The sequence below is a fragment of the Modestobacter sp. SYSU DS0657 genome (assembly GCF_054050925.1).
Genome location: NZ_JBJHAG010000001.1, coordinates 166158 through 222935, shown reverse-complemented (window position 1 = coordinate 222935; position 56778 = coordinate 166158). Strand labels below are relative to the sequence as shown.

At 75.1% G+C, this 56778-nt stretch carries 54 protein-coding genes (2 of these 54 running past the window's edge); 27 read left to right on the top strand and 27 right to left on the bottom strand.

From position 1 onward, the window contains the following. A protein-coding gene (locus tag ACI79A_RS01150) for a glycoside hydrolase family 2 TIM barrel-domain containing protein (RefSeq protein WP_457079047.1) crosses the window boundary here: on the bottom strand, positions 1-2199 show its 5' portion. Its footprint begins 222 nt before the window's first position; 2199 of the gene's 2421 nt are visible here — the first part of the coding sequence; the start codon lies at positions 2197-2199; its stop codon lies beyond the left edge, outside the window. A gap of 299 nt (positions 2200-2498) precedes the next feature. On the opposite strand from ACI79A_RS01150, the gene ACI79A_RS01145 reads away from it, so the two are divergent. Beyond that, the gene (locus ACI79A_RS01145) at positions 2499-3251 is read left to right on the top strand and encodes an SDR family NAD(P)-dependent oxidoreductase (RefSeq protein WP_457079045.1); all 753 of its coding nucleotides are present in this window, start codon (positions 2499-2501) and stop codon (positions 3249-3251) included. 83 nt (positions 3252-3334) lie between these two features. Here ACI79A_RS01145 and ACI79A_RS01140 read toward each other — a convergent pair whose 3' ends face one another. The 9 genes from ACI79A_RS01140 to ACI79A_RS01100 form a co-directional block, all read right to left on the bottom strand. Beyond that, positions 3335-4192, bottom strand: coding sequence for a nucleoside hydrolase (locus ACI79A_RS01140; RefSeq protein WP_457079043.1), 858 nt, complete (start codon positions 4190-4192; stop codon positions 3335-3337). A gap of 15 nt (positions 4193-4207) precedes the next feature. After that, positions 4208-5713, bottom strand: coding sequence for a family 43 glycosylhydrolase (locus ACI79A_RS01135; protein WP_457079041.1), 1506 nt, complete (start codon positions 5711-5713; stop codon positions 4208-4210). Then, on the bottom strand, positions 5710-8346 hold the full coding sequence (locus ACI79A_RS01130; protein ID WP_457079038.1) for a glycoside hydrolase family 78 protein: 2637 nt from the start codon (positions 8344-8346) through the stop codon (positions 5710-5712). The genes ACI79A_RS01135 and ACI79A_RS01130 overlap by 4 nt, the downstream gene beginning before the upstream one ends. Continuing rightward, positions 8343-9311: an alpha/beta hydrolase fold domain-containing protein gene (locus tag ACI79A_RS01125; RefSeq protein ID WP_457079036.1), complete on the bottom strand. Its 969-nt coding sequence runs from the start codon at positions 9309-9311 to the stop codon at positions 8343-8345. Before ACI79A_RS01125 ends, ACI79A_RS01130 begins: the two co-directional genes overlap by 4 nt. After that, complete coding sequence (locus ACI79A_RS01120; RefSeq protein ID WP_457079033.1) at positions 9308-11944, bottom strand: family 78 glycoside hydrolase catalytic domain; 2637 nt, start codon at positions 11942-11944, stop codon at positions 9308-9310. Before ACI79A_RS01120 ends, ACI79A_RS01125 begins: the two co-directional genes overlap by 4 nt. A gap of 86 nt (positions 11945-12030) precedes the next feature. Further along, positions 12031-13053, bottom strand: a complete 1023-nt coding sequence (locus ACI79A_RS01115) for an oligopeptide/dipeptide ABC transporter ATP-binding protein (RefSeq protein WP_457079031.1) — start codon at positions 13051-13053, stop codon at positions 12031-12033. Further along, on the bottom strand, positions 13050-15050 hold the full coding sequence (locus ACI79A_RS01110) for a dipeptide/oligopeptide/nickel ABC transporter permease/ATP-binding protein (RefSeq protein WP_457079029.1): 2001 nt from the start codon (positions 15048-15050) through the stop codon (positions 13050-13052). The genes ACI79A_RS01115 and ACI79A_RS01110 overlap by 4 nt, the downstream gene beginning before the upstream one ends. Next, positions 15047-15988: an ABC transporter permease gene (locus ACI79A_RS01105; protein WP_457079027.1), complete on the bottom strand. Its 942-nt coding sequence runs from the start codon at positions 15986-15988 to the stop codon at positions 15047-15049. The genes ACI79A_RS01110 and ACI79A_RS01105 overlap by 4 nt, the downstream gene beginning before the upstream one ends. Positions 15989-16105: 117 nt before the next feature. Continuing rightward, positions 16106-17698 carry an ABC transporter substrate-binding protein gene (locus ACI79A_RS01100; RefSeq protein ID WP_457079025.1) on the bottom strand — a complete coding sequence of 531 codons (1593 nt, stop codon included), beginning with the start codon at positions 17696-17698 and terminating at the stop codon, positions 16106-16108. Positions 17699-18047: 349 nt separating this feature from the next. Here ACI79A_RS01100 and ACI79A_RS01095 point away from each other — a divergent pair, with 349 nt between their 5' ends. Further along, entirely contained in the window at positions 18048-19223 is a 1176-nt protein-coding gene (locus tag ACI79A_RS01095; RefSeq protein WP_457079023.1) for a glycoside hydrolase family 1 protein, read from the top strand. 24 nt (positions 19224-19247) lie between these two features. Here ACI79A_RS01095 and ACI79A_RS01090 read toward each other — a convergent pair whose 3' ends face one another. After that, positions 19248-20069 carry an IclR family transcriptional regulator gene (locus ACI79A_RS01090; RefSeq protein WP_457079021.1) on the bottom strand — a complete coding sequence of 274 codons (822 nt, stop codon included), beginning with the start codon at positions 20067-20069 and terminating at the stop codon, positions 19248-19250. A 206-nt stretch (positions 20070-20275) separates the two neighbouring features. On the opposite strand from ACI79A_RS01090, the gene ACI79A_RS01085 reads away from it, so the two are divergent. The 3 genes from ACI79A_RS01085 to ACI79A_RS01075 are packed head-to-tail and all read left to right on the top strand — an operon-like array spanning position 20276 to position 24019. Next, positions 20276-21130: a fumarylacetoacetate hydrolase family protein gene (locus ACI79A_RS01085; protein ID WP_457079018.1), complete on the top strand. Its 855-nt coding sequence runs from the start codon at positions 20276-20278 to the stop codon at positions 21128-21130. After that, positions 21120-22361 (top strand): DUF3500 domain-containing protein, encoded by a 1242-nt coding sequence (locus ACI79A_RS01080; RefSeq protein WP_457079016.1) that lies wholly within the window; start codon positions 21120-21122, stop codon positions 22359-22361. Before ACI79A_RS01085 ends, ACI79A_RS01080 begins: the two co-directional genes overlap by 11 nt. Next, positions 22358-24019, top strand: coding sequence for an FAD-dependent monooxygenase (locus tag ACI79A_RS01075; RefSeq protein ID WP_457079014.1), 1662 nt, complete (start codon positions 22358-22360; stop codon positions 24017-24019). Before ACI79A_RS01080 ends, ACI79A_RS01075 begins: the two co-directional genes overlap by 4 nt. A 21-nt stretch (positions 24020-24040) precedes the next feature. Here ACI79A_RS01075 and ACI79A_RS01070 read toward each other — a convergent pair whose 3' ends face one another. Further along, positions 24041-24964: a LysR family transcriptional regulator gene (locus ACI79A_RS01070; protein ID WP_457079011.1), complete on the bottom strand. Its 924-nt coding sequence runs from the start codon at positions 24962-24964 to the stop codon at positions 24041-24043. 110 nt (positions 24965-25074) lie between these two features. On the opposite strand from ACI79A_RS01070, the gene ACI79A_RS01065 reads away from it, so the two are divergent. Together ACI79A_RS01065 and ACI79A_RS01060 are read left to right on the top strand one after the other, a co-directional pair. Continuing rightward, positions 25075-25641 carry a quercetin 2,3-dioxygenase gene (locus tag ACI79A_RS01065; protein WP_457079009.1) on the top strand — a complete coding sequence of 189 codons (567 nt, stop codon included), beginning with the start codon at positions 25075-25077 and terminating at the stop codon, positions 25639-25641. Between the two features lie 5 nt (positions 25642-25646). Then, positions 25647-26552, top strand: a complete 906-nt coding sequence (locus ACI79A_RS01060; protein WP_457079007.1) for an alpha/beta hydrolase fold domain-containing protein — start codon at positions 25647-25649, stop codon at positions 26550-26552. A gap of 6 nt (positions 26553-26558) precedes the next feature. Here ACI79A_RS01060 and ACI79A_RS01055 read toward each other — a convergent pair whose 3' ends face one another. The 7 genes from ACI79A_RS01055 to ACI79A_RS01025 all read right to left on the bottom strand — a co-directional run bounded on the left by ACI79A_RS01055 (position 26559) and on the right by ACI79A_RS01025 (position 31944). Beyond that, positions 26559-27299: a nitrilase-related carbon-nitrogen hydrolase gene (locus ACI79A_RS01055; RefSeq protein ID WP_457079005.1), complete on the bottom strand. Its 741-nt coding sequence runs from the start codon at positions 27297-27299 to the stop codon at positions 26559-26561. A 25-nt stretch (positions 27300-27324) separates the two neighbouring features. Then, positions 27325-28518 (bottom strand): pyridoxal phosphate-dependent aminotransferase, encoded by a 1194-nt coding sequence (locus ACI79A_RS01050; RefSeq protein ID WP_457079003.1) that lies wholly within the window; start codon positions 28516-28518, stop codon positions 27325-27327. Positions 28519-28551: 33 nt separating this feature from the next. Further along, on the bottom strand, positions 28552-29079 hold the full coding sequence (gene mug, locus ACI79A_RS01045) for a G/U mismatch-specific DNA glycosylase (RefSeq protein WP_457079001.1): 528 nt from the start codon (positions 29077-29079) through the stop codon (positions 28552-28554). Then, entirely contained in the window at positions 29076-30641 is a 1566-nt protein-coding gene (locus tag ACI79A_RS01040) for a Na+/H+ antiporter (RefSeq protein ID WP_457078999.1), read from the bottom strand. Before ACI79A_RS01040 ends, mug begins: the two co-directional genes overlap by 4 nt. 5 nt (positions 30642-30646) lie before the next feature. Next, positions 30647-31171, bottom strand: a complete 525-nt coding sequence (locus ACI79A_RS01035) for a DUF421 domain-containing protein (RefSeq protein WP_457078997.1) — start codon at positions 31169-31171, stop codon at positions 30647-30649. Between the two features lie 63 nt (positions 31172-31234). Then, positions 31235-31423: a hypothetical protein gene (locus tag ACI79A_RS01030; RefSeq protein ID WP_457078995.1), complete on the bottom strand. Its 189-nt coding sequence runs from the start codon at positions 31421-31423 to the stop codon at positions 31235-31237. Between the two features lie 149 nt (positions 31424-31572). Further along, positions 31573-31944 (bottom strand): ArsR/SmtB family transcription factor, encoded by a 372-nt coding sequence (locus ACI79A_RS01025; RefSeq protein ID WP_457078993.1) that lies wholly within the window; start codon positions 31942-31944, stop codon positions 31573-31575. Positions 31945-32021: 77 nt separating this feature from the next. Between ACI79A_RS01025 and ACI79A_RS01020 the strand changes: the two genes are divergently transcribed. From ACI79A_RS01020 to ACI79A_RS00975, 10 genes are all read left to right on the top strand, one after another. Beyond that, the gene (locus ACI79A_RS01020) at positions 32022-32372 is read left to right on the top strand and encodes an NADH-quinone oxidoreductase subunit A (RefSeq protein WP_457078991.1); all 351 of its coding nucleotides are present in this window, start codon (positions 32022-32024) and stop codon (positions 32370-32372) included. Continuing rightward, positions 32363-33583 (top strand): hypothetical protein, encoded by a 1221-nt coding sequence (locus ACI79A_RS01015; RefSeq protein WP_457078989.1) that lies wholly within the window; start codon positions 32363-32365, stop codon positions 33581-33583. The genes ACI79A_RS01020 and ACI79A_RS01015 overlap by 10 nt, the downstream gene beginning before the upstream one ends. Next, the gene (locus ACI79A_RS01010) at positions 33580-34512 is read left to right on the top strand and encodes an NADH-quinone oxidoreductase subunit H (RefSeq protein WP_457078987.1); all 933 of its coding nucleotides are present in this window, start codon (positions 33580-33582) and stop codon (positions 34510-34512) included. Before ACI79A_RS01015 ends, ACI79A_RS01010 begins: the two co-directional genes overlap by 4 nt. A 4-nt stretch (positions 34513-34516) precedes the next feature. Continuing rightward, complete coding sequence (locus ACI79A_RS01005) at positions 34517-35068, top strand: NADH-quinone oxidoreductase subunit J (protein WP_457078985.1); 552 nt, start codon at positions 34517-34519, stop codon at positions 35066-35068. Continuing rightward, on the top strand, positions 35065-35367 hold the full coding sequence (locus ACI79A_RS01000; RefSeq protein WP_457078982.1) for an NADH-quinone oxidoreductase subunit NuoK: 303 nt from the start codon (positions 35065-35067) through the stop codon (positions 35365-35367). Before ACI79A_RS01005 ends, ACI79A_RS01000 begins: the two co-directional genes overlap by 4 nt. Beyond that, positions 35364-37298 carry a proton-conducting transporter transmembrane domain-containing protein gene (locus ACI79A_RS00995; protein WP_457078980.1) on the top strand — a complete coding sequence of 645 codons (1935 nt, stop codon included), beginning with the start codon at positions 35364-35366 and terminating at the stop codon, positions 37296-37298. Before ACI79A_RS01000 ends, ACI79A_RS00995 begins: the two co-directional genes overlap by 4 nt. Positions 37299-37303: 5 nt before the next feature. Beyond that, the gene (locus ACI79A_RS00990) at positions 37304-38791 is read left to right on the top strand and encodes a complex I subunit 4 family protein (RefSeq protein ID WP_457078978.1); all 1488 of its coding nucleotides are present in this window, start codon (positions 37304-37306) and stop codon (positions 38789-38791) included. Positions 38792-38804: 13 nt separating this feature from the next. Further along, positions 38805-40289 (top strand): NADH-quinone oxidoreductase subunit N, encoded by a 1485-nt coding sequence (locus tag ACI79A_RS00985; RefSeq protein WP_457078976.1) that lies wholly within the window; start codon positions 38805-38807, stop codon positions 40287-40289. 68 nt (positions 40290-40357) lie between these two features. Beyond that, positions 40358-40972, top strand: a complete 615-nt coding sequence (locus ACI79A_RS00980) for a TetR family transcriptional regulator (protein ID WP_457078974.1) — start codon at positions 40358-40360, stop codon at positions 40970-40972. A 17-nt stretch (positions 40973-40989) separates the two neighbouring features. Then, positions 40990-42672 (top strand): MDR family MFS transporter, encoded by a 1683-nt coding sequence (locus ACI79A_RS00975; protein ID WP_457078972.1) that lies wholly within the window; start codon positions 40990-40992, stop codon positions 42670-42672. Here ACI79A_RS00975 and ACI79A_RS00970 read toward each other — a convergent pair. From ACI79A_RS00970 to ACI79A_RS00960, 3 genes are read right to left on the bottom strand one after another with little or no spacing between them, the layout of a single operon-like run. Next, positions 42648-42782 (bottom strand): hypothetical protein, encoded by a 135-nt coding sequence (locus ACI79A_RS00970; RefSeq protein WP_457078970.1) that lies wholly within the window; start codon positions 42780-42782, stop codon positions 42648-42650. The two genes, ACI79A_RS00975 and ACI79A_RS00970, sit on opposite strands and share 25 nt — an antisense overlap. Beyond that, the gene (locus ACI79A_RS00965) at positions 42779-43069 is read right to left on the bottom strand and encodes an STAS domain-containing protein (RefSeq protein WP_457078968.1); all 291 of its coding nucleotides are present in this window, start codon (positions 43067-43069) and stop codon (positions 42779-42781) included. Before ACI79A_RS00965 ends, ACI79A_RS00970 begins: the two co-directional genes overlap by 4 nt. Next, positions 43066-43422, bottom strand: a complete 357-nt coding sequence (locus ACI79A_RS00960) for an STAS domain-containing protein (protein WP_457078966.1) — start codon at positions 43420-43422, stop codon at positions 43066-43068. The genes ACI79A_RS00965 and ACI79A_RS00960 overlap by 4 nt, the downstream gene beginning before the upstream one ends. A 148-nt stretch (positions 43423-43570) precedes the next feature. Between ACI79A_RS00960 and ACI79A_RS00955 the strand changes: the two genes are divergently transcribed. From ACI79A_RS00955 to ACI79A_RS00945, 3 genes are all read left to right on the top strand, one after another. Then, a complete protein-coding gene (locus ACI79A_RS00955) occupies positions 43571-44290 on the top strand; it encodes a response regulator (RefSeq protein WP_457078963.1) in 720 nt (239 codons plus the stop codon). A gap of 13 nt (positions 44291-44303) precedes the next feature. Beyond that, positions 44304-45701 carry a HAMP domain-containing sensor histidine kinase gene (locus tag ACI79A_RS00950; protein WP_457078961.1) on the top strand — a complete coding sequence of 466 codons (1398 nt, stop codon included), beginning with the start codon at positions 44304-44306 and terminating at the stop codon, positions 45699-45701. Between the two features lie 236 nt (positions 45702-45937). Next, positions 45938-46348: a GerMN domain-containing protein gene (locus tag ACI79A_RS00945; RefSeq protein ID WP_457078959.1), complete on the top strand. Its 411-nt coding sequence runs from the start codon at positions 45938-45940 to the stop codon at positions 46346-46348. On the opposite strand, the gene ACI79A_RS00940 is transcribed toward ACI79A_RS00945, so the two are convergent. Further along, positions 46329-46604: a hypothetical protein gene (locus ACI79A_RS00940; RefSeq protein WP_457078957.1), complete on the bottom strand. Its 276-nt coding sequence runs from the start codon at positions 46602-46604 to the stop codon at positions 46329-46331. The genes ACI79A_RS00945 and ACI79A_RS00940 overlap by 20 nt on opposite strands. Before the next feature lie 163 nt (positions 46605-46767). Between ACI79A_RS00940 and ACI79A_RS00935 the strand changes: the two genes are divergently transcribed. Together ACI79A_RS00935 and ACI79A_RS00930 are read left to right on the top strand one after the other, a co-directional pair. Beyond that, a complete protein-coding gene (locus ACI79A_RS00935) occupies positions 46768-47175 on the top strand; it encodes a four-helix bundle copper-binding protein (RefSeq protein WP_457078955.1) in 408 nt (135 codons plus the stop codon). Positions 47176-47203: 28 nt separating this feature from the next. Further along, complete coding sequence (locus ACI79A_RS00930) at positions 47204-48205, top strand: PfkB family carbohydrate kinase (protein WP_457078953.1); 1002 nt, start codon at positions 47204-47206, stop codon at positions 48203-48205. 18 nt (positions 48206-48223) lie between these two features. On the opposite strand, the gene ACI79A_RS00925 is transcribed toward ACI79A_RS00930, so the two are convergent. Continuing rightward, positions 48224-48508: a hypothetical protein gene (locus tag ACI79A_RS00925; protein WP_457078951.1), complete on the bottom strand. Its 285-nt coding sequence runs from the start codon at positions 48506-48508 to the stop codon at positions 48224-48226. A 54-nt stretch (positions 48509-48562) separates the two neighbouring features. Between ACI79A_RS00925 and ACI79A_RS00920 the strand changes: the two genes are divergently transcribed. The 3 genes from ACI79A_RS00920 (at position 48563) to ACI79A_RS00910 (ending at position 51951) form a co-directional block, all read left to right on the top strand. Continuing rightward, on the top strand, positions 48563-49444 hold the full coding sequence (locus ACI79A_RS00920) for a universal stress protein (protein WP_457078949.1): 882 nt from the start codon (positions 48563-48565) through the stop codon (positions 49442-49444). Between the two features lie 199 nt (positions 49445-49643). Then, entirely contained in the window at positions 49644-51380 is a 1737-nt protein-coding gene (locus ACI79A_RS00915) for a GAF domain-containing protein (RefSeq protein ID WP_457078947.1), read from the top strand. Between the two features lie 127 nt (positions 51381-51507). Then, positions 51508-51951, top strand: coding sequence for a pyridoxamine 5'-phosphate oxidase family protein (locus ACI79A_RS00910; protein WP_457078945.1), 444 nt, complete (start codon positions 51508-51510; stop codon positions 51949-51951). A 26-nt stretch (positions 51952-51977) separates the two neighbouring features. On the opposite strand, the gene ACI79A_RS00905 is transcribed toward ACI79A_RS00910, so the two are convergent. Then, positions 51978-52655, bottom strand: coding sequence for a response regulator (locus ACI79A_RS00905; RefSeq protein ID WP_457078943.1), 678 nt, complete (start codon positions 52653-52655; stop codon positions 51978-51980). A gap of 197 nt (positions 52656-52852) precedes the next feature. Here ACI79A_RS00905 and ACI79A_RS00900 point away from each other — a divergent pair, with 197 nt between their 5' ends. After that, positions 52853-53188, top strand: coding sequence for a hypothetical protein (locus tag ACI79A_RS00900; protein ID WP_457078941.1), 336 nt, complete (start codon positions 52853-52855; stop codon positions 53186-53188). Beyond that, positions 53185-53403, top strand: a complete 219-nt coding sequence (locus ACI79A_RS00895; RefSeq protein ID WP_457078939.1) for a hypothetical protein — start codon at positions 53185-53187, stop codon at positions 53401-53403. The genes ACI79A_RS00900 and ACI79A_RS00895 overlap by 4 nt, the downstream gene beginning before the upstream one ends. Before the next feature lie 84 nt (positions 53404-53487). Here the strand turns inward: ACI79A_RS00895 and ACI79A_RS00890 are convergent, their stop codons facing one another. After that, positions 53488-56223: an endo-1,4-beta-xylanase gene (locus ACI79A_RS00890; protein ID WP_457078937.1), complete on the bottom strand. Its 2736-nt coding sequence runs from the start codon at positions 56221-56223 to the stop codon at positions 53488-53490. Positions 56224-56530: 307 nt separating this feature from the next. After that, positions 56531-56778, bottom strand: partial view of a class III extradiol dioxygenase family protein gene (locus ACI79A_RS00885; RefSeq protein ID WP_457078935.1) — the 3' portion only. Its footprint extends 610 nt past the window's final position; the window shows 248 of its 858 coding nt (coding positions 611-858); its start codon lies off the right edge, out of view — the gene reads right to left on this strand; it ends in the stop codon at positions 56531-56533.

The following is a 56778-nucleotide window of genomic DNA, read 5'->3' as shown; positions in this document are numbered from 1 at the left end:
CAGCGCCACCGTGCCGGCGGCGTCGACGAGCGCCAGGTCGACGTGGGCGAGGTCGGTCCCGTCGGCCCGGACGACGTCCCGGTCGGCCGCGGCCGCCAGGTGCAGGTCCCCGGTCGCCGTGCGGAGCGTGCACCGTCCCGTCTCCTGCCCGCCGGTACGCGCGACCGCGGTCAGCTCGCCCGGCGCGAAGGGCACGGTGAACTCGGCACGGAAGCGGTTCGCCTCCCCTGCCGGCGCCGTGCCCAGGGAGCGGTCGTCCAGCAGCAGCTCGATCTCCTCGGCGTCGCTGTAGACCTCCACCGTGAGCGGGGTGCCCTCCGCGCCGGCCCAGCTCCAGCTGCCGACCGCGTCGCTCCACGCCCACGGCGTCGACGCCGTCGTCCGGCCGGAGTGCTCCGGTCGCTGCACCGCGAGGTAGGGGTCGCGGCGGAGGCCGAACACGATCTCCCGGTAGAACGACGCCGGCCGGCGCCGCCCGGTGACGTCGATGTCGCCGGCCCAGGCCAGCAGCCAGGGGAAGGGGCCGTTGAACCCGCCTGCGGCCGGGTCCTCGGCGTCCCAGGTCCGGCCGATGCCGACCTCGCCGAGGTAGTCCCAGCCGGTCCAGGTGAAGTCGCCGATGACGTGCGGGTTGTCCCGGACCAGCCGCCAGAGCCGGTCGACCTTCTCCGGGAAGGTCTCCGAGCCGACGATCGCCCGGCGAGGGAACAGCTCGCGGTCGAGCTCGTAGCGGGCCTCCATGTAGTTCATCCCGGCCACGTCCAGGACGTCGTACACCTCGGCGGTCCGCTCGGCGACCAGGGAGGACGCGGACAGGTGGTCCATGAACCCGGCCATGTCGGTGAGCATCGTGTTGATCCCCGCCTGGTCCTGCTCCGCTCCCTCGTCCCGTGCCTGGGCCTCGCCCACGACGGTCAGCATGGCGTTGACGCCGTTGGTCACGTAGCGGGTGCCGTCCAGTGCGCGGACCGCCTCGGCCAGCCGCCGGGACCAGACGCCGCCGTGCGGCTTGGCCAGCTCCGGGATCTCGTTGCCGATCGAGTACATCACCACGCTGGGGTGGTTGCGGTCCTTCCGCACCATCGCCGCGACGTCCCGCTCCCACCAGGTGGGGAAGTCCAGGGCGGCGTCGAAGTCCGACTTGCTCTGCGTCCACACGTCGGTGAGCTCGTCCATCACCAGCACGCCGAGGCGGTCGCAGGCATCGAGCATCGCCCGGCTCATCGGGTTGTGCGCTGCGCGCAGCGCGTTGAACCCGGCGGCCTGCAGCAGCTCCACCCGCCGCTCGTCGGCGCGGTCGATCGCCGCCGCGCCGAGGACGCCGTTGTCGGAGTGGACGCAGGCGCCGCGCAGGAGCACCGGCTCGCCGTTGACCCGCAGCCCCCGCTCCGGGTCCAGCGACAGGGTCCGGATGCCGAAGACGACCGTCTCGGCGTCGGACTCGTCCCCACCGTCGCGCAGGACGACCGCGGCGGTGTGCAGCGCCGGCGAGTCCGGGCTCCAGAGGGCGGCGTCCCGGACGAGGAACCGCTGGCGGACCACCGCCGGCGCACCGGGCAGCACGGTGACCGGGGAGGTCGCCGCGCCGACGACCGTGCCGGCGTCGTCGCGCAGCTCGGTGACCACCTCCCGGCGGGCCAGGCCGCGGCCGGAGTGCTCCACCGTGCTGACGACCTGCACCACCGCCGTCCCGCCGTCCACCTCCTCGGTGGTGACGACCACGCCGTCCTGGGCGAGGTGCACCAGCGGGGCGACGAGCAGGTGGACCGGCCGGTGGATCCCGGCACCGGCATACCAGCGGGAGTCGGCGTGGTTGCGGCAGACCACCCGCACCTCGTTGTCCTGGCCGTACCGCAGGTGGTCGTCCAGCGGCACCGTGAACTGGGTGTACCCGGTGGCCCACTGCCCGGCCAGGTTGCCGTTCACGTACACCTGGGCGGAGCGGTAGACGCCCTCGAACTCCAGCGCCACCACCCGGTCGCGCCACTGCTCCGGTGCGGTCACCGTGGCCCGGTACTCGTACACGCCGCCGGGGAAGTAACCGCCGCCGGCGCCGTGCGCCGCGTCGCGCGGCTGCCCGAGCGTCGTGTCGTGCGGCAGGGTCACCTCCCGCCAGGGCGGGGCGGAACCGTGCATCTCGGCGAAGGAGTTGGCGTGCGGCCGGACGTACCAGCCGTGCAGGAACGGGGCGCGGCGCATGGCTGCCCTCTCGCGTCGTCGGACGAGGTCAGCACGCGACGGATGGCGTCCTGGCTGGAGCGCCTCATGCCCGCGCGGGGCCGGCATGGTGGCGACCGGCCGTCTGCTGGATCGCCGCGGGCACCCGCGCGACGTCGATCCTCGGTGACCGGGGGCACCGACGACGACACGGCTGCCATTGGCCGGCAGATGGTCAACGGCCCGGGCCGCATGCCACCCACCAGCCCCTCCCTCAGCAGGCGTGCCGGTGGATGGCAGCAGGTCTGGGTGACGACGGAGGCAGGCGTCAGGCTGCGGACATGAGTGAGCGGCTGGCAGGGAAGACGGCTCTGGTCACCGGCGCCGCGGCCGGGATCGGGCGGGCGGTGGCCGACCGGTTCGCCGCCGAAGGGGCTCGGGTCGCCTACGCCGACCGCGACGTCGCCGGCGCCGAGGCGGCCGCGGCGGCGTCGGGCGGGCGTGCGGTGCCGATGGACGTCACCGACGAGGACGGCGTGGCCGGCGGGTTCGCCGCGCTGGCCGCGGACGGCTGGGTCCCCGACGTGGTCGTCGTCAACGCCGGCGTGCAGCTGTTCGGGCAGGACGCCGAGATCGCCCACCTGGACCTCGACGTGTGGCGCCGCACCCACGAGGTGAACCTGACCGGTGCGTTCCTGACCATCAAGCACGCCGTCCGGGGGATGCTGAGCATCGGCGGCGGCTCGATCGTGCTGACCGGCAGCCCGACCGCGGTCCGCGGTGAGGGCGCGGAGTTCACCGCCTACGCCTCGTCCAAGGCCGGCATGCACGGGCTGGGCCGCACCGTCGCCGCCGCCTACGCCCGCCGGGGCATCCGGGTGAACACCGTCGTGCCGCCCTACACCGAGACCGGTCTGGTCAGCACCCTCACCGCCGACCCCGCGGCGCGGGCCGCGATCGTCGGCCGGATCCCGATGGGCCGCGCCGGCACCACGGACGACCTCGAGGGGATCATGGTGTTCCTCGCCAGCGACGAGTCGGCGTTCGCCACCGGCGCCACCTTCGCCGTCGACGGCGGCATGACCACGCTCTGAGCCGGCCCCGCCGGCCCCGCCGGCCCGGCCTGCCAGTCGTCCACCGCACGACGCCGTGGACGACCGGCGGGCCCCCGCTGCGCTCAGCTGCCCTGCACGGTCCGGCGTTCGTGCAGCCGGAGCCGGGCGAGCAGGTCGGCGACCAGCAGCCGCACGTCCACGTCGGTGTAGACCCGGCGGGCCGCGCCACCCGGCCCGGCCTCCGACTCGGCCCAGGCGCTGGTCGCGTCGTCGAGGGCGGTGACGAGCACCGGCGGGCTGTCCCCCAGCGGCCAGGTCTCCCCCTGCGCCACGAAGTCCGGGATCGGCAGCTCGAGGTACCGCTGCCACAGCCACGCCCCCACGCGGCCCGAGCCGCCCAGGTCGTGCTCCAGCTCGGCCACGGAGTACGAGCAGCGGCGGTAGGTCTCCAGCGGGAACTGCGAGATCGCCAGGTCGCGGCAGTCCAGCACCTCGCGGGCGCCCTGCGGGTCGGTCTCCCGGTTGTACTCGAACACGTCGGCGTCCAGCGCGCCGCCGACCCAGACCAGGGTGAGCCGCGCGGCGATGTCGGGGGCCTGCCGCAGCGCCTGCGCGACGTTGGTCAGCGGGCCGGCGCAGACGACGAAGAGCGGCAGCGGGTCATCCCGCCGCGCCTCCGCGACGATGTGGTCCGCCGCCGCCGACGAGGTGTCGCCCCCGTCGATCGGCACGTCGCACCCGACGGCCACCACCGGCCGCTGGGTGTCCACCAGGTCGACCAGCTGCTGGGCGAGCCGGGCGCCGGCGGTTGCCGTCCCCTCCGGCGGGCCGAACATCGGGCTCAGGTGCGAGCTGGTCACCGCCACCACCCGGTTGGCGGAGCTGAGCAGGTGGTGGGCCAGGGCGACCAGACCGTCCGGGTCGCCGGCCCAGTCGTTGTCGACGACGACGCGACATCGTTCGGTGATGCGCAGCGACACGTTCTCCTCCAGGGGTCAGGCGGTGGGGACGGCGGCCGGGTCATCGGCGCCGGCGTAGCGGAACGAGCGGACGGCGACCGACCCGGAGGAGCACCAGACGCCGATCATTCGGCCGGTCATCCCGCCGGCCACCTCGGTGGAGACGTACCGGCCGTCGATCCGGCCGAGCTCGGTGAATGCGCCGTCGCCACCGACCACGCCGGCGACCAGCTGGTCGGGGCCGAGCGCGGTCGAGGAGAAGTGCCCCTCGGCCGGTACCGCCCGGACCTCCAGGGCGACGTCGCCGGGGAGCACCGTCGTCTCGCCGAGCAGCGACCGCAGCGGCCCGACCTGGGCGACGGCGCGGACGACGTCGCCGGCCACCTGGAGGTCCAGGTGGTGCCGCGCGTCCAGCCGCACCGACAGCCCGCCGACGCCGTCGGACGCGTCGACGACCGCCCGGGCCCGGCCGTACAGGTGCTCCTGCCGCCGGCCGGCGAACGCCAGGTCCTCCGACGCCGGGTCGGCCGCCACGGCGGTCAGCCGCCAGCCGCCGTCCTCCCACGCCAGCACCTCGTCGGGGAAGCGGCGGGGCGAGACCCAGGAGGCCGGCAGCTGGTCGCCACCGAGCTCCTCGACGTCCACGACGGCGTCCGGCGGGGTCAGCCACTCCCCCAGCCGGGGCCAGCCGTCCTCCCAGACCACCTCGGCGGCGAAGGTCTCCCGGCCGAGCACGTGGAACTCGGGGCTGGCGCCGCGCGGGCGGACGCCGTGGAAGACGATCGCCCAGCTGCCGCCGGGGCGCTGCACCAGGTCGGCGTGCCCGGTGTTCTGCACGGGTGAGTCGGTGCCGCGGGCGGTGAGCAGCGGGTTGTGCGGGCATGCCTCCCACGGGCCCTGCGGTGACGGCCCCCGGGCGATCGTCACCGCGTGCCCGCGCTCGGTGCCGCCCTCGGCGATGAGCAGGTACCAGCGCTCGCCGATCCGGTACAGGTGCGGGCCCTCGGGGAACTTGCCGCCGGTGCCCTGCCAGAGGTGCCGCCGCTCGGTGAGCGCCGCGCCGGTGGCCGGGTCGACGGCCTGCTGCACCAGCCCGGCCGGGCCGCCGTCGCCGAAGCCTGCGTAGCTGACCAGCAGCGTGCCGTCGTCGTCCCAGGCGAGGTCGGGGTCGATGCCGCGCACCTCGGGCATCCGCACCGGCTCCGACCACTCCCCCAGCGGGTCCTCGGTGGTGACCAGGGTCTGCCAGCCGCCGTCGGCGAGGTTGGTGGTGACCATCCAGAACCGGCCGTCGTGGAACCGCAGCGTCGGTGCGGTGATCCCGCCGGAGCCGGGGGCCGCCGAGACGTCGAGCTGGGACGGCCGGGCCAGCACGTGCCCGACCTGCTCCCACCGCACCAGGTCGTTCGACCGGTACACCGGCACCCCCGGGGCGTACTCGAAGCTCGAGTGCACCATCCAGTACGTGTCGCCGACCCGGCAGACGCTTGGGTCGGGGTGGAACCCGGGGACGACGGGGCGCGGCGGCGGCAGGACCGTCACGTGTGCGCTTCCGGGTCGAAGAAGAGCGCCGGCTTCTCCACCGGCGCCGGCACCGTGATCTCCCGCGTGAAGGTGTGCCGGCCGGAGCCGACCTCGACCGGTGGGCTGCCGTCGGGCAGCGCGACCTCCGCCGTCGTGTTGGGTGGCACGGTCACCTCCAGCGCGAGGGTGCTGCCCTCGACGGTCCAGGACACCGACGCCGTCCCGTAGGGCGTCTCGTGCGTGGCCGCCGCCGAGGTGACCCCCGGACCGGGGCGGGGCGCGACCCGCAACCGCCGGTAGCCGGGCGCGGCCGGGGCGAGCCCGGCCACGGTGCGGTGCAGCCAGTCGGCGACGGCGCCGAGCGCGTAGTGGTTGAACGACGTCATCTCCCCGGGGTTGATCGTCCCGTCCGGCAGCATGGAGTCCCAGCGCTCCCAGATCGTCGTCGCGCCCATCGTCACCGGGTACAGCCACGACGGGTTCTCCCGCTGCAGCAGCAGCTCGTAGGCGGTGGCCAGCTCGTCGGCGGAGGTGAGCGCGTCGGTGACCAACGGCGTGCCGAGGAAGCCGGTCGCGATGTGGAACCCGTCCCCCCGGACCTGCTCGGCGAGCAGCCGGCCGGCGTGCGCCCGCTGCTCGGCGGTGAGCAGGTCGAACTCCAGGGCGAGGGCGTACGCCGTCTGCGACGGGTAGGCGACCCGGCCGTTGGGCGTCACGTACTCCGCCCGGAACCGGGCGGTGGCCCGCTCCGCCAGCTCGGTGAACCGGCTGCCGTCGCGACCGAGCACCGCGGCGGCCTGCGCGACGGTGCGCGCCGAGCGGGCCAGGTAGGCGGTGGCCACGCACTGCCAGGGGGTGCGGGCCGCGCCCGGCTGGTCCGGCGGCGCCGCGGTGTCCAGCCAGTCGCCGAAGGAGAAGCCGCCCTCCGGGAAGTCCAGCTCGGCCCCGGCGCGGGCGGCGAAGACGTCGATCCAGGCGACCATGCTGTCCCACTGCGCGGCGAGCAGCCCGGCGTCCCCGGACCGCTGGTACAGCACCCAGGGGACGACGACGGCGGCGTCGCCCCAGCCGACGTCGGCCTGCATCGGGATGGGGATCAGCGGGAGGTAGGGCACGTAGGGCGGCACGATGCCGTCGTGCTCGCCCAGCTGCTCCGCGGCCAGGTCGGCCAGCCAGGAGCGCAGCATGCCGGCGCTGTCGTACAGGTAGGCCGCGGTCGGCGCGAACACCTGGATGTCCCCGGTCCAGCCCAGCCGCTCGTCCCGCTGCGGGCAGTCGGTGGGCAGGTCCAGGAAGTTGCCGCGCATGCCCCACACCACGTTCTCGTGCAGCCGCGTGACCTCGGGGTCGGAGCAGGTGAACGTGCCGGTGCGGCGCAGATCGGTGTGCACGACGACCGCCTGCAGGTCCTCCGGGCGCAGCTCGCCGGGCCAGCCGCTGACCTCGGCGTAGCGGAAGCCGTGGAAGGTGAACCGCGGCTCCCAGCTGCGGGGACCGCGGCCGTCCAGGACGACGACGTCGGTCGCCCGCGCCGCCTTCAGCGGGCGGGTGCCCAGCTCCCCGTGCTCGAGCACCTCGGCGTGCCGGACGGCGATCTCGGTGCCGGCCGGGGCGTCGGGCAGCGCGAACCGGATCCGGCCGACCAGGTTCTGGCCGAAGTCGACGAGCAGCTTCCCCGACGGGGACCGGGTGATCGCCTGCACCGGCACCGTCTCGGTCCGGCGCACCGGGGGCCCGGACGGCGCGACCAGCGTCGCGAGGTCGACGCTGCCCAGGTCGACCGGCGTCCAGCCGGCGTCGTCGAACCCGGGCGCGGACCAGCCGGGCAGCTCGTGCCGCAGGTCGGCGGTCTCGCCGTTGTACAGCCCGGCGGTGCGGGTCGGGCCGTCGGTGGTGGACCGCCAGGTCCGGTCGGTGGTCACCACGGTGCGGCTGCCGTCGGGGTGGTCGACCTCCAGCTGGAGGAGCACCCCGGTGCGGTCGCCGTACCAGTTCCGCCCACCGGTGAAGCCGAGATAGCCGGCGAACCACCCCTCAGCCAGCTGCGCGCCCAGCACGTTGGGGCCCTCGGACAGCTGGTCGGTGACGTCGTACGTCTGGTAGCGCAGCCGGTGCCGGTAGCTGGTCCAGCCCGGGGCGAGCACGTGGTCACCGACGACGGCCCCGTTCAGCTCCGCCTCGTAGACGCCCTGCGCCGTCGCGTAGAGCCGGGCACGCACGACCGGCCGGTCGATGGTGAACTCGCGCCGCAGCAGGGCGACCGCCTCCTCGCCGGTGGCGGGCAGCACCGGCTGGACCAGCTGCGCCGTCCAGTCCGCCGGCGCGAGCAGCCCGGCCTCGACCACGACGACCTCGCTCCACGCCGACGGCTCGGCGGCACCCTCCCCCCAGACGCGCACCCGGACCGCCCGGCGCTCCCGGCTGGCCAACGGAGGCGCCCCCCACGGGACGAGCACCGACTCCGCGGAGTCGACCCGGCCGGACGACCAGGCGGGGCCGCCGGCCGGCTCGATCTCCAGCTCGTAGCCGACCTGCCGCCAGTCGGGCAGCTCGGTGCGGGTGGTCCAGGACAGCCGCGGCGTCGGCTCGCCGATGCCCAACGGCTCGCGGTGGTGCTCGACGGTGACGGGCGTGACGGTCAGGTCGCTCATGCGGGCTGCGCTCCGGTGCGGTGGGGGTGGCGGTGGTCGGCCAGGGAGAGGTCGGGCAGGAGGTGGTCGGTCAGGTAGCGGACCGACCGGTCGACGATCGCGTCGACGTCGTCGTGCCCGAGCCAGATGTGGCCGGCGCCCGCCACCGGCTCGAAGGTCACCGGGGCCCCGGCCGACTGCATCACCGCGGCGAGCTGGGTGCTCTGGGCGCACGGCACCAGCCAGTCGGCGGTGCCGTGCAGCAGCAGGAACGGGGGCGAGTCCGGCCGGACGTGGTTGACCGGGCTCGCGTCGGCGAGCGTCGCGCCGGTCAGCCCGCGGAGCAGGTGGTCCTCCGGCGGCGTCCGCATCTCCTCCGGCAGGAGGGCGGCGACCTGGGGCGGGGGCGGCTGCCGCGGCATGGTGCCCATGTCCGCCAGGCCGTACCAGTCGACGACGACGTCCACCGCGCTGGACGGGCCGACCAGCCCGTGGGTGCCCTCCAGGTCCGGCCGGTGCGCCGTGAGGCCGAGCAGCGCCGCGATGTGACCGCCCGCGGACTCGCCCCAGGCACCGATCCGCGCGGTCGAGACGCCGAGCTCATCGGCGTGGGCACGGAGGTACCGGACGGCGGCCTTGGCGTCGTGCAGCTGGGCCGGGAACGGCGCCTCCAGCGCGTGCCGGTAGTCGATCGTCGCCACCGCCAGCCCGGCGGCGACCAGGGCCTCGAACACCTGGTCGGGGCGCAGCGTCTCGGGCAGCAGCCGGCGGTCGCCCATCATGAACGCCCCGCCGTGCACCCAGACGACCAGTGGGGCCGGTCTGGCGGTCGCCGGCACCCAGAGGTCCAGCTGCAGCGGCCGGTACCCGAACGCGACGGCGTAGGTGATCCCGGAGAAGTGCGTGGTCCCGTCGGGCCGGACGGTGGGGGCGACCGGGGGCAGGAACCGGGCGGGGCCGGCCCACTCGGGGGCGTCCGTACTCATCGTCGGTGCTCCTCACAGGTGTAGGTGTGCTCGCCCGGCGCGGCGGTCTCGGTGGTGCCGTCGGGCAGGACGACCGTCGCCCGGGTGCCCGCGGGGACCAGGACGCGCAGGGAGAAGACGCCGTCCGCGATCGACCACGCGGACTCGATCCGGCCGTACGGCGACTCGTGCGCCGCCTGGGCGCTGGTCAGCCCCCCGCCGGGCCGCGGCCGGACCCGGAACCGCCGGTACGCGGGCTCCAGCGGCTCGATGCCGGCGGTGTGCCTGTGCAGGAAGGAGACGACCGCGCCCTTGGAGTAGTGGTTGAGCGACTCGTGCGGCACGCCGTCGGCGTCCACGCCGTCCCAGCGCTCCCAGACGGTGGTCGCGCCGCGGTCGACCATCGTCAGCCAGGACGGTTCGGTGTCGGTCAGCAGCAGCTCGTAGGCGACGTCGAGGTGCCCGGTGTCGGCGAGCACCGGCAGCAGGTACGGGGTGGCCAGGAAGCCGGTGCCCAGGTGGGTATCGGCCTTGCGGACCAGCTCGACCAGCCGCTCGGCGACGGCCGGCCGCAGGTCGCCCGGCACCAGGTCGAAGGCGAGCGCGCGCACGTGGTCGGCCTGGGTGTCGCAGGTCAGCCGCCCCTGGGCGTCCAGGTACTCCGCCTGCCAGGCGGCGCGCACCTCGGCGGCCAGGGCGGCGTACCGGTCGGCGTCCGCATGCCGGCCGAGGACGGCGGCGACCCGGCTCATCAGCCCGGCGCTGTGCGCGTAGTACGCCGTGGCCACCTCGCCCTTGTCGGCGGCGGCGAAGGTGCTGAAGTCGTCGATCTCCTGACCGGGCACCAGCCACTCGCCCCAGTGGAAGCCGGTGTCCCAGAGGAAGCGCTCGTGCGGCGCGGGCTCCGGCCGGCGGGCGGCCCGCTGCGGGTGCCGCTGGTCGCGGGCCATCCGGTCCACCCGGTCCAGCCAGCCGACCATCGTCGGCCACAGCTCGGCGAGCACCTGCTCGTCGCCGTAGGCGCGGTACAGCTCCCAGGGCACGATGACGGCGGCGTCGCCCCATCCGGCCGAGCCGTTCAGCGCCGCGACCGGGCTCTGCCGCCCCTCCGCCCGCGCGCTCGGGCTGATGTTGGCGATCGTGCCGTCGGGCCACTGGTCGGCGGCGACGTCGCGCAGCCACTTGGTGGAGAACCCGGCGACGTCGTAGAGGAACGCGGCCGTGGGCACGTACAGCTGCCAGTCGCCGGTCCAGCCGGCCCGCTCCCGGTGCGGGCAGTCGGTGGGCACGTCGCAGGCGTTGCCCCGCAGGCTCCACACGGCCGCCTCGTGCAGGCGGTCGACCCGCTCGTCGCTGCAGGAGAACCAACCGGTGCGGCGCAGGTCGGTGTGCACGACGACGCCGCGGGCGTCGTCGGTGGTGAGCTCGCCGGGGTGGCCCTCGATCCGCACGTAGCGGAACCCGTGCGTCGTCCGCCGCGGCTCGAACACCTCACCCGGCACACCGGCCGACACCACCTGGTCGACCTGCCCGGCCGGCAGCGGCTCGGGCAGGAACGGCACGGCCGGCCGGAGGTGGTCGGTGGTGACGTCGCCGTCGGCGCCCAGCGCCTCGCCGTGGGTCAGCGTGAGGCTGGTGTTCGCCGGCCCCAGGTCGGTGAGCCGCAGCCAGCCGTTGATGTTCTGGCCCAGGTCGACGACGTGCGACCCGCTCGCCAGCCGGGTGACCGACACCGGGGTCAGCTCCTCGACCCGGCGCACCGGCGGCGCCGGCGAGTCGACGAGGCCGGCGTACCCGTCGTGGACGACGACCACCGGCGCCCAGCCGGCGTCGTCGAAGCCGGGGACGTCCCAGCCGCGCGGCACCCGCCGCAGGTCGACCCGCTCCCCCGCGATCAGGTCGGCGGCCACCACGTGGCCCTCGGCGCTGCGCCAACCCGGCCCGGTGCCGACGACGGTGACGCTGCCGTCGTCGTGCATGAGGTGCAGCTGGGCGAGCAGCGCGAGCCGGTCGCCCCACTGGTCGGCGGCGCGCAGCACGCCGATCTGGCCGCGGAACCAGCCGTCGGCCAGCACCACGGCCAGCGCGTTCCGGCCCGGCCGGACGGCGGCGGTGACGTCGATCGTCTGCACCTGCAGCCGGACGTCGTACTGGGTGAACCCGGGCGTCAGCTCGGCGTCGCCGGCGCGCGCGCCGTTGAGGAACGCCTCGTACAGCCCCTGGGCGGTGGCGTGCAGCCGGGCGGCGACCACCGGCCGGTGGACGTCGAACTCGTACCGCAGCAGCGCGGCGGGCCGCTCCCCGGGTGGGCCGTCGGGCATCTCCCCCGGCTCCACCCACGACGCCTGCCAGTCCTCGGCCCACAGCAGGCCGGTCTCGAACCAGCCCGGCTCGGACGCGGCGCTCTCCCCCAGGTCGGTGCGGACGGCCACCCGCCACTGCACCCGCTGCGACGACCCCAGCGGCGGTCCGGCGTAGGGCACCAGCAGGCTCCGGTCGCCCTCCACCCAGCCGGTGTCCCAGCCGTTGTCGGTGGTGATCCGGCAGGCCAGCTGCTCCCGTGCCCCGGCCGGCAGCCGCCAGGACAGCCGCGGCGCGGTGGTGCAGATGCCGAGCGGCCCGTCGAGGTGCTCGACCCGCAGATGGTGCGGCACGTCTGCCGCTTCCGGTGAGCCCTGCCGGCCCCGCTGCAGGGACCCGACACGAGCCTGCGGGTGGTGGGGGGCAGCGGAGTCCTCCCTCACGGTCCCGGGACCCGCTCGGCGTGGTGGCAGGCGGTGAGCGAGCCCTCGAGCAGCCGGAGCGGCGGCCGCTGCGCCACGCAGACGTCGGTGGAGAACGGGCAGCGCGGCACGAAGGGGCAGCCAGTGGCCGACGGGGAGGCAGCGCCCGCGGTGCCGAAGCCGGCGGCCTCCCGGGCCGCGCGGCGCGCGGCCTGCTCGGCGGGGCGCGGCACCGGCGCGGCCGCGGTCAGCGCCAGGGTGTACGGGTGCCGCGGCCGGTGGGCGACCGTGTCCGCCGGGCCGGTCTCCATGACCTGGCCGCGGTAGAGGACGACGGTGCGCTGGGACAGGAACTGGACCACGCCCAGGTCGTGGGCGATGAACAGGAACGACAGGCCGCGCTGGTCGCGCAGGTCGGCGAGCAGGTTGAGCACCTGCGCCTGGGTGGACAGGTCCAGGGCCGACACCGGCTCGTCCAGGACGACGACCTTCGGGTCGCACACCAGCGCGCGGGCGATGGCGATCCGCTGGCGCTGACCACCGGAGAACTGCGCCGGGTGCCGGTCGACGGCGTCGGCCGGCAGGCCCACCGACTCCAGCCCCGCCCGCGCCCTGGCCATCGCCTCCGCGCCGCGCACCCCCATCAGCCGCAGCGGCTCCACCAGCGTCCGGCCGATGGTGCGCGCCGGGTTCAGCGAGGAGTAGGGGTCCTGGAACACCACCCGCAGGTCGGCCACCTGGCGGCTGCGCTGCTTGAGCGACATCCCGGTGACGTCCTGCCCGGCGACCTCGACCGTGCCGGCGGTCGGCCGCTGCAGGCCGAGCACCGCCTTGCCGATCGTCGACTTCCCCGATCCGGACTCCCCGACCAGGCCGAGCGTCTCCCCGGGGGCGATGTCGAAGCTGACCCCGTCCACCGCCGGCGGCTGGTTGCGCGCCTTGCGACCGGACCCGTACCGGACGACGAGGTCACGGACCCGCAGTGCGGGCCCCGGCGGCACCGGGTGGGTCTCGGGCGCGACGTCGGCGAGCGCGGTCATCGGGACACTCCTGCGGTCGGGGTGGGGGCGGTGGCGGCGGCTTCCCGCGGTGCGGCGTCCCAGGTCAGGTCCGCCCGGGCGAGCTCCTCGGCGCGCACGCAGCGCACCGACCCGGTGTCGTGGGCCGGCAGTGCGGGGAACGGCGAGCGGCACCGCTCCTGCACGAACTGGCAGCGGGTGGCGAACCGGCAGCCGTCCGGCCAGGAGCCGGGCGGCGGCACGGTGCCGGGGATGGACGCGAGCCGGACCGGCACGGGCACGCCGTCGGGCACGTGCGGGTTGGCGGCCAGCAGGGCCTGCGCGTACGGGTGGGCCGGACCGTCGAGGACGGCGGCGGCGGTGCCCGACTCGACGACCGTGCCGGCGTACATGACGGCGACGTCGTCGCAGATGTCGGCGACCACTCCGAGGTCGTGGCTGACGATGACCACCGACAGCCCGGTGTCCCGGACCAGCGCGCGCAGCAGGGTGAGGATCTCCGCCTGCACGGTCACGTCCAGCGCGGTCGTCGGCTCGTCGGCGACGAGCAGCTCCGGCTCACCGGTCAGCGCCAGGGCGATGCAGACCCGCTGGGCCATCCCGCCGGAGAGCTGGTGCGGGTAGCTCCTCAGCACCCGCTGGGCGTCGACGATGCCGACGTTGCGCAGCAGCTCGGCGGCGATCCGGCGGGCCTCGGCCCGGGCGACGCCGCGGAACCGGCGGATCGGGCCGGTGAGCTGGTAGGCGATGGAGAACATCGGGTCCAGCGCCACCATCGGCTCCTGGGAGATCATCGCGATCTCCCGTCCCCGGACGGCGTTCAGCTCCTTGGCCGACAGCCCCACGAGATCCCGGCCCTGCCAGCGGATCGACCCGCCGCGGACGGAGACGCCGTCGGGCAGCAGGCCCAGCAGCGAGCGGGCGGTCATCGTCTTGCCGCAGCCGGACTCGCCGACCAGCCCGAGGACGCGGCCGGGACGCAGCGCGAAGGAGACGTCGGTGACCAGGTCCGGGCCGTCGTCCACGGCGATCGCGAGGTCCCGGACCTCGAGGACGACGGCCGGGTCGGCCGGGCTGGCGGCGTCGTCGACGGGGGCCGTGCGGACCGCAGCCCGGCGCGTGCGGCGGGCCGGCGCCTTCTCCCCGGCGGCCTTCCCGGCGATGGAGTCGGCCAGCTCGTTGGCGGCGATCACGGTGAGCGCGAGCACCAGGCCGGTGGGCACCATGAGCCACGGCGCGCTGAACACGTAGGAGGACGCGTCCTGGATCATGAACCCCCAGCTGGGGTCGGGTTCCGCGGGCCCGAAACCGAGGAACGCCAGGCCGGCGACGATCAGCAGCCCGATGCCGTAGAGCTGGGCGGCCTGCACGGCGATGACGGTGGCCATCGACGGCAGCACGTGCACCACGTTGACCCGCAGGGAGCCCAGGCCGTTGACCCGGGCTGCGTCGACGTAGAGCCGGGTGCGGACCGACTGGGCGACGCCGAGCATGACCCGGTAGACGGCTGCGGAGATCAGCACACCGAGGATCGCCATGATGATGAACGTCCGGACGCCGATGACGCCGATGACGGCCAGCAGCAGGATCGTGGAGGGCAGCGCGAGGAAGACCTCGGTCACCCGGCTGATCACCCGCTCCACCCGGGGGCCCCGCTCCGCGGCGATCAGCGCGAGCGGCAGGCCGATCCCGAAGGCGACCAGCACGGTCACCGCGGAGGACAGCAGCGGCTCGGTGCCGGCGGTGAAGATCCGGCTCAGCAGGTCCCGGCCGAGCGGGTCGGTGCCCAGCCAGTGCTCGGCCGAGGGCAGCGCGAGCCGGTTGGCGAGGTCCTGCTCGGCGACGCCGTAGGGCCGCCACAGCGGCGCGGTCAGCGACGCCGCGATGATGAAGAGCAGCCAGCCGGCCGCGAGCAGCCCACCGGGCCGGCGGAGGACGTCGGGCAGCCGACGCCGGCGGGCGGGCGAGGCGGGCTCGGGCGTGATCTCACCGGCCGCGTCCAGCGGGAGGGCGCTCATGCGGCACGCACCTTCGGGTCCAGGGCCGCGACGACCAGGTCGAGCAGCAGGTTGATGACGACGACGACGACCGTGGCGACCACGACCACCCCGACCAGGGCCGGGAAGTCGCTGGAGGCCGCGGCGGCCTGGCCGGCCTGCCCGAGACCGGGCAGCGCGAAGAGGTTCTCGATGATCACGGAGCCGCCGAACAGGGCGATGAACTGGATGCCGAGCACGGAGACGACCGGCAGGCTGGCGAACCGCAGCGCGTGCACGTAGCGGATCCGCCACTCCGGCGTGCCCATCGCCCGCAGCGTGCGGACGTGCTCCTGGGCGAGCGCCTGGCGCAGGCCGGCGTTCGCCGTCCGCGCGACGATCGCCGCCCCGCCGATGGTCAGCGTCAGCACCGGGATGAGCAGGCTGGTGAACCATCCGGCCGGGTCGGCGGTGAACGGCACGTACCCCGTGGCCGGCAACCAGCCCAGCTGCAGCGCCAGCACGTAGACCAGCAGGATGCCGACCCAGAAGACCGGCAGCGAAAGGGCCACCCCGCTGCCGGTGGTGATGACCCGGGCCAGGCGGCCACCGCGGACCGCGGCGGTGACGCCGAGGAAGACGCCCAGCACACCCGAGAGGACGGTCGCGAACAGTGCGATGGAGGCCGTGACCGGTACCCGGTCGGCCAGGTCGGCGGCGATCGAACGGCCGTCGATGAGCGAGGTGCCGAGGTCACCCCGGACCAGGTCGCCCAGGTAGTCCAGGAACTGGGTGTGCAGGGGGCGGTTCCAGCCCAGCGCCTCGTTCTCCGCGACGATCCGCTCCGCGGTGGCGTTCGTGCCGAGCCGGACCGCGCCCGGGGAGGTGTCGGTGGCGTGCACCAGCAGGAAGCTGATCACCACCGCGGCGAGCACTGTGCCGATGGCCATGGCCAGCCGCCGTGCGATGAAAGCGAGCATGTCGGAGTCCTTCGGCGTGCGGGTCCGTCCTGCGGGGACGGTGCGGCGGTGACGGTGCTACGGGGGAGGGCCGGTGGCCGCGGGAGTTCCCACGGCCACCGGCCGGCGTCCGGCGGGTCAGACCGCCGGCTCGACCTCGGAGAGGACCAGGTAGTTGTTCGTCCCGGCGTAGGCGGGCTCGGTCACCGCCTCGGCGTCGTAACCGGTGTAGGCGTAGTCCTCGTAGACCGGGATGTACCAGCCGTTCTCGGCGATCGCCCGGTTCAGGTCGGCCAGCGCCTGCTCCTTGGCCTCACCGGTCGAGCCGAGGGCGGTGCCCATGGCGCTGGCGATCTCCGGCTCCTCGGCGCCCTGCATGTTCATGAAGCCGCCGTAGAGCACCCCGGCCACGAAACCCGCGGGGTTCGAGCCGACGGCCATCGGCCCGAAGATCACCGGGTCGGTGCGCACCGCGGCGAACACCTGGTCGGTGGAGGTCGCCGTCACGAAGTCCATCGTGATGCCGACCTCGGACAGCTGCTGCTGGATGACGACCTGGTCCTCGGTCGGCTGCCCCAGCACCGTCACGCCGAAGGAGAACCCGTCGGCCAGGCCGGCCTCGGCGAGCAGCTCACGGGCGCGCTCGGGGTCGTAGCCGAACTCCTCGTTCAGCTCCGGGTCGAAGCCCTCGGTGTCGGCGGGGAACAGCTGGGCCGTCGGCTGGGCGCCCGGGTGCAGCTGGTCGACGATCGCCTCCCGGTCGATGGCGTGGCTGATCGCCTGCCGCACCCGCTCATCGGCGAAGGCGGGGTTGGTCGCACCGGTCTTGTCGATGACCGGGAAGCCCACGATCGTGCCGCCGACCTTGGCCAGGCTCGCGCGCTGCTCGACCATGTCGATCGTGGTCGGCTTGAGGATCGTGGCGATGTCGGCCTGCCCGGACACCACCGCGTTCGCCAGGGCCTGGGGGTCGGTGATCACGTTGAACACGACGGTGTCGAAGGCCCACTCGTCGGCGTTCCACGCCTGGTCGTTCTTGTCCAGGGTGTACGTGCTGGCCCGCGTGGTCTCGCCCGCGTTGAGGGTGTACGGGCCGGAGCCGTCCGGGGTGGTCTCCAGGGAGGCCGGGTCGGCGAGGCCGTCAGGGCCGACGATGACGCCGGCGGTGTCGGTGAGGTTGTTCTCCGGGCTGGCCTGCGGCTGGGCCCAGGTGATGACCACGGTCTGCGGGTCCGGGGTCGTGACGTCGACGATCTCGCTGGCCCCGCCGGTGGCGAGCGCGCCGTACGCCTCGAGGTCGGGGTCGTTGCGCCGGTCCAGGTTGGCCTTGACCGTCTCCGCGGTCAGCTCCGAGCCGTCGGCGAAGGTCACGCCCTCGCGCAGCGTGAGCGTGGTCTCGGTGTTGTCGTCGTTGTTCGAGAACTCGGTGACCAGGCTCGGCTCGACCGTGCCGTCGGCCGTCGTGACGAACAGCGAGTCGTACAGGGTGCTGAAGAAGGTGAACTGCCCCTGCGAGTACTCCAGCGGGTCGTAACCGGTCGGCGCGGCGTCCGCGTCGTAGGCGAAGGTCAGGGTGTCGCTCGCGCCCCCGGCGCTGGAGCCGCCGTTGCCGCTGCCACCACCGCAGGCGGACAGCGTCGTGAGGGCACCCGCGGCGAGGACGGCGACGCCGGTCCGCACCAGGGACGGACGGGACGGGACCTGGGGGTGGGGGGACCGGAACAGCTTCATGCCGGCGTGGCTCCTTCGCTTCGTTGCAGAGGGGGCGGGTCGGCCGGGGACCGGCCGCGCCGGTCGGACCGGCTCGGCCGCCAACGATGCGGACGACCTCCGGGTGACCGCAGCCACATTGCCGACCAATGGCAGGGCATCTGTGTCGTGGACCTCAACGAGCTGGTGGTCCGGGTCACGCTTTCGTTGCACTGCCATTCACCGGCAGGACACGGGACGGCCACGGATGGGCTGGCAGAGGCTCGCTCCGACATGTGGCCGCGACCACACCCCGGACCTCGGCCGTCCGGCCACTGGGCCCGACGGTCGAGATCGCCCTCGGCAGCACCGAACAGAGAGAGGCACACCCGTGACGACCTCCTTCCCCGACGGCTTCCTCTGGGGCACCGCCACCGCGGCGCACCAGGTGGAGGGCGGCAACGTCAACAACGACCACTGGGAGCTGGAGCACGCGCCCCACTCCCCCTTCGCCGAGCCCAGCGGCGACGCCTGCGACTCCTGGCACCGCTGGGAGGAGGACCTGGACCTGGTGGCGCGGGCCGGCCTGGACACCTACCGGTTCAGCCTGGAGTGGAGCCGGATCGAACCCGAGGAGGGCGAGGCATCCCGCGCGGCGCTGGACCACTACCGGCGCATCGTCGACGGCTGCCGCGACCGCGGCCTGCACCCGATCGTCACGCTGGTGCACTTCACGATGCCGCGCTGGATGATGCACGACGGCGGCTGGACCGGGCCGAAGGCGGGAGACCGGATCGCCCGGTTCACCGAGCTGGCGCTGCCCGCGGTCGAACACGCCGAGTACGTGGCCACGATCAACGAGCCCAACCTGATGGCGGTGCAGCCGGTGATCGGGGCGATGGCCCGCCGTGGCGAGGAGATCAAGGGCCTGCCGGTGCCCGACCAGGGCGTCGCCGAGGCGCTGATCGGCCTGCACCGCCGCAGCACGGAGGTGCTGCGCGGCGCGGGCGCGGCCCCCTCGGGCATGACGCTGGTCGGCCTGGAGTACATCGACGAGGGCGGCGGCCAGGAGCACCTGGCAACCGCGCGAGCCGCGATGATGGACCAGTTCCTGCACGCTACGGCGGGCGATGACTTCCTCGGCCTGCAGATCTACACCGCGCAGCGGTTCGGCCCGGACGGGCTGGTCGCCCCGCCGCCGGACCGGCAGACCCTCGCCCACGGCATGGAGCGCCGCCCCGAGGCCCTGGGCGCGGCCGTTCGGTACGCCGCCTCGGCCCTGCCGGACACGCCGCTGCTGGTCACCGAGAACGGCATCGCCACCGCCGACGACGACGACCGGATCCGGTTCACCACCGACGCCCTCACCGGCCTCGCCGGCGCGATCGCCGACGGCTCCGACGTCCGTGGCTACGTGCACTGGAGCCTGCTGGACAACTTCGAGTGGATGCTCGGCTACCGGCCGACGTTCGGGCTGGTCGCGGTCGACCGGCGGACGTTCGCCCGCACCCCCAAGCCCAGCCTGGTGTGGCTGGGCGAGGTCGCTCGGCGCAACGGCCTGGCCTGATGCCCGGCCGGTGACGCCCGCGGTTCAGCCGCGGGCGTCCCCGGCCTGCGCGGCGGCGGCCGGCGCACCCAGGCCGCGGGAGACCGCCCGGGCCGCGGCGCGCACGGCCGGCTCGATGGTGCGGGGGTTCGCCCCGCCGGCGGGCAGCACGACCGACAGTGCGGCGACCACCCGGTCACCGGCGTCCCGCACCGGTGCGGCGACCGACACGACCGGCGCCGGCCGACGCCGGTTGATCACCGCCACCCCGGACCGGCGCACCTCGGCGAGCGTGCGCCGCAGCGCCGCCGGCTGCGGTGCCGGATCAGCGGCCGAGGAGACGAGAGCCCCGCCCAGCACGCTCTCCTGCACGGCCAGCGGCGCGTGCGCCAGCAGCACCCGGCCCACCGCGGTCATGTGCAGGGGCAGGCGGCCGCCGACCCGGTAGTCGACCGGCACCGCGACCCGGCCGGAGCGGCGCTCGACCAGCACCGCCTCCTCGGCCTCCCGCACGGCGAGCAGCACGTGGTGGCGGGTGGCCTCGTAGAGGTCGTCCATGAAGGGCATCGCGACCTCGCGCAGCCCGAGCCCACGCGGGGCGAGCGAGGCGATCTCCCACAGCCGGACGCCGACGACGTAGCCGCCCTCGTCCCAGCGTTCCAGCGCCCCCCAGGCCACCAGCCGCTCGGCCAGCCGACGGGTGGTGCTCAGCGGCAGGCCGGACCGCCGGCTCAGCTCCGACAGCGAGAGCCGGCGGTGGGTGGGGTCGAAGGCGGCCAGCAGCGCCAGCGCCCGGTCGATGACGGGGTCGCCCTGCGGGGGGCGCTTGCCACGGGCCCGGGGCTGGTCCGGGACGACGGTGTCCACCGCCCCATGGTGGCAGGTGCCCGCACCAACCACCGTGCCACCCAATGGCAAGCCCCCTCGGTCGGGTGATCGGGGTCACCCATGCTCGGGACCGACGGCGGCCCCGGGCATCCCGGCTGGCCCCGCCCCCCACCCGAGCACCCCGGTCGCGCAGCCGCGCCGCGCCCAGAGCCGGGGCCCGGACCCCGCACGAGAGGAACTCAACGATGAGGATCGTCGGCATCCGCCGCGGCGAGGGCGCCGCAGTCGAGGTCGCCGCGCTGGCCGAGGACGGCGGGACGGTGACCGCGATCGCGTCGCTAGAGGAGTTCTGGGCCGACCCCGACGGCCACCTCGCCACCGCACCCGCCGGCCCGACGCTGGACAGCGGCTCCGTGGAGCTCGTGCCGCCCGTGCTGCCCGGGGCCCGGGTGCTGTGCATCGGGCTGAACTACCTGAAGCACGTCGCCGAGGGGTCCTACGCCGCCGAAGGGGTCCCGCCGTACCCCACGCTGTTCGCCCGCTGGACGCAGTCGCTCACCGTCGACGGCGCCGAGGTCCCCGTGCCGGGCAACGAGGAGGGCCTGGACTGGGAGGGCGAGGTGGTCGCCTGGGTCGGGCGGCCCCTGGTCGACGCGACGCCGGAGGAGGCGCTGGCCGCCGTCGTCGGCTACTCCACCTTCAACGACCTCACCAGCCGGCGGGCCCAGAAGCTGACCAGCCAGTGGATCCTCGGCAAGAACGGCGACCGCTCCGGCCCGCTGGGGCCGCTGGTCCCCGCCGCGGAGGTCGGCGACCTGCGCGACGGGCTGCGGGTGCGGACCCGGGTCAACGGCGAGACCGTCCAGGACGGCACGACCGACCAGATGGTCTACCCCGTCGGGGACACGCTGTCGCTGATCAGCCACACCCTCACGCTCCGCCCCGGGGACCTGCTGGCCACCGGCACCCCGTCCGGCGTCGGCTACTCCCGCACGCCCCCCTGGCTGCTGCAGCCCGGCGACGTCGTCGAGGTCGAGGTCGACCGGCTCGGCGTGCTGACCAACACCGTCGTCGGGAACGGGGCCCGTCATGGCCGGTGAGTTCCGGCGGTACCTCTACCCGCACGACCACCCGCGGCTGGCGGACGTGCGGGGCCTGGACCCCTACGCCTACCGCGAGGTCGCCTCGCACGGCGGCACGTTCACCGGTGACCTGGTCGCCGGCTGGCGCCCGCTCTACCGCAACCCGTTCCGCGGCGTCACCGAGGACGGCTCGCTGCGCGAGGGCCTGTACCCGCTCGACCCGGCCCGGCCGGGCGAGGAGGCGCCGGTCGAGGCGATGGTCGCCGCCGCCCGCGAGCTGCTCGCCGCGCTGGACGACGAAGGACGGAAGGGCATCTCCTTCGACGTCGATGCCGTGGAGTGGCAGACCTGGGCGAACCCGGAGTTCCTCCAGTTCGACACCGGCCTGCGGCTGGAGTTCCAGCCGACCGAGGTCCGCGAGAAGGCGCTCGCGCTGGTGCGCGCCTCGCTGTCCCCGGAGGGCTACGAGCTCGCCCACGGGATGATGCTGGTCAACGGCTTCCTCGGCGAGGTCGTCGACCTGCCCACCGTGCTCAACGAGTTCAGCTACAACATCGCCCTCTACGGCGAGCCCGACCCGGTGGCCCCCTGGGGCTGGCAGCTGTTCGGCCACCACTGCGCGCTCAACTGCCTGGTCGTGCAGGGCCGGATGGTGCTCTCCCCCGTCTTCCTCGGCGCCGAGCCGAACGAGATCGACGCCGGACCGCACGCCGGGCTGCGCGCCTTCGACGACCGGATCGCCCTCGGCCGCCAGGTGATGGCCGCCCTTCCCGAGGACCAGCGCGAGGCGGCCACCGTCTACCGGCAGATGGTCGACCCGGCCATGCCACCGGGCCGGGTGCACCCCGGCGACGAGCGGCACCTCGCCGGCGCGTTCCAGGACAACCGGGTGATCCCCGTCGAGGGCGTGCGGGTCGCCGAGATGCCCCCGGCGGCCCGCGAGCTGGTCGTCGCGATCGTCGAGCGGTTCTCCGTGCTCCTCCCCGCCGGCCCGCGGGCCGCGCGCATGCGCGAGGTCCGTGCCCACCTGGCCGACACCTGGTTCAGCTGGATCGGCGGCTCCGGCCCCGACGACGTCTTCTACTACCGCGTCCAGTCCCCGGTGGTGATCGCCGAGCTCGACCACCACTGCGGCGTGTTCCTCGACCACGCCACCCCCCAGCCCTTCCACGTGCACACGGTGCTGCGCACCCCGCACGGCAACGACTACGGCCGCGCCCTGGTGCGGCAGTGGCAGGAGACCCGATGAACCGCGTACCCGCCCGCGTCCCCGTCCTCGTCGTCGGCGGGGGGCCCAGCGGGCTGGCCGCGGCCATCGAGCTCGGCCGCCGGGGCGTCGAGGTGCTCGTCCTCGAGCCGCGCACCGAGCTGGACCCGCTGCGTCCCCGCGCCAAGACCACCAGCGTGCGCACGATGGAGCACCTGCGCCGCTGGGGCCTGGCCGACCGGCTGCGCGCGGTGTCCCCGCTACCGGTGGCGCACGCGCAGGACGTCGTCTTCTGCACCGGGCTGTTCGGGCACGAGATCACCCGCTTCCCGCACGCGTTCGGGCTGACTCCCGAGCCGGTGGAGGAGTACGCCGAGCCCGGTCAGCAGGCGCCCCAGCCGCTGGTCGAGCAGGTCCTGCGCGACGCCGTGCGGGAGCTGCCGACCGTGACGTTGCTGGCGGGCTGGCGCGCCGTCTCGGTCACCGACGACCCGGCCGCCGCACGGGCGGAGGTCGAGGCGCCCGACGGCACCCGGACCACGGTGACCGCGGACTGGCTGCTCGGCTGCGACGGCAGCGGCGGCATCTCCCGGCGCGCGATCGGCGCCCGGTACGAGGGGGCCTCCGGCACGCTGCCGAACGTCAGCATCACCTTCCGCTCCCGCGACCTGGACGCCCGGCCGCTGTGCGCGCTCGGCGTCCACTACTGGGTGATCGGCGCGCGGCACGGCGGGCTGATGGGCCGGCTGGACCTCGACGGCACCTGGTGGGCGATCGTGCAGGGCGTCGACGGAACCGCCCCGGGCGTCGACCCGGTCGCGCTGGTCCGCGACCTCGTCGGTGCCGACGTCGACGTCGACGTGCTGGCCACCGATCCCTGGTCGGCGCGGATGCTGCTGGCCGACCGGTACCGCGGGCAGCGGGTGTTCCTGGTCGGCGACGCCGCGCACCTGAACCCGCCGTGGGGCGGGCACGGGTTCAACACCTGCGTCGGCGACGCGGTCAACCTCGGCTGGAAGCTGGCCGCGGTGCTCGGCGGGTGGGCGCCGGAGTCGCTGCTGGACAGCTACGAACCCGAACGACGTCCCGTCGCCGAGCGCACCATCGCCACGGCCGGTGCGCAGGAGGCCTTCCTGGCCCCGTCCTTCGCCGCCGGCGACCTCGACGCGGAGACACCGGCCGGGCAGGAGCTGCGGGCCGTGCTCGAGCAGCGGCTGCAGGTCAAGGACCCGGAGTTCCACAGCCTCGGGCTGGTGCTGGGCTACGACTACCCCGACTCCCCCGTCGTCGTCCCGGACGGCGCCCCGGTGCCCGGGCCGGAGCTGCAGACGTTCACGCCCTCGGCCCACCCCGGCGCCCGGCTCCCCCACGCCTGGTTGCCCGACGGCCGGTCGGTGTACGACGCGCTGGGCCCGGAGTTCACGCTCGTCCGCCTCACCCCCGCCCCCGACGGCGCCCCCGACGGCGTCCTCGACGCCGCCGAGCGGCTCGGGGTGCCGGTGCAGCTCCTCGACCTCAGCGGCGTGGCCGGGCTCCCCGGTCGCTACGGCGCCGACCTGCTGCTGGTCCGTCCCGACCAGCACGTCGCCTGGCGTGGCTCCGCGCCCGACGACGCCGACCGGCTGCTCCGGCAGCTGGTCGGTCACCCGGTGGGGGAACGGCCGGGGACGAGGCCCACCGCGGTGGCACTGCAGGCCTGAGCCGCGGCGGCGCCGCCGCTCTCAGCCCGCCGCGGGTCCGGTCCGGCGGCGCAGCGCGGCGGCGGCGTCCCGGGCCAGCGACTCCAGTGCCGCGACGCCCGCGGACGTCTCGCCCTCCCGGGCGAGCAACCAGATGGTGCTCGGCTCGGCGTCCTCGATGGGCACGAACCGCACGCCCGGCAGGGTCGCGTACCCGGCGACCGATGCCCCGGCGATGTTCACCCCCATGTCGGCGTCCACCAGCTGCAGCACCTCGTCGATGTCCCGCGCCACCGGGCCGTACACCGGGGAGCGGCCGTCCGGCCGGGGGTCGACCGCCCACCACCGGGCCTCGGGGCCACGGCCCCCGGTTGCGGAGATCAGCACCTCGTCACCCACGTCGGCCAGCCGCACGGCGGACCGGCCGGCGAGCCGGTGCCGGGCGTTGACGACCAGCACGCGGGGCTCGCGGAGCAGCTCCACCCCGCGCAGCCCGACGGCCGGCGGGTCGACCGGCCCCGGTGCGAAGGCGACGTCCACCGCACCCTCCCGCAGCGCCGGGACGGCGTCGACGAAGCCGAGCCGGCGCAGGTGCAGCCGCCACTCCGGCAGCTGGTTGACCGCGGCCTCCAGCACCGGGGTGAGCACCGTGCCGCAGCCACCGGCGAGGAACCCGATCCGCAGCTCACCCAGCCGGCCGTCGCGCATGGCCGCCGCCCACCCGCGCAGCTCGTCGTGCGCGGCCACGACGCGTTCGGCGTGGGGCAGCATCGCTACCCCGGCCGGCGTCGGCTCCACCCGCCGCGAACTCCGGGAGAACAGGACGGTGCCGACCTGCCGCTCCAGGTTGGCCACCTGCTCGCTCAGCGCGGAGGAGGACAGCCGGAGCTCGGTCGCCGCGCGGGCGAAGTGGCGCGTGCGATGCACGGTCAGGAAGCAGCGCAGCGCCTGCACGGACGGGTCCACGACCAGCATCGTCCGGGTTACCCGGACGATGGTCCAGCTCTTCCCGCTCGACCTGGGTGGTGGCCTGCGTCACGCTGGACGCGACACCGACGTCGACCCGGGAGACCACCGTGAGCTTCGAGTACCTGATCGACCCCGCCAAGGGCCCGCAGTGGAAGGGCGTGCTCCCCGGCAAGCCGGTGCCCTACGTCCTGCGCCGCGGCGAGGGCGAGCACGCCATGCTCTTCACCGACCTGTTCACCGTGCTGCTCTCCGGCGACGAGACGGGCAACCAGTTCGGCATCGTCACCAGCGAGTCCCCGGCCGGGGAGATCATCCCCACGCACTCGCACAACTCCACCCACGAGACCTTCTACGTCCTCGAGGGCAAGGTGCGGCTGTTCTTCGAGGACGCCGAGGGTGCCCAGCAGTCGCAGCTGCTCACCCCGGGGGACTTCGGCTACGTGCCGGCGGGCTTCGCCCACGCGTACCAGATCGTCGAGGACGCCCGGATGATGGGCACGCTCTCCGGTGGGTTCGAGCGGTTCTTCCAGCACATGGGCACGGCGACCGACCACGCCACCGCCCAGCAGCCGCCGTTCATCCCGGACTTCCCGCGGATGCAGGCCGCCGCGCAGCAGCACGACATGCAGTTCATGCCCGAGCACCGCTGGCCCGAGCCCGACGCCGGGGCCTGAGCCCGGTGCCCGCGCCGGCCCTCCCGCTGCCCCCGCCCGCCCACGACGCACCGCTGCCACCCGCCGTCCCGGGCCCGCGGGGCACCCGGCTGCTCGCCGGGGTGCCCTACGCGGCGGTCCCCGGGTGGCGGCCGATGGAGCTGGACCTCTACCTCCCGGCCGACGCCACCGGACCGGTGCCGGTGGTGGTCTTCCTGCACGGCGGCGGCTGGCGGCTGGGCAGCCGGCGGACGGCCGGCCCTGCCTACCCCGGCGCGGAGCCCTTCGGGCAGCTGGCCGCCGCCGGGATCGCAGTGGCCAGCGTCGACTACCGGCTCTCCGGTGAGGCCACCTGGCCCGCTCAACTGCACGACGTGAAGGCCGCCGTCCGGTGGCTGCGCGCCCGGTCGGCGGAGCTGGGCGTGGACTCCGACCGGATCGCCGCCTGGGGAGAGTCGGCCGGCGGGCACCTGGCCGCGCTGCTGGGGCTGACCGCCGACGTCCCGGCGCTCGAGGGCCAGGTCGGATTGGCGGGCCCCTCCAGCGCGGTGGCTGCGGTCGCCGCCTGGTACCCGCCCACCGACCTGGCCCGGGTGGCCGCCGACGCGGGTGGCGACCCGGACGCGCCGGACAGCCGGGAGGCCCAGCTGCTGGGAGCGCCGGTGCCGACCGTGCCGGAGCTCGCCGAGCAGGCCAGCCCGATCACGCACGCCTCCCCCGCCGCACCGCCGTTCCTGCTGCTGCACGGCCGGGCCGATCGGTTCGTCCCCTGCCCGCAGAGCGAGCGGCTGGCGGCGGCGCTGGAGTCGGCCGGCACCGCGGTGCAACTGCACACCTACGCGGATGCCGACCACATGTGGCTCGGCGACCCTGCGGCCGCCGCAGACGCGCTCGAGCGCACCGTCTCCTTCCTCACCGACCGGTTCGGCTGAGCCGGCTCACCCCCGGCGGTCGGCGAGGAAGGGGAACCGCTCGCGGGTGGCGGTGACCTCGGCGGCGTCGACGTCGGCCAGCACCATCGTCTCCACGCCGGCCGCGGTGGCCAGCAGCTCCCCGCTGGGGCTGACGATGCGGCTGTCGCCGGCGTGTTCGACGCCGTCGCCGGCCGTGCCCACCCGGTTGCAGCCGACCACGTAGGCCTGATTCTCGATGGCCCGCGCCTGCAGCAGGGTCTGCCAGTGCTGCCGCCGGGCGGCGGGCCAGTTGGCCGGCACCAGGTAGACGTCGGTGACCGGGGCGGCGTCCCAGAAGACGTTCGCGAACCGCAGGTCGTAGCAGATGAACGGGGTGACCCGCAGGCCGCCGACCTGCACGGTGACCGGCCCGGTGCCCGAGCGGAACCGCTCCCGCTCGGTCGCGAACGGGTGCAGCTTGCGGTACCGGTGCGCGACGCCGTCCGGCCCGGCCAGGACGAAGGTGTTGAACGGCAGCCCACCCTCGGCATCGACCTCCGGGCAGGTGCCGGCGACCCACACGCCGTGCTCGGCGGCCTGGGCGGCGAGGAATCGCGCCGACGGCCCGCCCTCGGGCTCACCTATGCCCCGGGTCATCGAGAAGCCGGTGGAGAAGGTCTCGGTGAGCAGCACCAGCTCCGCGCCGGCCCCGGCTGCCCGGGCCACCTGGGGGCCGAGCCGGGCGAAGTTGGCGTCCCGGTCCTCCCACACGATGTCGTGCTGCACCGCGGCGATCCTCATCCCAGCCCCCTCAACGCAGCCTCCCCAGTCGTGCCGACGCCTCGACGAGCACGTCGTCCCGCTTGCAGAAGGCGAACCGCACCAGGTGCCGCCCCAGGTGCGCGTCCGCCGGGTCGTAGAACACCACACTCGGCACCGCGACCACCCCGGCGCGCTGGGGCAGCGACCGGCAGAAGGCCACGCCGTCGCCGTCGGGCTGCAGCGGGCGGACGTCGACGGTGGCGAAGTAGGTGGCCTCCGGGCTGAGCACCGGCAGCCCGGCCGCGGCCAGGCCACCGACCAGCAGGTCGCGCTTGCGCTGCAGGTCGGCGGCGGCGCCGGTGAAGTAGGCGTCGGGCAGCCGCAGCCCGGCGGCGATGCCCGGCTGGAGCGGCCCGGCGTTGACGAAGGTCAGGTACTGCTTGGCGGTGCGGACCGCGGCCACCAGCTCCGCCGGCCCGCAGATCCAGCCGACCTTCCACCCGGTGGTGCGGAAGGTCTTGCCGCCGCTGCTCACCACCAGGGTGCGGTCCCGCATGCCCGGCAGGGTGGCCGGGGAGACGTGCTCGGCGCCGTAGAACACCAGGTGCTCGTACACCTCGTCGGTGAGCACCAGCAGGTCCGCCGCGGTGGCGACGTCGGCGAGCACGGCGAGCTCCGGGCGGGTGAGCACCGTGCCGGTGGGGTTGTGCGGGGTGTTGAGCAGCAGCAGCCGGGCGCGCGGGGTGACCGCCGCGCGCAGCTCGGCCTCGTCGAAGGTCCAGTGGCCACCCCTGGGTGGCGGGCGCAGCGGCACCGGGCGCAGCACTCCCCCGGCCATCGCGACCGCGGCGGCGTAGCTGTCGTACATCGGCTCGAGGACGACGACCTCGTCGCCGGGCTCGACCAGCGCCAGCAGCGCGGCGGTGAGCGCCTCGGTGGCCCCGGCGGTGACCAGCACCTCGGTGTCCGGGTCGTAAGTGAGCCCGGAGAACCGCAGCTGGTGCTCGGCGACCGCCTGCCGCAGCACGGGGAGCCCCGGACCCGGCGGGTACTGGTCGAGGCCGGTGCCGATCGCGGCGCGGGCGACGTCGAGCACCTCCGGCGGGCCCGGCTCGTCGGGGAACCCCTGGCCGAGGTTGATCGCCCCGGTGGCCACCGCCAGGGCGCTCATCTCGGCGAAGATCGTCGTCCCGAACCTGCGCAGCCGGCCGGCCAGCTGCGGCGCGCGCTCCCCTGCCCCCATGCGGGCAGCCTCCCAGCCGGTGCCGTCGGCCGCTCAGCCCGGGGCAGTGCGCGCGGCCTCGCGCAGCTCGCCGTAGAGCCGGGCGAGGTCGGGCAGCTGGTGGTGGGCGTTGAGCCCGCTGGGGTTGGGCGCCACCCAGGTGAGCGCACCGCCGACCCGCTCGGGCTGCGGACCCAACCGGGCCTTCGGCCGGTCGAACGCCACCCGCCACGCGGTCACGCCCAGCACCGCGAGCACCCGCGGCTGGTACCGGGCCACCAGCGCGGCGAGCTGCTCGGCGCCGTCGCGGAGCTCCTCGCGGGACAGCTCGGCGGCGGTGCGGGTCGGCCGGGCGACGACGTTGGTGACCCCCAGGCCGTACTGCAGCAGTTCCCGGTCCTCGGCGGGGGTCAGCAGCCGGGGGGTCAGCCCGGCCCGGTGCAGCGCCGGCCAGAAGCGGTTGCCCGGCCGGGCGAAGTGGTGCGATACCTCCGCCGACCGCAGCGAGGGGTTGATCCCGCAGAACAGCACGTCCAGGTTGGGGGCCACCACGTCGGGCAGTGGCTTGTCCGGCGTGGTCACGACTCGTAGCGCAGCGCCCGCGCCTCGACGTCGAACAGCACGTCGTCGGCGGCGGCCGGGCTCACCTCGCCCTGCCGGCGGGCCTCGAGCACCGCCTCCCGCTCGGCCTCGCTGGCGCGCCCGAGCAGGTCGCGCAGCTGCTGCCCGGCGCGCTCGTCCCGGGGCAAGCCGTCGATCAGGCCCTCGATCGACCGTCGGTAGCCGAGCCGGCCCTCGTACTGCTGCAGGACGGCGTCGCGCACCTCGGCGGGGACGTCGTCGGCCGCCCGCACCTGCTCCAGCGCCGCCTCGGTGACCCGGCGCTGCAACCGGCGCACGTCCAGCTGCACGTCGGCATCGCTGGCCACGCCCAGCCGGCGGATGAGCGGGGCCAGGGTGAGCCCCTGCAGCACCAGCGTCACGACCACGACCATCAGCGACACCAGCACGACCTCCTCCCGCGCTGGGAAGGGGCCGCCGTCGTCGACGGTGGCCGGCAGGGCCAGCGCGAGGGCGACCGTGACCACGCCGCGCATCCCCGCCCAGGAGGCGACGGCGGACTCCCGCCAGCCGTACGGCGTCGCGGACTCGGTGCGCCGCGCCCGCCGGCCGGCGCGGGCGGAGGCGGCGAACATCGCGGCCGCCCGGACGACGACGAGCACCCCGATCACTGCCGCACCCACGAGGAGCGCGCGGGTGTCGCCGAGCACCTCGGTGCTGCCGAAGACGGTGGTCAGCTCCAGACCGAGGAAGGCGAAGAGCAGACCGCTGACGGCGAACTCGACGTACTGCCAGACCGACCGGCCCAGCAGCCACCCGGCGGAGGTGACCTCGCTGGTGGCGACGGTGCGCAGGTACAACCCGGCCGCGAGGACGGCGAGCACACCGGAGGCGCCGACCTCCTCGGCGAGCAGGTAGACGCCGAAGGGGACCGCGAGGGTCACCGTGGTCTCGGTGGCGGCGTCGTGCAGCAGCCCGAGCGCCTTGCGCGCCAGCCAGCCGGCGACCAGGCCGAGCGCGGTACCGCCGAGCACCGCGACCAGGAAGCCGACGCCGACCTGGGTGACGGTCACGCCGCCGGCGACCACGGCGGTCACCGCCAGCTGGTAGACCACCAGGGCGGTGGCGTCGTTGAAGAGCCCCTCGCCCTCCAGGATCGTGACCAGCCGCGGGGGCAGCTTCAGCCGGCTGGCGACCGCGCTGGCCGCGACCGGGTCCGGCGGCGCGACGATCCCGCCGAGGACGATGGCCACCGCCCAGGGCAGCCCCAGGGCGTGCCCGACCACCGCGACCACGGCGGCGGTGACCAGGGTGAGGCCGACCGCGAGGCCGAGGATCGGGCGGGCCGCCGAGCGCAATTCCCGCAGCGAGGTCGACTGGGTGGTGGCGAACAGCAGCGGTGGGAGCACGATCGGGAGGATCAGCTCCGGCGGCAGGTCGGGCGAGGGCACGAACGGGACGACGCCCAGGACGAGGCCGTAGATCGTCAGCAGCACCGGCTGCGGCACGCCGATCCGGTCGGCGACCGGGGTGAGGACGACGACGCCGAGCAGCAGCAGTCCGAAGACCGCCAGCGAGTCCACGTCGGTCAGTGTCGGGCGGGAGTGGTGCCCGGCACCTGGGCCAGCGCGGAGCCGTCCCCCAGCGCCGATTCGGGCACGACGCTGACGGTGCCGTCGCTCTCCAGCACGACGGCGGCGATCTTCGAGAGGTCGCCCTGGCCGCTGGCCCGCACGGCCTGGCGGACCTCGGCCTCGCTCATCCGCTGCTCGCGCAGCACGTCCGGCTGCAGCTGGCCTCGGTAGAGCAGCAGCGCCGGGTGGGCGGTGACGGCGTCCCGCAGCTGTGGTCGCCGGCTGGTCACCCAGGCGACGACGAGCTGCAGACTGGCGAGCAGCCCCAGCGCGACCGCGCCCTCGGCCCAGGCGACGTCCGAGCTGAGCAGGATCGTGGCCAGCACCGACCCCAGCGCGACCGTGACCACCAGGTCGAAGGCGTTGAGCTTGGCGAGCGTTCGTTTGCCGGAGAGCCGGAGGACGAGGATGACGGTCACATAGGCGGAGGTCCCGACGGCGAGGACGCGCCCCAGGTCGGACCAGCTGTCGAACCACATGGTCCGCCCGCTACCCGCGATCGGGCCGGTCGCACCTCCGGCCTCGGCCGAGTGCCGGTCAGGTCAGCAGGACACCGACCACTCGTGCCCGCAGGCACCGCAGACCAGGGCGGCGACCCAGGATCCGGGGTCGAAGTCACCCGGGTGGTCGTCGACCTCCGGTGCGGCGCAGGCGGGGCAGCAGGACATCCGGGCGAGTGCGCTCTGGTGGGCTCGGCGCTGGCTGGGCGCGGCAAGGACGGCTTCGGCCATGGAACACCCCCGTGGGCAGTGGACAGGAGACCGGCTCCTGCCTCGTGATCAGGCAATCTGCCCTGCTGGGCGCCTGGTCCGCACCCGGACACGGCCTCCGTCGCCGGATCGTCACGAGCTCTCAATCCGCTGGTCCGGCCCGTGTGCCGTCACTCCTGGTCGGCGCCCTGCGCGCGGGGCAGCTCGATCAGGCTCCGCAGGCAGTGCTCGCGCAGCGGCTCGGGGAAGCCCTCGGCCAGCCGGTAGTAGACCACCCGGCCCTCGCGCCGTGTGGTGACGAAGCCGGCGGTGCGCAGCAGGCGCAGCGCGTAGCCGACGGCGTCCTCGGTCGCGTCCAGCCCGAGTGCGATGTCGCCGACGCAGAGCTCTTGCACCTGGTCGAGCGCGTAGAGCACCCGGGCACGGGTGGGGTCGGCGAGCAGGCTGAGCACGGCGGTGAGCTCGGCAGCCTCGTCGCGCGAGGGCACGCGCGCCCGCACGGCGGCCACGCGGTCGGGGTCGACGGGATGCGGATGGTCCACGGCGAGTTGGTTACCCGTGCGGGTGCACGGGTATGCGGCGCCGGTCAGCAGTCGGTCCGACGTCGAGGAGCGTGCAGGTGTCCGCCTACCTGAGCGCTGCCCTGATGCTCGGGCTCGCCGTCGGCGGCGCGCTCGTCGCCCACCTGGTGCACCGCCGGACGGCGGTCGCGCCCGGCGCCGTGGCGGCGCTGCCCTTCCAGTCCGGCTGGCGCCCCGCCGAGCACGCGCTGTCCCGGTTCGAGGCGCGCTACTACCCGCTGACCCTGCTGTTCCTGGCCTTCGACGTCGAGATGCTCTTCATGTACCCGTGGGCGACGGTCGTCGCCGAGATCGGCACCTCGGCCGTCATCGAGATGTTCGTGCTGCTCGGCGTGCTCATGGCCGGGGTGCTGTGGGCCTGGCGCGAGGGTGCCCTGCGATGGGTCTGACCACCCGGCTGGCCACCCGGCGGGCCGCGGTGCTCGTCACCGAGGTGCCCGGCTGGGCGGCGACCCGCTGCGCCGTGGAGCGCGAGGTGCGGTCCCGGGGCTGGCGTCCCGCCCTCTCCCCGGCGGACGCCGACCTGCTGGTCGTCTGCGGACGACCCGGCCCCCGCCTGGCGGCCGCGGTCGAGCACGTCTGGACCCAGCTGCCCGGCCCGCGCGCCCGCGCTGCGGTGACCGACCCGGCGTCGGCCGCGGCCGCGCTCGACGCCGCCCTGGCCGAACTCGCCGACGACGGTGCCCAGCGCCGGGACGCCGCCGACCGGCCCGCCGAGCCGGCGCCCGGCACCGGCGCGAGCGAGCTGGTCCCCGGCGAGCGCGGCAACGACCACACAGGCGAGCCGGCCGGTTTCGACGACCCGGGCCCCGGCGGCGACGGCCACGAGACGGACGGCGGCCACGGCGGCATGGACCACGGCGACATGGACCACGGCGACATGGACCACGGCGACATGGACCACGGCGACATGGACCACAGCGGCATGGACCACAGCGACCACGGCGACATGGACCACGGCGACATGGACATGCCGATGCCCGGCGGCATCGGGCTCGCCGGCGCCGGCGGCGACGACCAGCTCACCGATCCCGACGGTCTCGACCTGGACGTGCTGCACCTGCCGCTCGGTCCCGTGCTCCCCCACTGGCCGGCCGGGTTGCTGCTGCACACCACGCTGCAGGGCGACCTCGTGGTCGCGGCGATCCCGGAGGTGCTGCCGGCCGACGGGGCACCACCGCTCGGGCAGGACGTGCACCGCTCCCCCGCGGGCCGCTGGGACGCCGTCGCCACCCTGCTCGCCCTCACCGGCTGGACCGACGCCGCGGTACGCGCCGCCCGGCTGCGCGACGCCGCGCTGGACGGTGGGCCCGACCAGCAGGAGGCCGACCGGCTGACCCGCCGGATCCGGCGGTCCCGGCTCCTGCGCGCAGCACTGCGCGGGCTGGGCGAGCTGCCCGAGGGCGACGCCCACGACCGGCTGCTGCACTGGCTGGACGGGACGACGTCCGCGCGGCCGACCACCCTGGGCGACGTCGCCGACCTGGTCACCGGGCTCGACCTGGCGTCCGCGCGGCTGGTGGTCGCCAGCCTGGACCTGGACACCGCAGACCTGGACACCACCGGCCGCAGCGCGGCTCCGGCGGAGGTGGCCTCGTGACGGTCGGCCAGGTCTCCTCCGCGTGGGTGCCGCTGGCGGCGGCGTTGCTGCTGGCCGTCGCGGCTGCGGCCGCCTGCCTGGACGGCGTCCTCGCCGCCCGGGCGGACGGGCACCCACCGGCCGGCGGCCTCCTGACCCCGGCCGCGGAGACGGCGCGGCTGTTCCGGCAGCGCCGCCGCAGCACGCTGGCCGCCGACGCCCTGCTCTGGCGGGTCGGCGGCGCCGGGCTGCTCACCGCGGCCCTGCTGATGGTGGTCGTGGTGCCGCTCGGGCGCTGGACGGTCGCCGACCTCGCGGTGGGCGTCGTCTGGTTCAACGCGATGGACGTGCTGCTGTGGGCCGCGGTCTGGCTGGCCGGGTGGGGGCCGAACAGCGCGCACGCGCTGGTCGGCGGCTTCCGGTTCCTGGCGCAGGCGCTGGCCTACGAGCTGCCGCTGATGTTCGCGCTCACCACCCCGGCCGTGGCCGCGGGCAGCCTGCGGCTCGGCGACCTCGTCGCGGCGCAGGAGGGGCTGTGGTTCGTCGTCTGGATGCCGGTCGCCTTCCTGGTCTTCTGCGGTGCGGTGCTCGCCTTCTCCGTCTGGGGCCCGTTCGCCGCGGCCGCGGGGTCCACGACCGCCGGCGGGGTGCTCGCCGAGACCTCCGGCGTCGATCGCTGGCTGCTCTCCGCCGGGCGCTACGCGTTGCTCACCGCCGGCGCGGCGTTCGGCGCCACGGCCTTCCTCGGCGGGGGCCAGGGCCCGCTGCTGCCGGCCTGGCTGTGGACGCTGGTCAAGACCGCCGCGCTGCTCGCGGTGCTGGTCGCGCTGCGGCGCCGGCTGCCGGTGCTCCGACCGGAGCGACTGGTCGGACCCGCCTGGCTGGTCGTGCTGCCGCTGACGCTGCTGCAGCTGCTGGTCGTTTCCGTCGTCGTCGTGGTCCGGGGGTGAGGCAGTGCTGAGCGGGATCGTCTTCTGGGTGCTCGCGGTGATCGCGGTGGCGGCCGGGGTCGCCGTGTTCCGGGTCGACTCCATGGCCCGGGCCACCTACGCGCTGGCCGCGTCGTTCGTCGCGGTCGGCCTGGCCCTGCTGCTGTTCGACCTGCAGTTCCTCGGTGTGATCACCGTGCTGATGATGGTGATGGAGATGGCGATCATGGCCATCTACATGATCATGTTCATGGGGATGAACCCCGCGCTGATGCCGATGAGCATGGTGCACGGCAAGCGCCCGGCCCTGGCGGTCTCGATCGGCACCTTCGGCGTGCTGGCCGGCGGCGCGCTGCTCGTCGACTGGCCCACCCGCCGCGGGGCACCGGCCGCCGACCTGGTGACCTCGCTGGGCGAGGCCGTCATGCACTCGAAGATGCTGGTGATGATGACCGTCTCGCCGGTCCTCTTCGCCACCATCGTCGCCGCCCTCGTGCTGGCGCTCCCGCGCAGCCGCTACGACCGGATGGGTCCTGATCTCCGCGGCACGGACCCGCGCCGGAGGCAGCGACGATGACCCTGCAGACCGTCCTGGTGGTGGCCGCCGCGCTGTTCAGCGTGGGGCTCTACGGCGCGATCTCCCAGCAGGTCGTGGTCATGGTGATGATGGGGCTGGAGCTGATGCTCAACGGCGTCATCCTGGCCGCGGCCGCCTTCTGGTGGTTCCTCTCCCCCTCCCCCGACGGCCAGGTGCTGCTGCTCGTGGTCATCTCCGCGATGACGGTCGAGATGGCGATGGGCTTCGCCGTCGCCACGTTGCTGCACCGGGCGAAGCAGTCGGACATGACCGACATGGCCACGGACCTCGCCCAGTGACCGGCGTGCTGTGGACGACGGCCGCACTGCCCGCCGCCGTCGGGGCGCTGCTGTGCGTGCTCGGCCGGCGGGCCGACCGGACGGCGCTGCCGGCCGGCGTGGCGACGGCGGCGGTCGTGCTGGCGCTGGCGGTCGCCGTGGCCCTGGCCGGGCCGGCGGCCGAGGCGCCGTTCCTGCCGGGCGCCGCCTTCGGGCTGGCCGTCGACCCGCTGGCCGCCGTCGTGCTGCCCGCGGTCGCCACCGTCGTCCTCCTGGTGCTGGTCTCCTCCGCCGGCGACGCCGGGGCCCCCCACCAGGGCGCCCGCGCCCGGTTCACCGGGCTGATGCTGCTGTTCACCGCGGCGGTCGTGCTCACGGTCGCCGCGAGCACGCTGTCCACGCTGCTGTTCGCGTGGGAGGTGATGGGCGCGACCTCGTACGCGCTGATCGGCTTCCGCTGGCGGGAACGGCACCGGGTCGGGGCCGGGCTGACCGCGTTCCTCACCACCCGCACCGCCGACCTCGGGCTGTACCTCGCCGCGGGCGCGGCCCTGGCCGGCGGCGCCGGGCTGGGGCTGGACGAGCTCGCCGCCGCCGACGGGCCGTGGCTGGACGTCGCCGCCGCGGGCGTGCTGGTCGCGGCGCTGGGCAAGGCCGCCCAGCTGCCGTTCACCGCATGGCTGTCCGCGGCGATGGAGGGGCCCAGCCCGGTCAGCGCGCTGCTGCACTCCGCGGCGATGGTCGCGATGGGCGGCTACCTGCTGCTGCGGATGGAGCCGCTGCTGGCGGCGACCGGATGGGCCGGCCCGACCGCGGCCTGGATCGGCGCGCTGACCGCGCTGCTGCTCGGCGCGGTGGCCGTCGCCCAGCGCGACCTCAAGCAGCTGCTCGCCGCCTCCACCGCGGCCCAGCTCGGCTTCGTCGTCCTGGGCGCGGGCGTGGGTTCGGTCGCCGGTGGCACCGCGCACCTGGTCGCGCACGCCGCCACCAAGGCGCTGCTGTTCCTCGTGGCCGGGGCGTGGCTGAGCGCACTGGGCACCAAGCAGCTGACCGCCCTGCACGGCGCCGCCCGGCGCTGGCGCCTGGTCGGGGTCTCCGCGACCATCGGAGCGCTGGCGCTGGCCGGCGTCGTCCCACTGTCGCTGTGGGCCACCAAGGACGCGGTGCTGGCCGGCGCGCGGGAGGAGTCCCTGGCCCTGTACCTGGCCGGGCTGGCGGCCGCCGCCCTCTCGGCCGGCTACGCCGGCAAGGTGCTGTGGCTGGCCTGGCGGCCGGTGCCGGCCGATGCCGCCTACGACACCGAGGAGCAGGGCACCCGCCGGGTGGGCGGGCTGCAGCAGGCGCCACTGGTCGTGCTCGCCGCGGGCGCCGCGGTGCTGGGGCTGCTCGCCCTGCCGCCGGTCGGCGAGGCGCTGCGCCGGGCGGTCGGTGGGACCGGGGCACCCAGCCCGGCGATCTGGGAGATAGTGCTCTCCGCGGCCCTCGCCGTCGCCGTCGTCCTGCTCGTCCCGGTGGTGCTGCAGCGGCGGGTCCGCGCGCCGGCCCTGCTGACCGGGTGGCTGGGGCTGCCCCGGGCCACCCAGCTGCTCGTCGTGCGGCCGGTGCTGCGCGCTGCCGAGGCCTGCGCCCGCTTCGACGACCGGGTGCTCGCCCGGGCCGTCACCGGCACCGGCAGGTCGGCGGCCCGCACCGCCGGCGCGCTGGGCCGGTTCGACGACGGTCAGCTCGCACCCGCCACGGCCGGGGCCGGCCGGTCGACCGTGCGGCTGGCCGGTGCGGTGCTGCGCGCCGACCTGGCCGGCCCCGACCGGCTGGTGCACACCCTGGCTGCCGGCACCCGGCGGCTGGGGGCGGTCGCGCGCCGCTCGCAGACCGGCCAGCTGCACCAGTACTACGTCCTCGCCACCGCGGTGCTCGCCGCCTCGCTGGCCCTCCTGCTGGTCGGAAGGTAGTTCCCGTGCTCACCGTGATCGTGTTCCTGCCGCTGGTCGCTGCCGCGGCGCTCGCCCTGGTGCGGGTGTCCGACCGCGCCGCCCGGTGGGCCTGGGTGGGGGTGACCGTCGCCGACCTCGCGCTGGTGATCGCCGTGTGCGTGGGCTACGAGACGCCGGCCGACGGCGGCCTCGCGTACGAGGAGCGGGCGCGGTGGATCCCCTCGGTGAACAGCAGCTACCACGTCGGCGTCGACGGGCTGTCCCTGCCGCTGCTGGCGCTCACCGCCGTCGTCTTCTGCGCCTGCGCGTTCTACTCGCTGCGCGAGCAGCGGCGCCCGCGGGAGCTCGCCGCGCTCTTCCTGGCCCTGCAGGCCACCTGCCTGGGCCTGTTCGTGGCCCAGGACCTGATCCTGTTCTTCCTCTTCTTCGACCTGTCGATCGTCGGGATGTACGCCGCGATCGCCGGCTGGGGGCACGGCCGGCAGGCCGGCCGGTCGGCGCTGCAGTTCTTCCTCTACACCTTCCTGGGCAGCCTGGCGCTGCTGCTGGGCTTCATCGGGCTGTACCTGGCCGCCGACCCGCACACCTTCGACATCCCCGAGCTGATCGCCGCCGCACCGCTGGCCGACTCCCCGGTCGCGGGCGGGTTCGTGCTGGCCGCGCTGCTGGTCGGGCTGGCGATCAAGACGCCCACCGTGCCCTTCCACACCTGGCTCCCGCCGGCGCACACCGACGCCTCGGCCATCGGGTCGGCGGTGCTCGCCGCGGTGCTGCTGAAGATGGGCACCTACGGGTTCGTCCGGATCGCGATGCCGGCGCTGCCCGACGCCTGGCAGAGCGCGGCCTGGGTGGTGCTCGCCGTCGGCGTCGTCTCGGTGCTCTACGGCGCGCTGGTCGCGCTGGCCCAGACCGACCTGAAGCGGATGATCGCCTACACCTCGATCAACCACATGGGCTACGTCCTGGTGGCCGTCGGCGCGGCCGGGCTGGTCGGCAGCGGAACGGCCGCGCGGGAGCTCGCGGTCACCGGCGCGGTGACCCAGATGGTCAGCCACGGGCTGCTCACCGGCGCGCTGTTCCTGCTCGCCGGCGTGCTGCACGACCGCACGGGCACCTACGCGATGGGCGAGTACGGCGGACTGGCCCGCAGCGCGCCGGTCCTCGCCGGGCTGTTCGCCGTCGCCGCGTTCGGCTCGCTGGGCATCCCCGCCTTCAGCGGGTTCGTCGCGGAGTTCCAGATCTTCGCCGGCAGCATCGGGGCGACGGCGTGGGCCGCGGTCGCGCTGCCGGGCATCCTGCTCACCGCCGCGCTCCTCCTGCGCGCGCTGCAGCGGGTCTTCACCGGGGAGACCCGCGGGCGCTCGGTCGGGTTCGCCGACGTGCGGGCGGTGCAGGCGGCCCCGGTCGTCGGGCTGCTCGCCCTGTCCCTGGCCATCGGCGTCGTCCCCTGGCCGCTGCTGGACGTCATCGCCCCGGCCGCGTCCCTCGTCGTGGACCTGGTGAGCCGGTGACGGGGGCGCCGCGGTGATCGTCCAGGACCCCCTGGCCCTGCTGCCGGAGATCTGCCTGCTCGCCGGCGCCGTCGTCACCCTGCTGGCCGGCTCGTTCCTGCCCCAGCAGCGGCAGTGGGCGGCCCGGCTGGTGGCGGTCGCCGCACTCGTGGCCGCCGGGGTGACCGCGGCCCTGGCCATGGGCGCCCCGGCGCGGACGGTGTTCGGCGCCTTCGTCCTCGACACCCCCACCGGCATCGCCCGCCTGGTGGTCGTCGCCTCGACCCTGCTGGTGATCGGCCTGGGGGTGGACGAGCTCGCCGGGCAGGCGCGGGAGAGCGAGACCTACACGCTGCTGCTGCTCGGGTCGCTCGGCGCGGTGGTCCTGGCGGCCACCGACGACCTGCTGGTCCTGGCGGTCGGCTTCCTGCTGGCCAGCATCCCGCTGTACGCGCTGGTCGGGCTGGGCCGCAGCGCCCGGGCCGCCGAGGCGGCGCTGAAGACCTACCTGCTGGGTGCCCTGTCGGGCATCCTCCTGCTGCTGGGCAGCACCGTGCTCTTCGGGGTGGCCGGCAGCACCAGCTACCCGGGCCTGGCCGGCGGGCTGGCCGGTGCGCCGGTGGCCGCGGTCGCCGTCGGGGCGATCGGCGTGCTCGGCGGCCTGCTGTTCAAGGCCGGCGGGGTGCCGCTGCACTTCTGGGTGCCCGACGCGACCCAGGGCGCCGGCACCGCAGCGGCGGCCTTCCTCACCACCGTGCCGAAGATCGGGGCACTGATCGCGATGGTGCGGCTGGTCGACGTGCTGCCCGGCCCGCTGCCGTGGCCGCTGCTGGTGGGGGTCCTCGCCGCGGTGACCATGACGCTGGGCAACCTGGCCGCGCTCGGGCAGACCGACGCCCGCCGGTTGCTGGGCTGGTCGACGGTGAGCCAGGTCGGATACCTGCTCATGCCGGTGGCCGTGGTCGGCGCCACCGACGCCGCGGTGCCCGCACTGCTGACCTACCTCGTCGGCTACGCCGTCACCAACCTCACCGCCTTCGCGGTGCTCGCCGGCGACCCGCGGACGACGTCGCTCGCCGACTCCCGGGGCCTGGCGCGCCGGCGCCCGGGGCAGGCCGCCGCGCTGGTGATCGCCCTGCTCAGCCTGGTCGGCACGCCACCCACCGCGGTCTTCCTCGGCAAGCTCACCGTCTTCACCGCCGCCTGGGACGGCGGCCTGACCTGGTTGGTGGTGGTCGCCGCGGTGAACACCGTGCTCAGCCTGGCCTACTACCTGCGGTGGCTGGTGCCCGCGCTGTCCCGGGACGGCGAGCAGGACGGCGAGCAGCGCGACACCGGGGACGACCAGGACGGCGACCAGCACGACGGCGGGCGGGACGACGACCAGGACGGCGGGCAGGAGCCGCCCGACCACCCGTGGGCGCGGGGGGCCGCGGCCGCCGGTGCGGTCGGGGTGCTCGCCGTGGGACTGGGCGCCGGGGTGGTGACCGCGCTCGTCGGGAGCGGCACGCTGGGCTGAGCGCCGCCGGCACCCCGATCGGGTGGCACCCCACCCCACTGCTTGCACGTCGTGCAAGAATGCACGACGTGCAAGAAACCCCGGGGCTGCGCGAGGCGAAGAAGACGGCGACCCGCCGCCAGCTGCGGGCCGCCGCGACCTCTCTCGCCCTCGAGCACGGCCTCGACGGCGTCACGGTGGAGCAGGTGTGCGCCGCCGCCGGCGTCTCGCTGCGCACCTTCTTCAACTACTTCGAGTCCAAGGAGGCGGCCCTCCTCGGCGACGACCCGCCCTCCGGCAGCCCGGAGGCACGCGCCGCCTTCCTGGCCGGCGGCCCGACCGGCGACCTGCTCAGCGACCTGCTCCTGCTGCTCGACCCGACCGAGCTGATCGAGCAGCAGGGCCGGGAGAGCCTGCTGCAGGCGATGCAGCTGGCCCAGCAGGAGCCCCGGCTGCTGGCCGGCCACATCGCCCGGGAGATCGCCCACGAGGCGGAGATCGCCGCCCTGGTGGCCGCCCGCCGCGGTCTGCCCGAGCCCGACCTCGGCTGCACCGCGCTGGCCACCACCGCGCAGGCGCTGCTCCGCCTGGCCGGCCGCAGCTGGATCGAAGCCGAGGACGGCGCACCGCTGCGCACCCACATCGACCGGACCCGGGCCGCCTACGTCGCCGCGCTCGGATCCACACCCCCCGTCACAGCCTGACCCTTCCGAGGAGCCCCGTGTCCACCGCGACCCCCGCGCCCACCGGCGCCCCACCGATCGTCCTGACCCGGCGGCGGATCAACCTCATCTTCTCGGCGCTCATCGCCGGCATGCTGGTCGCCAGCCTGGACCAGACGATCATCTCCACCGCGATGCCGACGATCGTCGGCGATCTCGGTGGCGTCTCGCACATGGCATGGGTGACCACCGCCTACCTGCTGGCGAGCACCCTCGTCATGCCGGTCTACGGCAAGTTCGGCGACCTCTTCGGACGGCGCACGCTGTTCCTGGTCGCGCTCGGGTTGTTCACCCTGGCCAGCGTCGGCGCCGCCCTCTCCCCCAGCTTCGGCGCGTTCGTCTTCTGGCGCGGGGTCCAGGGCCTCGGTGGCGGCGGCATGATGATCCTGTCCCAGGCGATCATCGCCGACATCGTCCCGGCCCGAGAGCGCGGCAAGTACATGGGGCCGCTGGGTGCAGTCTTCGGCCTGTCGGCAGTGGCCGGGCCGCTGGTCGGCGGGTTCTTCACCGACCACCCCGAGCTGGGCTGGCAGTGGTGCTTCTGGATCAACGTGCCGATCTGCCTGGCCGCGCTCGTCGTCGCCTGGTTCGCCCTCGCCCTGCCGCGCAAGCGGAACACCGAGCCGGTCGACGTGCTGGGCGTGGTCACCCTGTCGACGGCGACCGCGTCGCTGATCTTCTTCACCGACCGGGGTGGCAGCGACGGCTGGACCGACCCGCGGACGCTGGGCCTGATGGCGCTGTTCGCCGTCGCCGTGGTCGCGTTCGTCCGGGTCGAGCTGCGCGCCGCCCAGCCGATCATCCCGATGTCGCTGTTCCGGAACCGCAGCTTCGTGGTGGCCACCGCCCTGGGCGCCGCCGTCGGGCTGGGGATGTTCTCCGCGGTGGCGTTCGTGCCGACCTTCCTGCAGATGGCCTCGGGCACCTCGGCGGCCAACTCCGGCCTGCTGATGCTGCCGATGATGGGTGGCCTGTTCATCACCGCCATCGGCTCGGGCATCGCGACCACCCGGACCGGCCGGTACAAGGTCTTCCCGGTCGTCGGGGTCGCGACCGTCGCCGCCGCCATGGCGTGGATGACGACGCTCAGCGGGCAGACCCCGGTGTGGGTGGTCGGCACCCAGCTGTTCGTCATGGGGCTCGGCCTGGGCCTGATCATGCAGATCGTGGTGCTGATCGCGCAGAACGCCGTCTCGGCCCGCGACATCGGCTCGGCGACGGCGACCAACAACTACTTCCGCGAGGTCGGCGCCACCCTCGGCGTGGCGGTGTTCGGCACCATCTTCACCACCCGCCTCGCCGACAACCTGGGCGGCGCCCTGGCCGCCAACGCCCAGGAGGCCGCAGCGGCGGGGATCGTCTCCCCCGACACGCTCGCGCCCTCCGCGGTGCAGGCCGCCGGTGAGCCGCTGCGCGAGGCGATCGTGGCCGCCTACGCGGACTCGCTGGCGCCGGTGTTCGGCTACCTGCTGCCCGCCTTCGGCATCGCCCTGGTGCTGGCGCTGCTGATCAAGGAGATCCCGCTGTCCGACGTCGCCGGGATGGTCGCCCGGGGCGAGGCGGTCACCGACGAGGACGACCTGCCGGCGCCGGCACCCACCGCGGACGACGGCGCCCCGGACGTGGTGGTCGCCGAGTCGGCGCCGGAGCCGGACGCTCAGCCGCCGGCGGCCCACTCGTAGCGGCAGTCGCGGCAGCGCAGCCGCGACCACCAGCCCGGGTCGTCGCCGGCGTCCGGCACCTCCTCGGGGTCCTGCGCCCCGCAGCCGGGGCAGCGCAGCCGGGCGCTCACCGCGCGCCAACCCCGGCGGGCGGGTGCAGCAGCACCAGCTCCCGGCCGGTGGCCGACATCGCGTCCTGCAGCGAGCGGAGGGCGTGCAGGCCGTCGTCGTCGACGTCCTGCACCCCCTCCAGATCCAGCGTCACCCGCCGGTGACCGCGCCCCTGGAGCACCAGCACGGCACCGCGCATGAGGTCGGCGCCCTGCACGCTCAGCCGGCCGCCGGCCCGGATCGCCCCGGCCTGGGCGTCGACGAACTGCAGGTAGGCGGGCTCCGGCTCGTGCACCGGCCGGATCACGCGGCGACCCGGGAGCGGCGCGGCTCGACGTGCAGCACGTGCTGCAGACCGGTGCGGCGCAGCACGTCCTGAGTGCGCCGGTCGGCGCCGCGCAGCACCACGGCACCCCCGCGGGCACGGCAGATGCGGTGCGCCCACAGGAAGCTGGCCAGCGCCGGGCTGGCGAGGTTCGGCACCTCGGTGAGGTCGACGACGATCCGCCGCGCACCCCCGAGGAGCGCCTGGTGCAACAGCCAGCGCACGTCGGCCAGCCCGTCGCAGACGTCCTCCTCGCAGAGGTGGACCAACCGCTCGTCGCCGGCGCGCTCGTCGGGTCGCGCGGACGTCTGCCGGGCTGCGGTGCTGGTGGTCATCCGGTCCTCCTCGGGCCGCGGCGGGCTCGGTGCGGTCAAGGCTCAGGGTGCCTGCGGGGGGTGACGATCGCCCCATCCGTTCATTTGCGATCCGATGACGACCGCACTGCGGCGGCGCTGCCCGCCGGTCGCATGGCAGCATGACCGCGTGCCGCCGCGTCTCCTCGTCGTCGAGGACGACGACCACATCCGCACCGCGCTCCGCTGGGCCCTGGAGGACGAGGGCTACCTGGTCGAGGAGGCCGTCGACGGTGAGGACGCGGTCCGCCGTGTCGCCGCCGCCGTCCCCGACCTCATGCTCGTCGACCTCATGCTCGGGGCGATGGACGGCTTCGCGGTGGTCCGCGAGGTCCGGCGGGAGCACGACCTGCCGATCATCGTGGTCAGCGCCCGCGCCGACACCCACGACATCGTGGCCGCGCTGGAGGCCGGCGCCGACGACTACGTGACCAAGCCCTTCCAGCTCAAGGAGGTCACCGCCCGGCTGCGCGCCCTGCGCCGCCGGGTGTCCAGCGCTACCCCCCGGCCGGACGCGGCGGAGACCACCACTCCCGAGGTGGTGCTGGACTCCCACGCGGCGGCGCCGCTCGTGCTGCGCCAGGAGCGCGGCACGGTGCACCGGGGCGAGGAGCAGCTGGCCCTCACCCTGACCGAGTTCCGGCTGCTCTGCGAGCTGGCGTCGGTGCCGGGCCGGGTGCTCAGCCGCCAGGACCTGCTCAGCCGGGTCTGGGAGCACGGCTTCTTCGGCGACGAGCGGATCGTCGACGTCCACGTGCGGCGGCTGCGCACCAAGATCGAGCTGGACCCGGGCAACCCCCAGGTCGTCGTCACCGTGCGCGGGCTGGGGTACCGGCTGGACGTGCAGTGAGTCTGGGCACGCAGTGAGATGGACCCAGCGCCCGCGGGGCCTGCGCGCCCGGATCGTGCTGGGGTTCGCCGCGGGCACGCTGCTGGTCTCCGCCGTCCTGGTCGCCACCACCTTCGTGCTGGCCCGCAACTACCTGCTCGACCAGCGGGAGCGCTCCGCCGTTCGGCAGGCTCTGACCGACGCCAGCCTGCTGCGCAGCCGGCTGTCCACCGCCGGCACGGAGGTGGGTGACGTGCTCGGCGACCTGGTGCCCTCCGGCGGCGCCGACGTGGTCGTGCGCAGCGGCGGCGCCTGGTACTCCTCCAGCCTGGAGGTCGGCGCGCGCGACGTCCCGGCGGCGCTGCAGGAGCAGGTGGCCAGCGGTGAACCGGCCACCGCTCGCACCCGCTCGCAGGTCGGCCCGCGGCTCATCGTGGGCGCCTCGCTGCCCGGCACCGACGTGGAGTTCTACGAGGTGTCCACCCTCACCGAGCTGGAGCTGTCGCTGCGCACCCTCGGGGCGGTGCTGGCCGCCGGTGCGGGTGCTGCCACCCTCGCCGGCGCGGCGTTCGGCAGCTGGGCCAGCCGCCGGGCGGTGCAGCCGCTGGAGCAGGTGGCCGGCGCGGCCACCGCGATCGCCGGGGGCGACCTGACCACCCGGCTGCCGCCCACCGACGACCCCGACCTGGTCGCGATCGTGGGGAGCTTCAACAGCATGGTCGACGCGCTCTCCGCCCGGATCGACCGGGACGCCCGCTTCGTCGGCGACGTCAGCCACGAGCTGCGCAGCCCGCTGACCAGCCTGGTGACCACCGTGGAGGTGCTGGCCGGCCGGCGCGACGACCTCACCCCGCGCGGGCGGGAGGCGCTCGCGCTGGTGCAGTCGGAGCTGGACCGGTTCCGCCGCACGCTCGACGACCTGCTCGAGCTGGCCAAGCTGGACAACGCGCGGGACACCCCCGGCGACGCGGCGTCCGGGGCGGCCCCGCCGGTGGTCAGCGTCGCGGCGCTGGTGCGCGAGGTGCTCGAGCGCACCGGCCACCCGGTCGACCTGCTCACGACCGCCGACGACGACCCCAGCACGACGGTGCTGGCCCGCAAGCTCCCGCTGGAGCGGGCCGTGCGGAACCTGGTGGAGAACGCCGACCGGCACGCGGGCGGGGTCAGCGCGGTGCAGGTGCAGCGCCTCGGGGCCTCCGTCGTGCTGCACGTCGACGACGCCGGGCCGGGCGTGGCCGCCGAGGACCGGGAACGGGTCTTCGAGCGTTTCGCCCGCGGCCCCCGCGCCGCCCGCGGGTCGCTGCCCGGGGCCGGGCTCGGGCTGGCGATCGTCGCCGAGACCGCCACCCACCTGGGGGGCGCCGCCTGGTGCGCACCCAGCCCAGCCGGCGGGGCCCGGTTCAGCATCGCGCTGCCGGCGGCGTCGTCGTGAGGGCGCAGGACAGGAGGGCGCAGGGCAGGATCGCGCCGCGCAGGAGGGTTCCGGCACCGCTCACCGCCGTCGCCATCGCGGTGCCCCTCGCGCTGACCTCCTGCGGGGTGCCGACCGGCGGGCCGCCGGAGGCGATCCCGAGCTCCCAGGTGCCCTCGGCCCTCGCGTCGCCGAGCGCGCCGCCGTCGTCGGCCGTGCCGGCGCAGCCCGGCGTCGAGCAGCCGCAGGTGTACCTCGTGGCTCCGTCGGACGTGCTGGTCCCCCGGCCACGCGAGGTGCCCGACGGCGGGACCGCCGTCCGGCTGGCCGACCTGCTCGACGACCTCACCGAGGGGCCGACCCGGGCGGAGCGCGACGACCAGCTGTCCACCGCACTGCCGCCGGGAACTGAGCTGTCGCTGGCCGACCTCTCCGGGTCGACGGCGACGATCGCGTTCCAGGACGACGCGGACGCGCCGTCGGGGCGGGACAGCCGGCGCACCGTCGCGCAGATCGTGCTGACCGCGACCAGCCTGGCCGAGGTGGACGCGGTGCTGCTGAGCCGCAACGGGCTCCCGGTCGAGGCACCGCTGCCCTCCGGCGCCCTGACCTCGGCGCCGCTGACGGCAGAGGACTACGCCCCGCTGCTCACCGCTCCACCGTCGTGAGCGGGCGCTCCGCGGAGGGGGCGTCGACCTCGGAGACCGGGACCGCCCGCGGCAGGCCGCGCTGCTCGCGGTGCGCGTAGAGCACGTCGCGCGGCGGGAGGACATGGCCCTCCGGGCACTGCAGCGTGCCCACCTCACCGACGTAGACCGGCGACGGACGCTCGGCGACGGCGAAGCGCCCGGCCTGCTCCACGAGCCGGCTGTCGCATCGGGGGCAGTGCAGGTTGTGCACGCTCTGTACCCAGACGGAGACCATGCGTCCACCCTGGGCTCTCCGCGGCCGTCCGGGAAGCCCCGCGTCGCGCATGTGGCGATCCGTCACCGGATCGCAAAGGTGAGCCGGTGGCGTGCGGGGGTAGCGCTGGAAGGGCTTGCGCGGGCGACCCCCCGTCGCCCGCCCCGACGACCAGGAGGACCGCATGACCATCGCCGCGCAGATGCTGGACACCTACCCCAAGGACCTCGGCGGGATCGACCGGGAGAAGCTGCTGGCCTGCATCGACGCCTGCTTCGAGTGCGCCCAGGCGTGCACCGCCTGCGCCGACGCCTGCCTCAGCGAGGACATGGTCGCCGAGCTGACCACCTGCATCCGCACCAACACCGACTGCGCCGACGTCTGCGACACGACCGGCCGGGTGCTGTCCCGCCACACCGGGTACGACGCGAACCTGACCCGCGCCGTGCTGGAGGCCTGCGCCGCCGCCTGCCGGGCCTGCGGCGACGAGTGCGCGCGGCACGCCGACATGCACGAGCACTGCCGGGTCTGCGCCGAGGCCTGCCGCCGCTGCGAGCAGGCCTGCCGCGACCTGATCGCCTCGCTCGGCTGACTCCTCCGCCCGCCGCTACGGTGTGGCGGTGATCACTGTCTGCGGGGAACTGGTCGTGGACCTGATCCCGGCCGCTCCGTCCGCGCCGGCCGAGGTCGAGGACACCGCCGCACCGGGCACCCGGCCCGCCGCTCCACCTCCGCCGCGGTACACCGCCTTCCCCGGCGGCAACGCGCTGAACGTCGCGGTGGCGGCCGCCCGGCTCGGCGCTCCGACGCACCTGATGGCGCGGGTGGGCGCCGGGCCGTTCGGTGCGCTGCTGCGCGACCACGCCGCGCGCAACGGCGTGGCCACCGACGCGATGCTCCCCGCCGAGGAGCCGGTCAGCCTGGCGGTGGTCGCGCTGGCCGAGGACGGGTCAGGCAGCTACTCCTTCCACACCCAGGGTGCGGCCGACTGGCAGTGGACCACCGAGGAGCTGGGCCGGGTCTGGCCGGCCGGCACCCGGATCGTGCACGTGGGGTCGATCTCCAGCTGGACGCCGCCCGGGTCCGACGCCATCGCCGCGCTGGTCGCCCGGGTGCGCGCGGAGGGGACGGCGCTGGTCAGCTTCGACCCCAACGTCCGGCCCACCCTGGCCGACGACGCCGACGCCGTCCGCGCGCGGGTCACCGGCCTGCGGCGCGTGGCCGACGTGGTCAAGGTGAGCGCCGAGGACCTGGCCTGGCTGGAGCCCGGCGCCGACCTGGACGAGGCCGCCACCCGCTGGGCGGCCGAGGGGCCGGCGCTGGTGCTGGTCACCGACGGCGGGCGGCCGCTGCGCGCTGCCCGGCCCGGCGGCCCGCTGCTGCGCCGCGAGGTGCCGAGCGTGCCGGTGGCCGACACCGTGGGCGCCGGGGACAGCCTCGCCGCCGGGCTGTTCGCCGGCCTGGTCCGCACCGGCGTCCTCGACCGGACGGCGCTGCTCGACCTGCCCGAGCTTGACCTCGTCGCGCTGCTCGACGACGCGGCGCTGGTCGCGGCCCTGGCCTGCACCCGGCCGGGCGCCGACCCGCCGACGCTCGCCGAGCTCGAGGCCGCCCGCCGCTGACCCGGCGGGACCGGCCGGTCAGGTGATTGTCCGGCCCCCCACCTGGAGGCTGCCGACCCGCAGCTCGCCGAACTCCGCCCGGCGGACGGTGAGCCGGCCGATCCGCAGCAGCCCGATCGCCAGCGCCCCCACCGCCAGGCCACCGGCGGCGAACGAGCCGACGGCGAGCGCGCCCACCGCCCAGCTCCCCACCGCCAGGGCACCGCTGGCGGTCGCTCCCGCGGCGACCCGGCGCACGGCCACGTCCCCGGCCACCACGTCCCCCACCTGCTGGGCGCAGCACCGCTCCTCCTGGTGGTCCATCTCCGGCTCCTCTCGCTCGCCGCGGGCGCGGCCGCCCGGGTGGTGGAGCCGATCGTGCCTGCTGGACACCGGCTGTGGTCCCCCGAGCGCAGGCGTCCGGCCCTGGCGGGCACCGCCGCCCTGCACGAGCATGGGAGCTCCGCGAGGGAGGGAGCCGCCGGCGAGCGGCTGGTCGGCATCCTCAGCCGACGCGACCTGCTGCGCACGCTCGTGCGGTCCGACGACGAGGTCGCCGGCGACGTGCAGCGGCTGGTCGAGGCCTACACCGGGGAGGGTGACGGCTGGTCGGTGAGGGCCGCCGACGGGGTCGTCACCGTGCGCCGAGCCGGGCAGCGCCGTCCCGCGAGTGGCGACGGAACGGGTGATCCCGAGGTGCTGGACCGGGGGCTGTCCACCCTGGCCCGGACGGTCCCGGGGGTCATCGCCGTCGTCGTCGAGCCAGGGGCGGGCGCTAGGGCATCCCGACCGGGGACCCTCGCCCCGGGGCGGGCGGCGGCGGACGCCGCACGATCGGACCACACCCCGCACGCCCGCCCTGGAGCAGCCATGACCGACCAGTCCCCCGCCCCCGTCGCCCCCGTCGTCGTCGGGGTCGATGGCTCCCTCCCCGCCACCGAGGCGGCGCGCGCCGCCGCCACCGAGGCCGCCCGCCGTGGTGCGCCGCTCCACCTCGTCCGGGCGTTCAGCTGGCCGGCGCGGCAGCCGGCCGGGCTGCCGGCCGACGCCGACGCCCGCGCCGCCGCCCGCCGGTCGGCGGACGCCGACCTGCACCGGCTGCGCACCTCGCTGGCGGGCCGGCTGCCCGCCGGCCAGGTCCGCGCCACCCTGGTCGACGGCACCGCCGCCGACGTGCTGCGCGCGGCGGCCGGGTCCGCGGCACTCGTCGTCGTCGGCGCGGTCGGCCTCACCTGGAGCGCCACCTCGCTCGGGACGTGACCGCCGTAGGCCCCTCGCACCTGGCGCAGGACCCGCGCCAGGTCGACCGGCTGGACCGCTGGGGGCTGCGCCCGTGGACCCCCACCTCCCGGCACTGCTAGGTCGTGCTGCGCACCGCGGTCCTCGCCGGCCGCCGGCCGCGCGCCGCGCCGGCATGCCGGGCTTCCCTCCCTGTGGGAGCAGTGCCAATCTGGGCGCGATGAGCAGCCGCGCGCCCCGCCCCGACACCGATCCCGCACCGGCCGCCCCCTCGCCGCTGGCCGGCATGCGGCTGACCGAGCTGCTCGGTGAGGTGCAGGAGCGGCTCGCCGCCGTCGCCCGCTCGCAGGAGCGGGTGCAGGACCTGCTCGACGCCTTCCTCAGCGTCTCCAGCGGCCTGGACCTGGACGCCACCCTCCGCCAGATCGTCGAAGCGGCCACCGGGCTGGTCGACGCGCGGTACGGCGCGCTGGGGGTGCTGCGGTCCAGCGGTGGGCTCGGCGCCTTCATCACCGTCGGGATCGACGAGGAGCTGGCGGCCCGGATGGGGCACCTCCCCGAGGGCAAGGGCGTGCTCGGGCAGCTGATCACCGATCCGCACCCGCTTCGGATCACCGATCTGAGCACCCATCCGGCCTCGGTGGGCATGCCACCGCACCACCCACCGATGCGCAGCTTCCTCGGCGTCCCGGTGCTGGTCAGGGGCGAGGTGTTCGGCAACCTCTACATGACCGAGAAGCGCGACGGCGCCTTCACCGCCGAGGACGAGGCGGTGCTCACCGCACTCGCCGGCGCCGCCGGCATCGCGATCGACAACGCCCGGCTCTACGCCGAGGGCGAGGTCCGCCGGCGCTGGCTGACCGCCGTGGCCGACGTCCGCGCCGCACTGCTCGGCGGCCTCTCCCCCGAGGCGTCCTTCCAGCTGGTGGTCGACCGGGTCGCCGAGCTCACCGACGCCGACGACGCCTGGCTGGTCCGCACCGCCGACGGCGGCGACCGCTTCGAGGTGCAGGCCCAGCGCGGCGAGGGGCTCGCCGACCTCGGCGGCACCACCCTGCGGCTGGCCGACAGCCCCGTGCTGGCCGCGGTGGCGCAGGCCGACGGCGTGGTCACCCTGGACCTCTCGGGGCTCGACCCCGCCGGTCCGGCCGCGCAGCCGCCCTGGGGGCCGGTCATCGCCGTCCCGCTGCGCGGGGTCGACAGCCAGACCGCGGTGCTGATCGCCTGCCGACGGGGTGGGCGCGACCCCTTCGACCCGACGCTGGGCCCGTTGATCAGCTCCTTCGCCGACCAGGTCGCCCTGGCCCTGGACATGGCGGTGCGCCAGCAGGTGGCCCGCCAGCTCGACGTCTACGAGGACCGCGACCGGATCGCCCGGGACCTGCACGACCACGTGATCCAGCGGCTGTTCGCCGCGGGGCTGAGCCTGCAGGCGGCCACCGGCCGGGTCCGCGACCCCGCCGTGCAGCAGCGCCTGCGCGGGGTGATCGACCAGCTGGACGAGACGGTCCGCGACATCCGCACCACGATCTTCGACCTGCACACCACAGACGACGCCGAGCACGCCGACAGCCTCCGCCGGCGGGTGCTGGACATCGTCACCGAGGGCACCGGCGACGGCCTGCACCCGACGGTGCGGATGTCCGGTGCGGTCGACAACCTGGTCACCGGGGAGCTGGCGGTCGACGTCGAGGCCGTGGTGCGGGAGGGCGTCAGCAACGCCGCCCGGCACTCCGGCGCCCGGCACGTGACCGTGACGCTGGACGTCGCCGACGAGGTGGTGCTCGAGGTGCTCGACGACGGGCGGGGCATCGACACCACCGTGGCCCGCAGCGGCCTGCGCAACATGCAGGAGCGGGCCCGCCGGTGGGGTGGGGACAGCGACGTGGCGGCGCTGCCCGAGGGCGGCACCCGGCTGCGCTGGTGCGCACCGCTGCCGGTCCCCGGCCACGGCTGACGGCTCCGGCCGCCGGCCGGGCAGGTCAGGACCTAGGACCCGGGTGCCGCGCCGCCCGGCGGGGCACAGTGGAACGGCAGACGGTTGTGCCCGGCACAGTCGACCGACCCGCGCGATGGAGGAACCCGTGACCGACCGTGTGCTCGAGGTGCTCACCGACGCGGAGTGCCGGCGGCTCCTGGAGACCTCCGCCATCGGGCGGATCGCCTACACCGAAGGGGCGCTGCCGGCGATCCAGCCGGTCTCCTTCGCCGTCGTGGGGGCGGAGATCATCATCCCCACCCGCCGCGGCAGCAAGGTGGCCGCCGCGAGCCGGGGTGCGGTCGTCGCCTTCGAGGTCGACGAGCACGACCCGGCCGACCGCACCGGGTGGAACGTCACCGTCGTGGGCGCCTCCCGGCTGATCAGCGACCCCGCGGAGGTGGCGGCGCTCGACGCGACCGGCGCCCGGGCCTGGGCGCCGGCCGACGACCCCTGCTACGTGGCGATCGGCATGACCCTCCTCCGCGGCCGGCGCATCTCGCTGGGGGCCGCGGTCCCGGCCGCCACCGCCCCCCTGGCCGGCGCCTGACCGGCACCGGACGAGGGGCGGGGGGATCAGCGGAGCCGCGCCGACCCCGACCCGCCGCGCAGCTCGGTGGCGAGGATCGCCGCCTGCGTGCGGCGCTCCAGCCCGAGCTTGGCCAGCAGGTGGGACACGTAGTTCTTCACGGTCTTCTCGGCCAGGAACATCCGCTCGCCGATCTGCCGGTTGGTGAGCCCCTCGCCGATGAGCTCCAGCACGGCCCGCTCCTGGTCGCTGAGCTTGGCCAGCGGGCCGGTCGGCTCGGCGGCCCGGCGCATGCGCTCCATCACGGCCGCGGCGGCGGTGGGGTCCAGCAGCGACCCGCCCCCGGCCACCGTGCGCACCCCGGAGACCAGGTCCTGACCGAGGATCTGCTTCAGCAGGTAGCCCGATGCGCCCGCCATGATCGCCTCGAAGAGCGCCTCGTCGTCGCTGTAGCTGGTCAGCATGATGACCTTGAGGTCGGGCATCTTCGACCGCAGCTCGCGGCAGACGCTGACCCCGTCGCCGTCGGGCAGCCGCACGTCCAGCACCGCGACGTCGGGGCGCAGCGCCGGTACCCGGGCCAGCGCCTCCGCCGCGTTCTTCGCCTCGCCGACCACGGTGATGCCCGGGTCGGTCTCCAGCACGTCGGCGACACCGCGCCGGACGATCTCGTGGTCGTCGAGCAGGAACACCCGCACCGGGGTGGTCGCCGCGTCCGTGGTCACCAGCTGCCTGCCTCTCCCGCACCGGGGTCTCCGGGCGCGCCGGCCTCCCACGCTAGAGGCTGCCGACCGCACGGGGCACGGGCCCAAGGTCCCGAGCGGCGCGGGACCGGTGGACCGGGTCCTTGGTCCCTCGCCGGCGGCCGCGCCGACGGCGGATGCTGGCGGGAGCCCGCCACCGCGACCGCCCAGGAGGGGACATGACCGACCCGGCGAGCGTCTTCCGGTTCGAGCACGACGAGCACGGCGTGACAGCCCTGGCCGGCAGCGGCCGGCCGGTCGCCCACGTGGAGGTGCACGAGGACGAGGCCGGGGTGCGGCTGGAGTTCTGGCTGGCCCAGGCGACACCCCCGCGGGTGCGGACCGAGCTCGCCCGGTCGGTCTTCGAGCACGCCGCCCTGCATCCCCGGCGCACCGTGCTGGCCGCCGTCCCGCACGGTCAGCACGACGTCCTGGCCGAGCTGCGGGCGCACGTGTCCGGCAGTCGGACGCACGTCGCCGGGGCCACCTGCCTGCTCGAGGGACGGGTCCGGTGACCCGCATCCCGCCCTGGGCGGACCTCACCCCACGCCAGCAGGCCCTCGTCCTCGCCCTGGCCTCCGTCCAGCTGTCCCTGGCCGCCACCGCGTGGGCCGACCTGGCCACCCGGCCGGCCGCCGAGGTGAACGGCGGCAAGGCCCGGTGGGCGCTCGTCATCGCGGTGGGCTGGATCGGTCCGCTGGCCTGGTTCCGCCGGGGGCGGCGCCGCTGACCGCTACGCGCGAACGCGACCGGCCCCCGTCCACCTGAGGGGACGGGGGCCGGCTGCGTGCGGTGGGCCCTCAGGCCCGGGTGGTCACTTCCGGACGTCGATGGCGACCGAGGTGGTCGCGGTCACCGGCGCCCCGAAGGAGTCGGTCATCGACAGGGTGCAGTCGAACGCCGCCGTTCCGACCTGCGTGGGGTTGCCGCGCAGGGTGAAGTTGGCGTTCTGGCCGGCCGGGTAGTCGCGGTTGCCGACCTGCCGGGCCGACCCGGGGGCCAGCTGCAGCGTCATCGCCGGGCCGGACGTCTGAGCGCAGGAGTACTGGAAGCTGTCGCCCAGCAGCACGCCCGTGCCCTTGTTGCCGAACTGCACGACCAGCTGGACGGTCTGCTTGACGTTCGCCCGGACGACCGGCCCGTGGTTGATCTGCTGGTAGAGCCGGGTCGTGGTGGCCGGTGGGGTGACCACCACGTCGAAGGTCCCCGGCGTGGCCACGTTCCCGGCCGCGTCGGCGGCGGTGCAGGTGACCGTCGTGGTGCCGATCGGGAACAGCGCGCCCGAGGGCGTGTCGCAGGTCGGCACGATCGCGCCGTCCCGGGTGTCCCCGGTGACCGGCGGCGTGTAGGTCACCTGGGCACCGTCGACGCCGGTGGAGGTGGCCTGGACCGGGTCCTTCGCCGCGATCCGCGGCGGCGAGACGTCCGCCGGGCGGGCCGGCAGCCGGCTCGGGTCGACGATGCCCCAGTAGGCCGGGGTGACCTGCAGGTCGTCGTCGAACGGCGTCGGCTGCTCCCACGGCCGGGCCGCCGGCCAGGTGCGCAGCCAGCTCCGGGCGTTGCTGATGCCCCACACGGTCACCGACTCGATCGACCCGGAGTGCTCGCGGAACACCGAGAACAGGTCACGCCAGTAGTAGCCCAGCTCGGCGGCGGCCGCGGCGTCGTCGGCGTAGGCCGGCGCGTGCTGCGGAACCGTGCCGTTGCTGACGTCGGCGCCGTTGTTCTCCTTGGAGTCGCTCACGTCCAGCTCGGTGATCGCCTGCAGCAGCGGGCGGCCGGTCTCGGCGCTGAGCCGTTCCACACCGGCGAGGGAGTCGCCCACCCACTGCACCGGGCGGGCGAAGTCCACGTGCACCTGGTGGCCGACGCCGTCGATCGGCACGCCGCGCTCGATGAGGCTGCGGACCAGCTCGAGGTAGTCGGCCCGCTTCTCCGGCATCTCGGTGTTGTAGTCGTTGATGAACAGTGCGGCGTCCGGGAAGTACCGGTCGGCGAGCCGGAACGCCTCGTCGACGAACTGCTCGCCGAGCACCTGGAACCAGCGGCTGTCGCGCATGTCGTGCGGGTTGGCGTTGGCGCCGTCGTTGATGACCTCGTTGACCACGTCCCAGGCCCAGATCGGGCTGTTGCCGTCGGGGTACCGGGCGTCGATGTGGTCGGCGATCCCCTTGATGTGCGCCTCCAGCCGGGCCCGCAACAGGGCCTGGTCGGCGGGGCTGCTGGTCAGGTCGCGGTCGCCGTCCTTGAAGAACCAGGCCGGGGTCTGCGAGTGCCAGGCGAGCACGTGGCCGTACACGTCGACGTCGTTGGCGTCGGCGAAGTCCAGCAGCCGGTCGAGGTTGGTGAAGTCGAAGTTCCCCTCGGTGGGCTGCACGACCTCGGGCTTCCCGTCGTTCTCCGGCGTGATGGCGCCGTAGTGCTTGGTCACCAGCTGGGCGGCCCGGCCCACGGTCTCCCGGGAGTCGATGGCCACGCCGACGTGCTCGAAGCCCTGGTCGCCGAGCACGTCCTGCAGCGCCGGGACGTCCTGGATCGGCGTCTCGGCGAACGGGGCGACGGTGACGTCGTCGATCAGGAAGCTCGTGTTCGCGTCGCCCTCGACGTACAGCTGCGCCGAGTCGATCGGCGCCCCGAGGGTGTAGGTGCCACGCAGCCGGGTCCACTCGGCGTCGGTGACGACCGCGCTGGCGCCGCCGATGTTCTCGTAGTTGGTCTGCGTGCCGCGGTTGCGCTGGATCGAGGCGCGCAGCGACGCCGAGCCCTCGCCGGGCGCCAGCTTGGCCCAGACGGTCACCTGCACGGTCTGGCCGACGGCCAGGTTGCGGGTGACGTCGACGGTCGGGCCCTGCCAGTTCTGCAGCCGGTTGGTGGCCAGCAGGCTGGCCGAGCCGCTGTGGGCGTCGGAGGTCGTGCGCTCGACCCGGGCGTCACCGCGCGGGCCCCAGCCCTGCAACCCGTCCTCGAAGTCCGTGGCCAGCGGGGCCAGCGTGCCCGGCTCCTGCGGCGTGGCCGCCTCGCCGACGATGGACACGTCGTCGAGGAAGAAGGCCTGGGAGGCGTCGGGGCTCTCGAAGTACGGCTCCAGCTGGCTGCTGGCGGTGGCGAACTCGTAGGTGCCGCTCACCTTCGTCCAGCTGCTGTCGGACACCGCGACCTGCCAGGCCACCGAGTCGTAGGCCGTGGAGCCGCCCTCGGGCGTGCGCGCGACGCTCAGCGTGACCAGGTCGCTGCCCGACCCCGCGGGCAGCTTGACCCACCCCTCGATGGTGTAGCGCCCGGCCGGCATGAACGACCGGGCGTCCAGGCCCGGGCCGTGCCAGGTGTCGCCGCGGCCGGTGACCGCCAGGCTCGCCTCGCCCGTACGGGCCTCCTCGGTGCTGACCGCCACCTGCGCGGCGCCGCGGCCGAACCAGCCGTCGGTGCCGGTCTCGAAGCCGGTGGTGTGCACCGTGGTCGGTGCGGCGGTGGCCGCGGGCGCGGCGACCACGCCGGCCCCCGCCACCAGGCCGAGCATCGCTGCTCCGCCGACCAGACGTCGTTGTCTCATGTGCTCGTGTTCTCCTCGGGATGGATCGCGCAGCCACTGTGCTTCCGGATGGATCCCGGGCGGTTATCGAAACTTTCCGGTACCGCGCCGACCGAAGTGAAGCTCACCACTTCGGGGGAAGTCAATGGATCGGCGTCGACCAATCTCGGGCGACCGCCGCGTGTCCGCGGCGGTCGAGCTCATGGCGCCGGTGACCCGGCACCCGACCTCGACTCCGCACGCACCCCAGCCCGCACGCGACGGAGCCCGGCCCCGCGACGCGGGACCGGGCTCGGTGTCGTGGGGCGCGACGGGCGCGCCGCGGACGTCAGGCGGGCTGGAGCACCTTGTTCTCGAAGAGCGCCAGCGCCGCCGCGGTGTTCGACGCCGCCACGAAGTAGGTGTCGTGCACCCGCGTGATGTCGTCGTCCAGCGCACCGCGCATGATCAGCCACATGATCATCTCGATGCCCTCGGAGCCGGCGAGCCGCACGTAGTCCTCGCGGGACAGCGCCGCCAGCTTCTCCGGGTCGGTCTGGATCTCCTCCAGGAACTGCCGGTCGAAGTCGGAGTTGA

Coding starts and splice junctions, on each gene's coding strand:
- ACI79A_RS01145 (WP_457079045.1), top strand. CDS start 2,499: ATGAGTGAGCGGCTGGCAGGGAAGACGGCTCTGGTCACCGGCGCCGCG.
- ACI79A_RS01130 (WP_457079038.1), bottom strand. CDS start 8,346: ATGAGCGACCTGACCGTCACGCCCGTCACCGTCGAGCACCACCGCGAG.
- ACI79A_RS01125 (WP_457079036.1), bottom strand. CDS start 9,311: ATGAGTACGGACGCCCCCGAGTGGGCCGGCCCCGCCCGGTTCCTGCCC.
- ACI79A_RS01115 (WP_457079031.1), bottom strand. CDS start 13,053: ATGACCGCGCTCGCCGACGTCGCGCCCGAGACCCACCCGGTGCCGCCG.
- ACI79A_RS01110 (WP_457079029.1), bottom strand. CDS start 15,050: ATGAGCGCCCTCCCGCTGGACGCGGCCGGTGAGATCACGCCCGAGCCC.
- ACI79A_RS01105 (WP_457079027.1), bottom strand. CDS start 15,988: ATGCTCGCTTTCATCGCACGGCGGCTGGCCATGGCCATCGGCACAGTG.
- ACI79A_RS01100 (WP_457079025.1), bottom strand. CDS start 17,698: ATGAAGCTGTTCCGGTCCCCCCACCCCCAGGTCCCGTCCCGTCCGTCC.
- ACI79A_RS01085 (WP_457079018.1), top strand. CDS start 20,276: ATGAGGATCGTCGGCATCCGCCGCGGCGAGGGCGCCGCAGTCGAGGTC.
- ACI79A_RS01080 (WP_457079016.1), top strand. CDS start 21,120: ATGGCCGGTGAGTTCCGGCGGTACCTCTACCCGCACGACCACCCGCGG.
- ACI79A_RS01075 (WP_457079014.1), top strand. CDS start 22,358: ATGAACCGCGTACCCGCCCGCGTCCCCGTCCTCGTCGTCGGCGGGGGG.
- ACI79A_RS01050 (WP_457079003.1), bottom strand. CDS start 28,518: ATGGGGGCAGGGGAGCGCGCGCCGCAGCTGGCCGGCCGGCTGCGCAGG.
- ACI79A_RS01035 (WP_457078997.1), bottom strand. CDS start 31,171: ATGTGGTTCGACAGCTGGTCCGACCTGGGGCGCGTCCTCGCCGTCGGG.
- ACI79A_RS01030 (WP_457078995.1), bottom strand. CDS start 31,423: ATGGCCGAAGCCGTCCTTGCCGCGCCCAGCCAGCGCCGAGCCCACCAG.
- ACI79A_RS01015 (WP_457078989.1), top strand. CDS start 32,363: ATGGGTCTGACCACCCGGCTGGCCACCCGGCGGGCCGCGGTGCTCGTC.
- ACI79A_RS01000 (WP_457078982.1), top strand. CDS start 35,065: ATGACCCTGCAGACCGTCCTGGTGGTGGCCGCCGCGCTGTTCAGCGTG.
- ACI79A_RS00960 (WP_457078966.1), bottom strand. CDS start 43,422: ATGACCACCAGCACCGCAGCCCGGCAGACGTCCGCGCGACCCGACGAG.
- ACI79A_RS00940 (WP_457078957.1), bottom strand. CDS start 46,604: ATGGTCTCCGTCTGGGTACAGAGCGTGCACAACCTGCACTGCCCCCGA.
- ACI79A_RS00935 (WP_457078955.1), top strand. CDS start 46,768: ATGACCATCGCCGCGCAGATGCTGGACACCTACCCCAAGGACCTCGGC.
- ACI79A_RS00925 (WP_457078951.1), bottom strand. CDS start 48,508: ATGGACCACCAGGAGGAGCGGTGCTGCGCCCAGCAGGTGGGGGACGTG.
- ACI79A_RS00915 (WP_457078947.1), top strand. CDS start 49,644: ATGAGCAGCCGCGCGCCCCGCCCCGACACCGATCCCGCACCGGCCGCC.
- ACI79A_RS00900 (WP_457078941.1), top strand. CDS start 52,853: ATGACCGACCCGGCGAGCGTCTTCCGGTTCGAGCACGACGAGCACGGC.
- ACI79A_RS00890 (WP_457078937.1), bottom strand. CDS start 56,223: ATGAGACAACGACGTCTGGTCGGCGGAGCAGCGATGCTCGGCCTGGTG.